Origin of the sequence: Polynucleobacter sp. JS-JIR-5-A7 (assembly GCF_018687935.1) — a bacterium.
Lineage (GTDB): Bacteria > Pseudomonadota > Gammaproteobacteria > Burkholderiales > Burkholderiaceae > Polynucleobacter.
Window position 1 is genome coordinate 1,954,383 of the sequence record NZ_CP061308.1, and the last position, 57,374, is coordinate 2,011,756.

The window sequence follows — 57,374 nt, forward strand, 5'->3', positions numbered from 1 at the left end:
AGCCCTCAAGCAAATCCCGCCAGACACTTCAGTTTCCGATGGCATTCGGATGGGCTTAAAGTATTTATCTAAGACCTGATTAGCTAAACCCCACTAAACTGGCAGCATGGCAATTCATACAGACGACCTCAGCTCTATCCCTGAAGATTTACCGGAAAATAATGACCGCATTGTTAGTGGCGCGGCAGGTAATTCTGAAGCCGTGTTTGAAAGAGCTTTACGCCCAAAACAACTCGACGAGTATGTTGGCCAAACGAAAGCGCGTGCCCAATTAGAAATCTTCATTAGCGCCACTAGGGCACGTCAAGAAGCGCTTGATCATGTTTTGCTATTTGGTCCTCCAGGTCTTGGTAAAACTACGCTTGCACACATCATTGCGCGAGAGTTGGGCGTCAACTTGCGCCAAACCAGCGGTCCTGTTCTAGATAGGCCTGGCGACCTCGCTGCATTGTTAACGAATTTAGAAACCAATGATGTGCTCTTCATTGATGAAATTCACCGTCTCTCTCCAGTAGTTGAGGAGATCCTGTATCCAGCGCTCGAAGACTATAGCCTTGACATCATGATTGGCGAAGGGCCTGCAGCGCGTAGCGTCAAGATCGACCTCAAACCATTTACCTTAATTGGCGCAACGACTCGCGCAGGTATGCTTACCAACCCATTGCGTGATCGCTTTGGAATTGTGGCAAGACTCGAGTTCTACACCACTGAAGAGCTCACCAAAATCATCAATCGCTCGGCAAATTTGCTTAAGGCAAGTATTGATCCAGAGGGATCTATAGAGATTGCAAAACGTGCTCGTGGCACTCCGCGTATTGCCAATCGCTTACTGCGTCGTGTACGTGACTATGCAGAAGTAAAAGGCACTGGCACGATTACCAAAGCCATGGCTGATGCCGCACTGAAGATGTTGGATGTTGATCCAAGTGGTTTTGATGTGATGGATAGAAAATTGCTTGAAGCTATCTTGCACAAGTTTGATGGAGGTCCAGTCGGGATTGATAACCTAGCTGCAGCGATTGGCGAGGAACGTGACACGATAGAGGATGTCTTAGAGCCTTACCTCATTCAGCAAGGCTATCTACAGAGAACGTCTCGTGGTCGTGTAGCAACACGGCAAGCTTATGAGCACTTTGGTTTAACCCCACCTAGTGGCAGTGCTAGCCTAGACCTCTAAACTCATTAACTCAGCGTTACCTTAGCAAACTTACGCTTACCAACCTGCACAACATAGGTTCCAGCCTCAATTTTGGCTTGTTTATCTGTTACGGTAGCACCATCAATCTTTACACCACTTTGCTCAACATTACGCATCGCTTCTGATGTAGATGGTGCTAAGCCGGCAGCCTTGAGGAGGCTGGCAATTCCCATGGGGGCTCCAGAGAGATTTACTTCTGGGATGTCATCAGGGACACCGCCTTTAGCACGGTGATTAAAGTCTTCTAAGGCTTTTTCTGCCGCAGCCTGAGAATGAAAACGCGCAACGATTTCTTGCGCAAGCAATACTTTGCAGTCTTTTGGGTTTCGTCCAGCAGCAACTTCTTGCTTCATCAAATCAATTTCTGACATTGGGCGGAATGACAGCAATGTGAAGTAATCCCACATCAAATCATCTGAGATGCTTAAGAGCTTGCCAAACATATCTCCAGCGGGCTCACTAATACCGATGTAATTCCCTTTGGACTTACTCATCTTCTCAACGCCATCCAAACCAACCAAGAGCGGCATAGTCAAAATACATTGAGGCTCTTGGCCATACTCACGCTGGAGTTCACGACCAACCAAGAGATTAAATTTTTGATCAGTACCACCAAGCTCTAAATCACTCTTTAGAGCAACCGAGTCATAGCCCTGCATCAAAGGATATAAGAACTCATGAATAGAAATCGGTACACCATTGCGATAGCGTTTCGTAAAGTCATCGCGCTCTAGCATACGAGCAACGGTATGTTTCGCAGCCAACTGAATCATGCCGCGTGCGCCTAAAGGATCACACCATTCGCTGTTATAGCGCACTTCTGTTTTAGCCGGATCGAGCACCATGCTTGCTTGACGATAATAAGTCTCGGCATTAACAGCAATCTCTTCTGCAGTTAATGGTGGACGAGTAGCATTGCGGCCCGATGGATCGCCGATCATGCTGGTGAAGTCACCGATCAAGAAAATCACGGTATGACCCAAATCTTGCAACTGACGTAATTTATTCAGAACAACCGTATGACCTAAATGAATATCAGGAGCAGTTGGATCCAAACCCAGTTTGATTCTGAGTGGGGTCTTAGTGGCCTGGCTACGAGCCAGCTTTTGTATCCAGTCAGCCTCAACTAATAGCTCATCACAGCCACGTTTGGTGACTTCGAGTGCAGTAAAGACTTCGGGGGTCAAAGGATATTTTTGTTCAGGTTTAGCCGTCATGCTGATTCGGTTAACTGTTTCAGTTAAATTAGTATTTAAATTGCTAAAGCATAATTGTCGCATCCTTGAGAGCTAAACCCAGAACCCCATGAACAAGTCCGATTCCCATTACATTGGCCTAATGTCTGGCACCAGCCTGGATGGGATTGATGCCGTTCTAGCAAAAATTGGGCCCAATGGTCGAACGAGCGCAGTAGAGGCTGTTAGCGCACCCTTTGCCCCCGATCTTCGAAAAGCCCTTTTTGAGCTGCAAGCTACAGGCCCCAATGAGCTCGATAGGGAGAGGCAGGCTGGTAATGCCTTGGCCCTAGCCTATGCCGAGGCAGTGGTCACATTACTTAACAAAGCGAATTTGCAGGCATCGGATATCACTGCTATTGGCGCCCATGGGCAAACTATTCGCCATCAGCCTCATCTTGGAGATTTAGCATACACACACCAAACCCTCAATCCAGCTCTCTTAGCCGAAAAGACCGGTATTGATGTCATTGCAGATTTTAGAAGTCGCGATCTTGCTGCTGGCGGTCAGGGTGCCCCATTAGTTCCCGCTTTTCATGCACAACAATTTTCTGCAACAAAAAGCATCGCAGTCTTAAATATTGGCGGCATCGCTAATCTCACTCTTCTTCCAAATGGCGGTGAAATTACTGGTTTTGATTGTGGCCCTGGAAATATCTTGATGGACGCTTGGATACATCAACATCAAGGAAATACTTTTGATGAGAATGGTAAATGGGCATTAAAAGGTAAAGTGAATACAGAGCTGCTGGCAAGAATGTTGTCAGATCCCTTCTTTGCAAAAGCTCCACCAAAAAGTACGGGAAGAGATGATTTTCATCTTAACTGGTTACAAGAAAAACTAGGGGATGTGAATCATTCCATTGAAGATGTGCAAGCAACCCTATTGCACCTAAGCGCTCATTCAGCGCTAGAAGCCTTGGTACGTCATGGCCCACAAACCCAGAAGCTGATTGTCTGCGGAGGCGGCGCCAAAAACCAAGCCTTGATGAATTTACTCAAAGTGAAGGCACAGCATTTCTTTACAGAGCCTTTAGAAATTACAACGAGTGATTCTGTTAGTATCGATCCGCAATTCGTTGAAGGCCTCGCTTTTGCTTGGCTTGCCTGGGCTCATAAAGAAAAACGGCCAGCAAATTTGCCAGCCGTTACAGGAGCGAAGGGACCCAGAATTCTAGGTGCTTGTTATCCAGCGTAGTAGATTTTTAAGCGGAGAAAGAAGAGCCACAACCACAAGTGGTTGTGGCATTTGGATTCTTAATCACAAATTGTGAGCCGTTGATGTCCTCTTTGTAATCAATCTCAGCGCCCACTAAATATTGGAAGCTCATTGAATCGACTAACAAAGTAACACCATTCTTTTCAAAAAGGGTGTCATCTTCATTCACAGCATCATCAAATGTGAAGCCGTATTGAAAACCTGAGCAACCACCGCCTTGAACGAACACACGTAACTTCAACTCTGGATTACCTTCTTCAGCAATCAAGTCAGCCACTTTTGCAGCAGCGCTATCCGTGAACACCAAAGGGGTTGGTGGCTCGGCTAAATCTTGTGCAGGTTGCGTAGCTAATTGGGTCATGATTTACTCCTAATTCAAAAGACGATAACTCTATTCTAGGCTTTAAATGCCCGGTCTGCTGAAGGGTCATTACTGATCACCCAGATACCCGATTATGGAGAAACGGCTATTTGGTTAAGCCCAGTAGTTTCTGGCAAGCCAAACATGAGGTTCATGCACTGTACGCCCTGACCTGAAGCACCCTTCACTAGATTGTCTTCCACTACCAAAATGACCAAAGTGTCCCCATCTCCTGGCCGGTGGATCGCAATCCGAATGCCATTACTACCTCGCACTGAACGCGTCTCTGGATGACTGCCAGCAGGCATTACATCGACAAAAGGCTCGCCCTGATAGAAGTTCTCATAGAGCTTTTGGTAGTCAACATCCATTCCAGCCTCGGTCAGGCGCACATACAAAGTCGAGTGAATGCCTCTTACCATCGGGGTGAGATGCGGCACAAATGTCAGACCAATCTGATCGTGACCTGCAATCGCCTTCAAACCTTGCACGATTTCAGGAAGATGGCGATGGCCTTTAACACCATAGGCTTTGAAGTTATCACTTGCCTCAGATAGCAATGTACCAATCTCGGCTTTACGTCCAGCACCGGAGGTTCCTGACTTGGAGTCAGAAATAATGTGATTGCCATCAATCAACTGCTTACCGCCATTAGCTTTTGGAGAGAGTAATGGTGCAAGCCCAAGTTGCACTGAAGTTGGATAACAACCAGCTAAGCCGACAACACGTGCTTTTTTAATAGCCTCGCGGTTTATCTCCGCCAAACCATAAACAGCTTCAGCCAAAATCTCTGGGCAGCTATGTTCCATGCCATACCACTTGGCAAATTCTTTAACATCTTTCAAACGGAAGTCCGCCGCAAGATCCAAAATCTTCACATTGCTTGCAAGCAATTCTTTTGCTTGTGCCATTGCAACACCATGCGGGGTTGCAAAGAACACTGCATCACATTCGTTTAATTTGGCTTCATCCGGTGTTGTAAATTTCAGATCAACACGACCACGCAAAGATGGGAACATTTCGGCTACTGGCATACCAGCCTCAGTGCGAGATGTAATAGCAACTATTTTGACTTCAGGATGCTGGGCCAATAAACGCAGTAGCTCAACCCCGGTATATCCTGTACCGCCAACGATGCCAACCTTAATCATGTCTTTCTCCAAAATCCTGTATTCCTAATCACTCTATTTTTGCAGAGTAATACAACATTCTTACAATTTGCTTCATTGTAGAAACAAAAAGGGCCGCTTGCGCGACCCTTTCGATAAAACTGAAGCGACTGAAAGAATTAGCGCTTGCTGAACTGCTTACGACGACGAGCGCCATGCAGACCAACTTTTTTACGCTCAACTTCACGAGCATCGCGGGTAACCAAGCCTGCTTTAGACAGAGCTGGCTTCAGAGCGTTGTCGTAATCGATCAATGCACGAGTTACGCCGTGACGAACTGCACCAGCTTGGCCAGTTTCACCGCCACCAGAAACGTTTACTTTGATATCAAAGGTCGTTAAGTGGGCTGTGAGAGCCAAAGGCTGACGAGCGATCATGCGCGATGTTTCACGAGCAAAATAAGCATCGATAGGCTTACCGTTAACAGTAATTTCGCCTTTGCCAGATTTAATAAAAACGCGCGCAACAGAACTCTTGCGGCGACCGGTACCGTAATTCCAATTTCCGTAATTAATAGCCATTTGGTTTCCTTAAATCTCTAACGCTTTAGGCTGTTGAGCCGTGTGCGGATGATTAGCATCGCCATATACTTTCAATTTCTTGATCATGGCATAGCCTAGTGGGCCTTTTGGCAACATACCCTTCACAGCCTTCTCCAAAGCGCGGCCTGGAAAACGGTCTTGCATCTTGTCGAAGTTAGTCGAGCTAATACCACCTGGGTATCCGCTGTGACGGTAATAAATCTTGTTCAAGCCTTTTGTGCCAGTGACACGTAGCTTAGATGAATTGATCACGACGATAAAGTCGCCAGTATCAATGTGTGGTGTGAATTCAGGCTTGTGCTTGCCGCGTAGACGGTGTGCCACTTCACTGGCGACACGACCGAGGACTTTGTCCGTAGCGTCAATCACGAACCATTCACGCTTTACCTCATGGGATTTTGCGGAAAAAGTTTTCATGATTTCTCAAATTGTTATAGTCAAAAAATTACCCCAACCAAACTACGTCCACCTTGGCCCTGCTTATGTTTGCAAGCTCGCAGATTCTGCAATCTAACTGGTACAACAAATCACCGCTGACTGGTTCGGTAATTCAGTAAAGCCTCGAATTGTAACCCAAAAAAAACCCAGGAACGAGTCCTGGGTTGGAATCCACCTATGTTTGGGTGGAGGAGACACTGGGTGGTAAGTCGCAGTCTTATACAAGACTGACTACCAATATGGTTATTCTACACAAGATTTATGGTGCAATGCAAGAAAATTGACCAAAATCAATTTTCTGATGTTTTTTAGCCTAAATTTAGGACAATACTAATGTATAGAAATTGGTAAACTATTGATAATATTGATTAATTTATTAAGTTAAGGATCACTGATATGGAATGTCGAGTCTCTTGGTTGGGTAATGGCGGTATGGCTTTTTCAGCTGAAACTGGCAGTGGGCACCTCGTCAATATGGATGGCGCCCCTGAAGCAGGCGGCAGAAACCTAGCTCCAAGGCCGATGGAACTCCTTCTGGCTGGAGCTGGAGGTTGTTCCGCATTCGATGTGGTTTTAATCCTACAAAAGGCTCGCCAAGCAGTTACAGCCTGCGATGTCACCCTTCAGGCAGAGAGGGCCTCTGAGGACCCCAAAGTCTTTACCAAGATTAATTTGCACTTCATCGTTAAAGGCAAAGATTTAGAGCAAACCAAAGTGGATCGCGCCGTGAAGCTTTCTCATGAAAAGTATTGCTCCGCCACTACCATGCTGGCTAAAACTGCTGAGCTGACTTACAGCGTCGAAGTCATTACGGAATAAGTGCAGAGTCAATCGATAAGCCGGATTCTGTCGCCTAGATTCGCACCTAGGGGCAATCATTCCTCTAGGCCGTTAGTTACCTAACGGCTCAAGCTCCCTACCCGCAGACTCAGCGGGACGCCTCATCGTCTGCATACTTGGGATTGCTCCAGGTGGAGGTTACCGCGTTTCACCGTAACTAAATACGCTCGTCTCTGTGGCCCTATTCCTCACGTCACCGTGGATGGCCGTTAGCCATCACCCTACCCTGTGGAGTCCGGACTTTCCTCCCCCTCAATAAAGAGGCGGCGATTGCCTAATTGACTCTGCGCCTGCAGTCTAACGCAGACGGAGCAAATTGGCTTGAAAACGAAATACTAGCGTATGTAGATTTAAATCAGCGACCAGGCGATTGTTTCGCCTGCGCGTAGCGGCACAATCGTCGTATCACCTAAAGGCAATTCTGCAGGAATACTTTGCGCCTGTTTGGAAAGAGTAATTTTTTTACTATTGCGTGGCAAAGAATAAAAATCAGGACCAAAGAAACTGGCGAACCCTTCCAATTTATCCAATTTACCAACACTCTCGAATGCCTCAGCATATAAACCCAAAGCATTAAATGCACTATAGCAACCAGCACAACCGCAAGCAGCCTCTTTAGCGCCCTTCGCATGTGGCGCGCTATCGGTACCCAAGAAGAAACGAGGATTGCTGCTAGTAGCAGCCTCTAGCAAGGCAACGCGATGCTCTTCACGCTTGAGTACTGGTAAACAGTAGTTGTGTGGACGAATACCGCCAGCAAAGATCGCATTGCGGTTCATGAGCAAATGCTGTGGGGTGATCGTCGCAACAATCGTATTCTTTCCGTCAGTTGAGGCATCACGCACATAGTGCGCCGCCTGTTTTGTCGTAATGTGCTCAAACACTATTTTGAGCTCAGGAAAATCTTTGCGCAATGGCTCCAGAACTTGATCAATAAATACAGCTTCGCGATCAAAGATATCAACGTCAGCATGAGTCACTTCACCATGCACTAGCAAAGGCATTCCAACAGTTTGCATCGCCTCTAAAGCTTGATAGCAACGCTTAATATCACTAACACCCGCATCGCTATTTGTCGTAGCACCTGCAGGATATAGCTTGAATCCAACTATGCCTTCTGCCTTAGCTTTACGCACCTCATCTGCTGAAGTGTTATCAATTAGATATAAAGTCATCAGCGGCGTAAAACTGCCAATACCTAATGATTTCAAATTCGATTCAATGCGAGCTTGATAAGCCTTGGCCAAATCCACGGTAGTGACTGGTGGCTTCAGGTTTGGCATGATGATCGCGCGTGCAAATTGACGAGCAGTGTCAGCTAATACATCCTTCATTACTTCGCCATCACGAATGTGTAAATGCCAATCGTCTGGCTGAATTAATTCAATTTGTATGGGACTATTGGACATCATTATTTATCGAGCAAGATAATGCGGAAATCATTCACATTTGTGAGTGTAGGGCCAGTTTCCACTAAAGCCCCTAATTCTGCAAAGAAACCGTAGCAATCATGTGCCGCCAAGAATGTTTCTGGCACAAGTCCTTGAGGTTGAGCTAGTTTTCGAACTTCACCATCAAACCATGCGCCGGCATTTTTCTCGCTACCATCAATACCGTCGGTGTCTGCGGCTAAGGCAGCAATCTTGGATAAATCTGCACTAGCAGCAAAAAGAGATAAGAGATATTCACTACAACGGCCGCCGCGCCCCTTAAGCCCTGCAGGAATCGTTACCGTGCATTCACCACCAGAAATAAGAGCCAAGGGCTTGTCACCTTTGGCTAAATACTCACGAACCAAATTTGCTTGACTCACTCCAACCTCTTGAGCTTCACCGGTAATGGTGTCACCCAGAACAACAGGTTCATATCCTTGAGTACGTACATAATCAGCTGCTGCTTCTAAACTTTTATATGCGGTAGCAATCACATGATTGGCTACTTGCGCATCTACCAAATCAATGTCTTTTAAGGTTTCTGGCTTCTCTCCGGCTAAACCTTGCTTGAGATGAGTCAAAACAGTTGTAGGTATGGTGTCATGACCCAAGCGATATTTTTCTAAGATATTCAGTGCATCTAAATAAGTTGAATAGTCAGCAGCACAAGGACCGCTCGCAATATCTGCTGGAGAATCCCCAGTCACATCTGAAATTAATAAAGCTTCAACACGAGCACCGCGCGCAATCGCAACCCTTGCTAAGTTGCCACCCAGAATTGCTGATAAATGTTTGCGCACTATATTCATCTCTTCAATCGGTGCACCACTGCGCAGGAGTGCCTCAGTAGTCTTGCGCATATCTTCAATCGAAATGCCCTCGACCGGCAAGGTTAGAAGACTAGAGCCGCCGCCTGACACCAGAGCAATTAAGACATCCCCAGCTTGAAGTTCATTAGCCAAAGCCAACACTTCCTTTGCGCCATCCATACCAGCTTGATCAGGTACCGGATGACCAGCCTCCACAATCTTAATGTGAGACGTTGGAGAGCTGTGGCCATAGCGCGTCAGAACCACACCATTTATCTTTGTCTGGGGCCAGCTTGCTTTTGCATAAGACTCTAGGGCACTTGCCATAGATGCACTTGCTTTGCCGGCACCAACTACCAAGCATTTACCTTGTGGCTCCTGCCCAAATGGAAATATCTTTGCTAAGTATTGCGGGACAATCACCTGCGGATCGGCTACCGATACGGCAGCAGCAAAGGCATTCTTGAGAATAGCCTCTGTAGTAAGTGATAGATTGATTTGCTGCGTCATGAAGCTATTCTAATCAAGTGCCGCTCGTTCCTGCATTTGCCACATCTCGGCATACCTCCCATTAGCAGCCAGTAACTCAGGATGAGTGCCACGCTCCACAATCTGACCATGATCCATCACCAAGATTTGATCGGCATGAATAATGGTTGAAAGTCGATGTGCAATGATCAGAGTTGTTCGATTTTTGGCTAAACCGAGTAATTCTTCCTGAAAAGCCCTCTCCGTTTTAGAGTCTAAAGCTGAAGTAGCCTCATCAAAAATCAACATTGCGGGTTTTTTAAGTAAAGTTCTGGCAATTGCCACACGCTGCTTTTCGCCACCTGATAACTTCAAGCCCCGCTCGCCCACTTGGGTCTCATAACCCTCAGGCAAACGTTTAATAAAGCCATCGATTTGCGCTGCCCTTGCAGCCTCATGAACTTCATCAATTGTTGCTGAAGGATCACCATAGGCAATGTTGTAACCAATGGTGTCATTGAACAAAACCGTATCTTGGGGAACGATGCCAATGGCCTTACGTAAACTTGCCTGCGTCACATCTTGAAGATTTTGACCATCAATCAAGATTTTTCCAGACTGCACATCATAGAATCGAAAGAGCAATCTAGCTAAGGTACTCTTGCCTGCACCACTTTGACCCACAACCGCAGTAATAGTACCGGCGGGAATGTTGAAGCTGACATCACGCAAAATTTCACGCTTAGCATCGTAATGAAAAGATACATTCTCAAAACGGACGTCTGGCCCGTGACCACGATGATCGATTCGTAATGGATGTGCATTCGGTGAATCAGCAATCTCTTTATCGGTATTGAGCAATGAAAACATTCGCTCCATGTCCGTTAGAGACTGTTTGATCTCGCGATAAATCACACCCAAGAAATTGAGTGGAATATACAACTGGATCATTAAAGTGTTTACTAATACAAGGTCGCCAAGAGTCATGGTGCCTTCTACTACACCGAGTGTAGCGCGCCACAAAATTAAGACTAAGCTAATGGCAATGATTGTTTGCTGTCCAAAGTTGAGAACTGCTAAAGATTTTTGCGACTTAATAGCAGCGGCCTGGTAGCGCACTAAATTTTTGTCGTAACGACTAGCTTCAAAAGCCTCATTACCAAAATACTTTACCGTCTCAAAATTTAATAAAGAATCAATGGCTTTCTGATTCGCCTTTGAATCCATGTCATTCATAGTCTTGCGAAAATGGGTACGCCACTCAGTGACTACTACAGTAAATACGATATAGAAAACCAAAGCGCATAAGGTAATTGCTGCAAACCAAAAATCATATGAGTACGCCAAATAGCCCAACACCAAAATGAACTCAACAAGCGTTGGTAGGATGCTATAGAGGGAATAAGAGATTAGCGACTGAATACCTCGAGTACCACGTTCAATATCCCGACTGACTCCTCCAGTTTGACGAGCCAGATGAAAGCTCAGCGCCAAAGCGTGTAAATGCTCAAAGACCTGGAGAGCCACTTTGCGGACAGCATTTTGGGTCACCCTAGCGAAGAGAAACTCACGCAACTCAGCAAACAAGGAGGCAGCCATTCGGAGGAGCCCGTAAGCCAGAATGAGCCCCACTGGAACTACAAGTAAGACTTGTGGAGAGTCCGCCCTGAGGTTTAAATCATCAATTAAACGCTTCAGCAAAATAGGGATGCCTAGATTAGTAACCTTAGCAGCCACTAAGCAAGCCAGAGCAATCGCAACTCTAAATTTATATTCCAGTAGATAGGGAATTAAATCGCGAATAACCTTCCAGTCACTTCCCTGTGAGGGCTTGGAATCTGCGCTACCGTGATGGTGTCCCGATGAATGTCTCATCGCTCTATCTTATTCGCTTCTAGTTCAGTTCGCTGAAAACAATTTCAGAATCGCTTCACCATTGCTAGGAGAAAAACATTTCTGAGCTGCCTCTGCAAATGGCAACCACTCATAAGCAACATGCTCTCTTGGGGAAAGCTGAATGGAAGTATTTTCTGGAACCTGCAGCGCAAACCAATGTTCAGTATTTCTAGTGACACCAGGCGCATATCGAAAGCGCCACTCTGGATAGATCTCATATTCGATCTGGTGATGCAAATTGCGCAGCGCATCTGCTGGCAGGTGGTCAACGGCAATCCCCGTTTCTTCGAAAACCTCACGGGTAGCCGCTTGAGCTAAATCTTCATCTGACCTATCCAAGCTACCAGTAACCGATTGCCAAAAGCCTACACGATCAGCGCGCTCTATCAATAAAACATCCCTATTCGATTTGTAGATAACGACTAAAACCGAGATAGGGATTTTCAAGATAGCGCGGATACGGCTTGAATTGTTTTAAACAGCCGGCGCTGCTTGGCGCAAGCGGATATGCAACTCACGCAACTGACGCTCATCTACTGGGCTAGGCGCTTGGGTTAATAAGCATTGTGCACGTTGTGTTTTAGGGAAAGCAATGACATCACGAATGGACTCAGCACCAGTCATCATGGTCACAATACGATCTAAGCCGAAGGCAATACCGCCATGTGGGGGCGCACCGTATTGAAGTGCATCTAATAAAAAGCCAAACTTTGCTTGAGCTTCTTCAGCACCAATCTTCAATGCGCGGAAAACCTGACTTTGTACCGCCTCTTGGTGAATACGAACAGAACCGCCGCCGATTTCACTACCATTTAGAACCATGTCATAAGCCTTAGCCAAGCACTTGCCTGGATCAGACTCGAGGTACTTCATGTGCTCATCCTTCGGGCTGGTGAATGGATGATGGCAAGCAACCCAACGGGCTTCGCCTTCGTCGTAATCAAACATCGGGAAATCTACTACCCACAATGGCTTCCATGCTTCGGTAAAGAGGCCATGCTCTTTACCCCAAGCAGAGTGGCCAATACGCAAGCGCAGGTTGCCGATGGCATCATTCACCACTTTTTCTTTATCAGCACCAAAGAAAATGATGTCGCCGTCTTTAGCACCAGTCCGTTTCAAGATGCCTTCGATCGCAGCATCATGCAAGTTTTTCACAATCGGTGATTGCAAACCATTGCGGCCTTCAGCGATAGAATTCACTTTGATCCATGCCAAACCTTTGGCGCCATAGATACTGACAAACTGGGTGTAGTCATCAATTTCACTACGACTGATCTCGGCGCCATCTGGTACACATAAGCCCACTACTCGGCCACCTTCTTGATTAGCTGCACCTGAGAAGACCTTGAAATCAACGTCTTTCATCAAATCTGTCAATTCAGTGAATTCAAAGTTGACACGCAAATCTGGCTTATCGGAACCAAAACGCGCCATACCCTCTGAGTAAGGCATGGTTGGAAATGGATTAGGCAATTCCACATTCATGGTTTTCTTAAAAATATGACGAATCATGTTTTCAAAGAGATCGCGAATCTCAATCTCGCTCAAGAAAGCCGTTTCACAGTCGATTTGGGTAAATTCTGGTTGACGGTCTGCACGTAAATCTTCGTCCCGGAAACACTTGGTAATTTGATAGTAACGATCAAAACCAGCCACCATCAATAGCTGCTTAAACAACTGGGGAGACTGTGGCAAAGCAAAGAACTGGCCATCATGCACACGGGATGGAACCAAATAGTCGCGCGCACCTTCAGGCGTACTCTTGGTGAGCATCGGTGTTTCAATATCAATAAAGCCCGCTTCGTCTAAATAGCGGCGGCACTCCATTGCAACGTTATAACGCAAGCGTAGATTCTTTTGCATTTGCGGACGACGCAAATCCAATACACGATGAGTCAAACGAGTGGTCTCGGATAAATTCTCATCATCAATCTGGAACGGCGGAGTAATAGAAGCATTCACAATAACCAGGTTGTGACAGAGAATTTCTACTTTACCGCTAACCAAATCTGTATTCTCTGTGCCAGCAGGGCGTGCGCGAACTAAACCTTTAATCTGAATACAGAACTCATTGCGCACTTGCTCAGCAAGGGCAAACATCTCCGGACGATCTGGATCACAAACTACCTGCACAAAACCTTCGCGATCACGCAAGTCAATAAAGATGACGCCTCCGTGGTCACGACGGCGGTTAACCCAGCCTGAGAGTGTGACCTCTTGACCAATCAGTGAATCGGTTACTTGGCCGCAAGTATGGCTACGCATTGACATAACAATTTCCTAAAATCAAAAATGGCGTGGTGACTCATGTGAAGTCAGAGCACTAGAATTATTTGGTGGAACCGAGCCCATGGAAACAATATGTTTCAATGCCTCTTCTACACTCATCTCCAACTCAATCGTTTGCGCACGAGGTACGATCATAAAAAATCCGGAGGTAGGATTTGGCGTGGTGGGCAAAAATACATTGACGTAGTCTTCGCCGAGCTTAGCCGTCACTTCTTTTGCAGGCGTGCCGGTTTGAAATGCAATCACCCAAGAGTCCGCATGAGGATAACGAATCAACAGAGCCTTACTAAAGGCCTGACCATTTCCAGAAAATAAAGTGGAAGAAACTTGTTGAACGCTTGAGTAGATGGAACGAACAATCGGAATGCGATTGACAAACTTATCCCAAATCTTTAACCACCACTGGCCAGCAAAACTAATTGCCAGTAGTCCGGTGAACATAATCACTGCAATTACAATCACAATTCCAACGCCTGGGAGGTCGCGGAAGTGTTGGACATCTATTGCAGCATCATGGGGAAGAACCATAATGATGGCGTGCATTACCGAACCAAAAACACCGTCGAGTAAACCCAAGCCCCCGGCAATCACCCAAACGGTGATTGACAATGGTGCCCAAACCAGGATGCCAGCGATAAAGTATTTTTTCATGTGTTTTGCCTAACCTGCTATTTTAGCGGTTAAGGAGCCAATCGGCGAGAGGCTAATAAATGCCTAGGCTGATGATCAAAATTCCAGCCAAAAATCCTCCAGCAAAGAGCAAAGCCCCAGCTATCAGGCGGTGAGTACGTCTTTCTTCAAGCAAAAGGGCTTTTAAGACCTCTAATTCGCCATTTTGGTCTTTTGTTTGATGACGGCTTTGAGCCAAACTATCAGCAATTAAACGCGGCAAAGTAGGCAGAATTTTGGCCCAAGTAGGCGCCTCTTCCTTCAGCCCGTCCAGCAAACCGCGCCAACCGAGCTGCTTATCAACCCATTTTTCCAAAATTGGCTTAGCGGTTTTCCAAAGATCCAAATCTGGGTCTAGCTCACGCGCCAACCCTTCTACATTTAAGAGTGTTTTTTGCAACAGGGTCAATTGAGGCTGTATTTCGATCTTAAAGCGACGTGAGGTCTGGAACAAACGCATCAACACAATTCCAAGAGAAATCTCTTTGAGTGGACGATCAAAGTAAGGCTCACAAACAGAACGCACAGCCCCCTCTAATTCTTCAACGCGCGTATTCGCCGGAACCCAACCAGATTCAATATGAAGTTCAGCAACGCGGCGATAGTCACGATTAAAGAACGCCAAAAAGTTCAGCGCTAAATAATTCTTATCCGATTCGCTGAGAGCGCCAACGATTCCAAAGTCTAAAGAAATAAATCGGCCAAAAGTTTCTGGCTCCAAACTAATCATGATGTTTCCAGGATGCATATCTGCGTGGAAAAATCCGTACTCAAATACTTGTGTGAAAAATATCTCTACGCCATCAGCTGCCAACTTCTTAAAATCTACGCCAGCTGCACGCAAGTCTGCGGTGCGTCCAATTGAAATGCCATCCATTTTTTGCATCACAATGACATTGGTGTGACATAGATCCCAATACATCTCTGGAATCATCAACTTCTTAGAATCTGCAAAATAGCGACGTAATTGACTTGCGTTTCCTGCCTCGCGCATCAGATCTAATTCATCATGCAAGTAAGTGTCAAACTCTGCAACGTTCTCAGTCGGTTTCAAGCGACGACCATCCTCAGAACTCTTTTCAATGACTTTTGCTAAGTCATACATCAAGGCCAGATCACCTTCAATTACTGGCAAGATACCAGGGCGCAATACTTTGATCGCTACCGTTTTATGGGCCCATTCAGGATGTTTGTCGGTGGCGCGCAACACTCCAAAATGCACTTGTGCAACCGAGGCACTTGCTACCGGGGTTGCATCAAAGCTAATGAATACCTCTTCGATAGGCTGACCAATAGCCTCTTCAATTAAACGACGAGACTCTGCATTAGAAAACGGCGGTACTTGATCTTGTAACTTTGCCAACTCATTGGCAATATCTTCTGGTAACAAGTCACGACGCGTGGAAAGCACTTGTCCAAACTTTACAAAAATCGGACCAAGCGCTTCAAGGGTTAAGCGAATGCGCTCTCCTCTTGGTAATTTAGTACCAGGAGAAGTCCAACAAACGACTGTCAAAAAGCTACGGCCAACTCCTGATTTAAGAACATCGCGCAATAAAGGCAATAAACCATAACGCCAAGCAGTAAAAAATATAAAACAGAGACGAGCAATTCGACGCACGATTTATTTAACCTTTTGCTCTATGAGTTGAATACGTTTTTCTAAACGATCTACTGAATCGCGTAAGTCATTTAACTCGGATTTGCGAACCATAAAATCGCGTTTATTTAAAAGGATCTTTCGCTCTTCACTGACATACTCAATCACATTGTCCAATAAGTCACTGGCGGCAGAACGCGTAGCAGAAACAAATTTCTTACCTTGTCTGACAGCAAAATTTGCAGGCGCATCACCAACTATACGCGCCAGATCTTCCTCATATTCCCAGCGCAACTGGCCCGCTAAACGTCCAATCAATTGAGCCAAATCTGCATCACCAGTAATTTTGACAGCTTTGAAAGCTTGTTCCTTTAAATTGCCAGGGCTAGCCACCAAATCACTCATCGCTTTTACAGACACCTCTAAGGCAAGTGTAGGGCTTTCCAACTCTCTTAAGACCTCTAAGCGTCCAACAGGATTAATCTCAAAACACAAGCGCCCAAAAGGAAGTTGAATAAGTACCGTCTTCTCTGCATGCTTTGCTAGCTCAGCGCACGCCCATGGCTCTCGCCCCAAGACGTGGTTAATTCCTCGGCAAGCAGCTCCGGCAGCAATCGTATGGGTTGAAGAGGATATTGTGTTCATAAGTGTAAAAAACCCGCACAAGTGCGGGTTTTCCGACGGAAATTACCTAAAGCTTAAACTAACTGGGAGATACCCGCTAGTACCCAACCTCCAGGACCCTCTACTGGCTTGCTTAAATTCCAGATTTCTGAGAAATCACTGGCTGGCGCTCCCTGTTGCTCACGGATCATACCGCTGAACTGAACGCTGCAGAAGTAATGCGCATCTGCAGTTTCGATTCCCAATAACCGCGCATTAATCGTCACAACATCAGTTTGGTTGGCGCTATCAGTCCGACCCGCTAAGTCCTGCTGAATGGTTGCAAACATTTCAGGGGTAGCGAATTCACGCAATGCAGCAAGGTCCCCTTGATCCCAGGCTTTTTGTAAGGTCACAAAATACTGTTTTGCATTCTCTAAGAAGGCTTGCTGATCAAAGCCTGGTGGCAGCGTGGAATGAAATAGCTCAGGCTCCTGTGAAATACCAGCAAAAGCATTTGCTACAGGAGTAAAAGCCGGGTCTTGTCTGGGATTTTGATTAAGGCTCGCTCGCTGCATAACAGGGGTAGGTGCATTTGCATTCTGCCCTGCGCCTGACATAGCAGGCAAGAACCTGCGAATCACAAACATGATGACAAAACCAGCCAGCACCGCAATCAACAAACCGGTAATCAGGGAAGAGGCTGCCTCACCCAGACCAAAATGCGATAAGAGATAGCCAATACCTAAACCAGCAGCTAACCCACCTAAGAGGCCACCCATGCCACCAAAACGACTAGGCGCTGGCGCTTGTGGTGCTGGAGCTGCAGGTTGAGCTTGCTGAGCTTGCTTTTGTGCAGGTTGAGCTTGCTTTTGAATTGGAGCACTGGGAGCTTTACCGATACTTTTGCCGCCACCAAGACGCGCTGCATCAACGTGACCCACTGTTGCGAATATCAAAGTAAAGCTTAATAAAACTGCTTTAAAAAAATGTTTGTTCATTGCTTTTACCCCTTCTAATAACTTCTTCAATACTTGAGTTTTTAAGAGCTTAAAAACTATACAACTATCAGTATTTAATACCAATATGTAAGGCAACGATACCCCCAGTCATTCTATGGGTTTGCACTTCGTCAAAACCAACCCCCAGCATCATCTCTTTGAGGGTATCCGCGTCAGGGTGCATGCGGATAGATTCTGCCAAATAGCGATAGCTTTCTGAATCTTGCGCTATTTTTTCACCCAACCAAGGCAGCACTTTAAATGAATACAGGTCATATACAGGTTGCAGGAAGGCATCTGGCTTGGAAAACTCCAAGACGAGTACGCGGCCCCCTGGCTTAATCACGCGACACATTTCGCCAAGTGCAAGCTCTTTATGAGTCATATTGCGCAAACCAAAAGCAACGGTTACAACATCAAAATGGTTATTAGGGAACGGAATTTTTTCCGCATCAAATTGCACACAAGGCAAGGCCATGCCCTGGTCTAACAAACGATCTCGACCGACACCTAACATTGAAGCATTGATATCACTCAACCAAACTTGAGCATCAGGATTACGACCCCAATCCGTCGCCTTGGCAAATGCGCTAGCTAGGTCGCCAGTGCCGCCAGCAATATCCAGCACTTTTTGGCCAGGACGTACATTTGCACTTGCAATCGTGATCTTTTTCCAAACGCGATGTAGGCCGAAAGACATTAAGTCATTCATCACATCGTATTTGCTAGCTACCGAATGAAATACCTCAGCAACCTTACCAGCCTTCTCGGCTTCGTCAACGCTTTGATAGCCAAAGTGGGTTTTACTCATTAGTGACTTCCACAAGAGTGGCCATGTGAGTGTCCTGCCTGCACCATCGGCGCATCACGATCAAGACCTGCAGCAGCCAATTTATCCAAATGCTCTTTCCATACTTGCTCTTGGTTTTCGCACAAGAAATACAAGTAATCCCAAGAATATAAGCCTGAATCATGCCCATCAGAAAAAGTGGGTTTCAGTGCGTAATGACCGACAGGCTCCAGACTGGCAATCAATACCTCGCGCTTACCCGTTTGCAAAGTCTCTTGACCAGGGCCGTGACCCTGAACTTCTGCCGATGGAGAAAGTACCCTCAATAATTCAAAAGGCAGTCGATATGAAGAGCCGTCGTCATAAGAGAGCTCAAGAACCTTGGACTGCTGGTGCACAACAACATTCGTTGGAATCATTAAACCAACACCCTTTCAATACCGCCTTGGTTAGCTTTGGTGACGTAGTCTTGCATCCAATTTTCACCGAGTAATTTTTGCGCCATCTCAACTACGATGTAATCAGCAGTAGTATTACTATCTGCATCAAAGCGGGTTAAGCCTTGCAAGCAAGATGGGCAGCTTGTTAATACTTTAACGTCGCCAGTGAAATCGCCCTGACGCAAATCATTGGCTGCTTTTTCCATTTCAATTTGTTTGCGAAAACGGACTTGAGTAGAAATATCAGGGCGAGTAACCGCTAAGGTTCCAGACTCACCACAGCAACGATCATTTTTCGCAATCGCTTTTCCGTCTTCCAATTGGATGAGCTCATTCACTGTCTTCAAAGGGTCCTGTAACTTCATGGGGGAGTGGCAAGGATCGTGATACATATATTTCACGCCTGTTACTCCAGTGAGCTTGACACCCTTCTCGGCTAAAAATTCGTGGATATCAATAATCCGGCAACCAGGGAAGATTTGCTCAAACTGATAGCCCGCTAATTGGTCGTAACAAGTGCCGCAAGATACGACTACCGTCTTGATATCTAAGTAGTTCAAGGTATTAGCCACCCGATGAAATAAGACGCGGTTGTCCGTAATCATCTTATCCGCTTTGTCAAAATCACCATTACCGCGCTGTGGGTAGCCGCAGCATAAATAGCCTGGTGGCAACACTGTCTGCACTCCAACATTCCAGAGCATTGCTTGGGTTGCTAAACCCACTTGCGAAAATAGACGCTCGGATCCGCAGCCCGGGAAGTAAAAGACCGCCTCAGTATCGGCAGAGGTTGTTTTAGGATCCCGAATAATGGGCACGTAGTTTGCATCTTCAATATCCAATAAAGCACGCGCAGTCTTTTTCGGCAAATTGCCAGGCATCTTCTTATTTACAAAGAAAATAACCTGTTCAGTGATGGTCGGTTTCCCGACAGTTGCAGGAGGGTGTGCAGTTTGCTTTTTAGCAAACTTACGCAGAAGATCATTGCCTAAGCGCTGTAACTTATAGCCCCAACCAATCATAGCCGTACGAACTAAATGAATAGTCTCTGGACTGGTGGTATTCAAAAAAAACATCGATGCTGCTGTACCTGGATTAAAACGCTGCTGACCCATTTTACGCATGAGGTTGCGCATATTCATCGTCACATCACCAAAGTCGATCTTGACTGGGCAAGGCGTTAAGCACTTATGACAGACAGTGCAATGCGCTGCGACATCATCAAACATTTCCCAATGCCGAATTGAAACACCGCGACGAGTTTGCTCCTCATATAAGAAGGCTTCAATCAATAATGATGTCGCCAAAATTTTGTCGCGGGGACTATATAAAAGATTTGCGCGTGGCACGTGGGTCGCGCAAACTGGCTTGCACTTACCACAGCGTAAGCAATCTTTCACGCTATCAGCGATAGCGCCGATATCACTTTGCTGCATGATGATGGACTCATGCCCCATCAAGCCAAAGCTTGGCGTGTAAGCCATGCTCAGGTCGGCATGCGGCATCAGCTTGCCCTTGTTAAATCTGCCTTCAGGGTCTACACGATTCTTATAGCTACGGAAGTCTTTTAATTCTGCTTCTGTCAGGTACTCCAACTTCGTAATACCAATACCATGCTCACCAGAAATCACGCCATCTAAGGAGCGGGCTAACTTCATAATACGATCGACTGCACGATGGGCATCTTGCAGCATCTCGTAGTCATCAGAGTTCACCGGAATATTGGTGTGTACATTACCGTCACCAGCATGCATATGCAATGCTACGAATACGCGCTTACGCAGAATATTTTTATGAATAGCCTCAAGCTCAGCCAATATCGGCTCGAATGCAAGACCGCCAAAAATAATGCGTAATTCAGAACGAACTTGCTCTTTCCATGATGCCCGCAAGCTGTAGTTTTGCAGTTGTGGAAAGTAAGTATCCATCTGCGTCAGCCAATCAGCCCAACGAGTGCGTACCCTCGTAATTAATTCAAGAGCCTGCTGTACCCGATCACCTAAAATCTCTGCTGTAGGGATTTCATATTCCGCATCACTCTTGCCTAATGGCAAAGCGCTCTTTTTCAAGAACGACTCCAGGCCGTCGAGAACTTGTAACTTGTTTTTAAGGGATAGTTCAATATTGATGCGATCAATCCCATCGGTGTACTCACCCATCCGCGGCAAAGGAATTACCACATCTTCATTGATCTTAAATGCATTGGTATGACGAGCAATGGCGGCTGTCCGAGCACGGTCGAGCCAGAACTTCTTGCGAGCTTCTGCGCTCACTGCAACAAAGCCCTCGCCAACCCGCAGGTTTGCCATGCGCACTACTTCACTAGTAGCTGCTGCGACTGCTCCTTCATCATCGCCAGCAATATCGCCAATCAAGACCATCTTCGGCAAGCTATTACGCTTGGATTTGGTGGAGTAACCCACTGCCCTTAAATATCGATCATCCAAGTGCTCCAGACCAGCCAGAATGGGGCCGCCTTGCTTACTTAAACCATCCAAGTAAGCCTTGATTTCGACAATACTTGGAATGGCCTCGCGCGCTTGCCCAAAAAACTCTAAGCAAACAGTACGCATAAATTTTGGCATGTGATGCAATATCCAAGTTGCGCTAGTAATCAAACCATCGCAACCTTCTTTTTGTACGCCAGGCAAGCCTGATAAAAATTTATCAGTAACGTCTTTACCTAAACCCTCTTTGCGAAAACGCTTGCCTTCTACTTCGAGCAATTCTGTTTTTAGAATTCGCTGACCAGGCTCGCTATTACCATCAGACCAAGTTAACTGAAAGCGCACGGTTGCAACATCATGAATCTTGCCAAGGTTGTGCTCAAGGCGTTCAACATCGAGCCAATTGCCCTCTGGATCCACCATGCGCCAGCTAGCGAGGTTATCTAGAGCAGTGCCCCAAAGAACTGCTTTTTTACCACCGGCATTCATGGCAATGTTGCCGCCAATGCAACTCGCATCAGCAGAAGTAGGATCAACTGCAAACACTAAGCCAGCTTGCTCTGCAGCATCAGCTACACGGCGAGTGACAACACCAGCACCAGTAAAGATAGTTGAGACCTCATGAGCTACACCAGGCAGAGGCTTAGATTTCACGCCGCCGATATCTTGTAATTTCTCAGTATTAATCACTGCAGACATGGCATACAAGGGAATCGCACCACCGGTATAGCCAGTGCCACCTCCACGAGGAATAATCGTGAGACCCAATGCCACGCAGGCTTTCACCAAACCAGGAATCTCCGACTCGTAATCAGGCTTAAGTACTACTAGTGGAAACTCAACACGCCAGTCCGTTGCATCAGTAACATGCGCTGCGCGCGATACGCCATCAAAACAAATATTGTCACTAGCGGTATGGCGGCTTAATTCTTTACGTGCGCGTTTACGAATTTGTTCAACTTCCTTAAATCCATTTTCGAAATTTTCAATGGCGCGATAAGCAGCGCTTAATAAAATTTCGACCTGTTCTGCAGAATCTCCACTATTACGCTTTTTAACTTCACCCAAGCGATGCCATAGAGCATCGATTAATTGTTTGCGGCGAACTGGGCTATCCAATAAGTCATCCTGCAAAAAGGGGTTGCGTTGAACCACCCAAATATCACCCAGGATTTCAAACAACATGCGGGCAGAGCGGCCAGTACGGCGGACGCCGCGCAACTCATTGAGAACCCGCCACGACTCCTCACCTAAGAGGCGAATCACAATTTCTCGATCAGAAAAGGAGGTATAGTTGTAGGGAATTTCGCGAAGACGGGGGGAACCCGCCTCAGCATCCAACAACTGGTTTAAAGCCAATGGTGCGTTCATAGCGACATATTTGATAAATAAGCATTTTAGTTGAGCGAACCTGATAGTGTCAGCAAACGGATAAAGTTGCTCCCTAAATCGATAAACCCTTGCAAATCTAAGGGCTTAGGAGCCATCCGTGGTACGCTCATTGGATGGCAACGAACTATTTAAAGAAAATTTTATCGGCTCGCGTCTATGACGTAGCCAGAGAAACTGAACTGCAGCTCGCCCCCGAACTGACTAAGCGTTTGGGTAACCAGGTCCTTCTCAAAAGAGAGGATAACCAGCCGGTTTTTTCCTTCAAACTCCGTGGCGCCTATAACAAAATGGCCCATTTGCCCCCAGAATCTTTAAAACGCGGTGTGATTGCGGCTTCTGCAGGCAATCATGCTCAAGGCGTAGCCTTATCTGCTGCCAAAATGAAATGTAAGGCTGTCATCGTGATGCCGGTGACGACTCCCAGCGTCAAAATTGATGCCGTTAAAGCGAGAGGTGGTTCTTGGGTCGAGATCATTCTCCAGGGTGAGTCTTACAGCGACGCATTTCAACATGCGGAACTATTAGGCAAAAAACGAGGCTTGACCTTTGTTCATCCATTTGATGACCCAGATGTAATCGCTGGACAAGGTACCATTGCCCACGAAATTTTTACTCAATATGAAAAACCCATCGATGCAGTATTTGTCGCCATTGGTGGTGGCGGTCTCATATCCGGTATTGGCGAATATATCAAAGCAGTAAGCCCAAAGACCAAAGTCATCGGCGTGCAAGCCTCAGATTCTGATGCCATGAATCAATCTCTCAAAGCGAACAAACGGATTGAGATGAAAGATGTTGGCTTATTCTCTGATGGCACTGCTGTCAAATTGGTCGGTAAAGAAACTTTCCGTATCTGCAAAAAAGTAGTTGATGAAATCATTACTGTCGATACCGATGAAATCTGTGCAGCCATTAATGATGTCTTTACCGATACCCGAAGCATCCTTGAGCCTGCTGGCGCCCTAGCCATTGCAGGCATGAAGAAGTATGTTGATAAAAAACGTCTCAAGAAGAAAACCCTGGTAGCCGTTGCTTGCGGAGCCAATATGAACTTTAGCCGTCTCCGCTTTGTAGCAGAGCGTGCAGACGTTGGTGAGTTCCGCGAAGCAGTATTTGCCGTAACGATTCCTGAAGAGCGTGGCTCTTTCAAACGTTTCTGTGAATTACTCGGTAAACGCAATGTGACTGAGTTTAACTATCGGATTGGTGATCAAAGCGAAGCACATATTTTTGTAGGCATCAGCACACAAAAAGCGGGGGATAGCGAAGCCATTGCAAAACATTTCCGTAAAGCGAAGTTTGCAACGATCGACCTCACCCATGATGAGTTAGCAAAATCGCACTTACGTCATATGGTGGGTGGTCACTCTGTACTTGCCAAAGATGAATTGCTCTACCGTTTTGAATTTCCAGAGCGCCCGGGTGCTTTGATGAAGTTCCTAAAGAGCATGGCACCTAACTGGAACATTAGTCTCTTCCACTATCGTAATCATGGTGCTGATTACGGCCGCATTTTGGTAGGTATCCAGGTACCCAAAAATGAGCAGAAGAAATTCCAAAACTTCTTGGCAACATTGGGTTACCCTCACTGGGATGAAAGTAATAACCCTGCATATCAGCTGTTCCTGAAATGAGATGTAATTCTTAAATGTCATACACGCTTACCGGAAAACTCGTCGTTGCGATCTCATCGCGCGCCCTATTTGATTTTGAAGAAGAAAATCGCATCTTTGAGTCAACCGATGACAGCGCTTATATGAAATTACAACTTGAGCGCCTGAGTGAGGCCGCTCAAAAAGGGGTGGCATTTCCATTAGTTAAAAAACTTCTCGCTTTTAATGAAGAAGGTGAGCAACGGGTTGAAGTTGTGATACTTTCCCGCAATGATCCCGTCAGTGGTCTGCGCGTCTTCCGTTCTGCCGAACACCATGGTCTGCATCTTGAACGTGGCGTATTTACCAGAGGTCGCCCTCCCTACCATTACCTACGCTCATTACATGCCAACCTCTTCTTATCGGCCAACGAAGATGATGTGAGAGCAACAATTGATGCAGGCTTCCCAGCTGCGCGAGTCTACCCAGAGTCTAGTAAAACTGCTGAGTCTCACCCCAATGAAATTCGGATTGCATTTGACGGAGATGCAGTCCTGTTCTCCGATGAAGCCGAGCAAGTATTTCAGAAAAAAGGGCTTGAGGCTTTTGTTGATCATGAGAGCAAGAAGGTCGACATTCCATTACCTCCGGGACCCTTCAAACCTTTATTGGAAGCATTGCACAGACTGCAGCGCTCCACTAGCGAAAACGGTATGCGCATTCGTACTGCGCTAGTCACTGCACGCTCTGCCCCAGCACATGAACGTGCTATTCGAACACTGATGGCATGGGGTATTGATGTCGATGAAGCCATGTTCTTAGGTGGCTTATCAAAGAGTGAGTTCTTGCGAGAATTTGAACCCGACTTTTTCTTTGACGATCAAACGGGCCATTGCCAATCAGCTGCATCCGTAGCCCCAACAGGACATGTCGTATCAGGTGTATCGAATAAACCTAAAAGCTAAAAGTAATTAATGGCAACGCTTCCACTTGGACAATCAACGCAATATCCAGATCAATATGATCCGAGTTTGCTCTTTCCCATTCCCAGGGCTGAGAACCGCAAGAAGGTAGGACTTAAAGAGGGTCAAGTTTTGCCATTTGTGGGTGTTGACATATGGAACGCATTTGAACTGAGCTGGCTCAATCAAAAAGGAAAACCACAAATTGCCCTGGCTGAGTTTCAGATTCCCGCAGACTCTCCCAACATGATTGAGTCTAAATCTTTCAAGCTCTATCTCAATAGTCTCAATAGCGCCCGCTTTGAAGATGAGAATGAAGTCAAAGAAAAACTCACTGCGGATTTATCAGTAGTGGCTGGCAGCAAGATCACTACTCGCATCAACCCCACTGAAATCATTTCCAAAAAAGGAATGCAAGAGATGGGCGGCATCTTGATGGATCGACTAGATATCGAGATTGATCCAAGCTTGCCTGCAGATTCAAGCCTATTAGGTGTTAATGAATCGTTTGGTCCGATTGAGCAGTGCTTGGTATCGCACTTACTCAAATCAAACTGCCCTGTTACCGGCCAACCGGATTGGGCTAGCGTCCAAATTCGTTATCAAGGACGTCCCATTCTTGAAGAAGGCTTACTGCGCTACCTGATTGGCTTTAGGCAATTGGGTGAGTTTCATGAGCATTGCGTAGAAACAATCTTTACTGACATCAAACGACAGTGCAAACCAGAAAAACTTTCTGTCTACGCCCGCTACACACGACGCGGGGGCCTAGACATCAACCCATTTCGCACTGATCATAATTCGCCTTGGCCCGAAAATATTCGACACGCAAGACAGTAGGTAAATAAAAACCCCTTGTAGAAAATTCTAGAAGGGGTTTTTAACACTACGATATCTACCACATTATTTAATGTTGCCTAAAACGGAATATCATCGTCCATTGCACCGAGGGATGCGGCATTAGACGATGCGGGGGCAGACTGCTCAGCCGGCTTTGAGCGAGCATAGCTTTCACCACCATCACCACTTCCGCCTACTGGCTTACCACCAAGCATTTGCATAGTTTCTGCAACGATCTCGGTAGAATACTTTTCTTGTCCACTGGCATCAGTCCATTTGCGTGTTCGCAAACGGCCTTCAACATAAACCTGCGAACCTTTTTTGAGGTACTGGCCAGCGATTTCTGCAAGCTTGCCAAAGAATGCAACGCGATGCCATTCTGTGGTTTCTTTCATCTCACCAGTTTGTTTATCTTTGTAGCGATCAGATGTTGCTACTGAAATGTTTGTAACGGCGTCGCCACTTGGCATATAACGCGTTTCTGGATCACGTCCTACATTACCTACGATGATGACCTTATTTACCGAAGCCATGTTGTCTCCCGAAGAAAAATACCACTGTTATTACTGCTGAAAATGAACTGCTCGCTTTAATTAAATTGATGAAGCTACGGCTATGTCTTTGCGGCTAAACCCTTTGATTCTGCTGCTTTCGCTGGCATTTCACCCATCGACCAAGCAATTATAAGCCAGCCAACTAGCATAGCCGCCCCGACTGCAAAGACCGATACATTGCCAAGGCTATCCATTAAATAACCCCCTAACAACGCACCAGAAAAGAGGCCAATAGATTGTGTGGTGTTGTAAACCCCCAAAGCGGTGCCCTTTGATTCTTTTGCATAACGAGTGACCAATGATGGTTGTAATGCTTCCAAAAGATTGAAGCCTACAAAATAGACCAGCAATGCCACCGTAATGAGAGTCACAGATGCAGCTTGAGTGAAAATGATTTCAGCAATAACCAGCAAAATGATGGCAATTAACAGAACAAGTCGTATGCGCTGTTTTTTCTCACCGTAGACTAAAAGTGGAACCATAAATACAAACGAGAGTAAAACCACTGAGAGATAGATTTGCCAGTGCGCAGTGAGCGGAAATCCTGCTTGCTCTAATAAACGTGGCACCACTAAAAACATAGCTACTTGGGTAGCATTCAATACAAATACACCTACATTTAGTCGCATGAGCTCTGGGCGAAGAAATACAACTTTGAGTGAATCTTGTTGCGCATGAACTTCAGGTCTGTTATTTGGCAATACAAAATAGGCCACTAACATCGCCAAGATACCTAGTATTGCCAATACAAAAAACATCCCGCTTAAGCTAATCATGCGATAAAGCGGAGCAGCCACCACTAGCGAAACTGCAAAAGAGAGAGAAATACTGGCGCCGACTAAAGCCATCGCTTGACTGCGCACCTGCTCTCGAGTCAGATCGGCAACCCAAGCAGAAACCGCTGCAGAAATTGCACCGGCGCCCATCACCCCTCTACCGATAGAAATCCATAACAAATCATCTTTGGTTGCACAAATTAAAGCCCCGGCAACAAACAAGGACAACCCCCATAAAACGACCGCTTTTCGGCCGATTCGATCAGAAAGTCTGCCTAAGGGAATATGGAAGCAGGCCTGAACAATATTGAAAATTCCGAGTGCCAGCCCTATCAAGAAGGCTTGATCACCTCCTGGCAAGTCTTTGGCGTGGATGCTAAAAACGGGCAACAGCAAAAACAGGCCCAGCATACGTAAGCCGAAGATGCCCGCTAAGGCCAGAGTGGAGCGAAGTTCAGAAGAATTCATGGGAAAGAGCTATATTAACAAGTTACGCAAAAAAATCATGAATAACGAAATCAAGATCCGCGGTGCCCGCACCCATAACCTCAAAAATATCAATCTAGACATCCCTAGAGAGAAACTCGTCGTCCTGACTGGTCTTTCTGGTTCAGGTAAAAGCTCACTGGCTTTTGACACGCTCTATGCCGAAGGTCAACGTCGCTATGTCGAGTCGCTTTCCGCTTATGCGCGTCAATTTTTGCAGTTGATGGAAAAGCCCGACGTTGACACCATCGAAGGTCTATCACCTGCAATTTCCATTGAACAAAAAGCAACAAGTCATAACCCACGCTCCACTGTGGGTACTGTTACTGAAATTCATGATTATTTGCGTTTGCTATTTGCACGCGCAGGCACACCTCACTGCCCAGACCACGACCTACCTCTAGAGGCGCAAAGCGTCTCTCAAATGGTAGACACGGTGCTCTCTATGCCTGAGGACACAAAGTTGATGATTCTTGCGCCAGTGGTAAGTGAGCGCAAAGGCGAGTTCGTTGATCTCTTCCAAGACCTGCAGGCCCAGGGCTTTGTGCGCTTTCGAGTGCGCTCCGGCGGTGGCACAGCAAACGTTGCTAAGGCAGAAATTTTTGAAGTCGATCAATTACCAACCCTCAAAAAGAATGATAAACATTCCATTGAAGTAGTTGTTGATCGCATTAAAGTGCGCCCTGACATTCAACAACGTCTTGCTGAATCTTTTGAGACAGCGCTACGCCTTGCGGATGGCAAGGCCATGATTGTGGATATGGATACTGGTAAAGAGATGATTTTCTCCAGTAAGTTTGCTTGCCCCGTTTGCTCTTACTCTCTTCAAGAGCTAGAACCGCGCCTCTTCTCATTTAATAATCCAATGGGTGCATGCCCTTCATGCGATGGTCTTGGACATCAATCTTTCTTTGATCCAAAACGTATCGTGGCACATCCTGATTTATCCCTAGCGTCTGGGGCGATTAAAGGCTGGGATCGCCGTAATCAGTTCTACTTCAAATTACTACAAACTCTTGCCAAACATGGCGGGTTTGACGTGGAAAAACCATTTGAATCCCTTGGCAAGAAACAACAAGACCTCATCTTGTTGGGCTCTGGTGACATCACCATTCCTTTTGAATACATTAATGAGCGTGGCAAAAATAGCATTCGCGAGCATGCTTTTGAAGGGATCGTTGCTAACTTTGAACGTCGCTATCGCGAGACAGATTCTGTCACCGTGCGTGAAGAACTATCTCGCTATCAAAATGTGCAAACCTGCCCAGAATGTAACGGCAGTCGTTTACGCAAAGAGGCGCGCTTTGTCAAAGTGGGTGAGAAGAAACAATCTCGCGCTATTTATGAAATTAGCGCTCTCCCGCTAAAAGAAGCAAAGGAATACTTTGAGGTACTTGAACTGAAAGGTGCCAAGAGAGAAATCGCCGATAAGATCGTGAAAGAAATCAGTGCACGTCTGCGTTTCTTAAATGACGTGGGTCTTGATTACCTCTCTTTAGAACGAAGTGCAGACACTCTATCGGGCGGAGAAGCCCAACGTATTAGGCTCGCAAGTCAAATTGGCTCAGGCTTAACGGGTGTAATGTATGTACTCGATGAACCCTCAATTGGTCTACATCAACGCGATAACGATCGCTTGATTGGCACACTCAAACACTTACGTGACTTAGGTAATAGCGTATTAGTGGTTGAGCATGATGAAGATATGATTCGCGCTTCTGATTGGGTCATCGATATCGGCCCAGGAGCCGGTGTTCATGGCGGCGAAATTGTTGCAGAAGGCACGCCTGCTGAAGTCGAGGCCAATCCCAAATCCCTTACTGGCGCCTATCTTGCTGGTCGCGAAGCCATTGAAGTTCCCCAAAAACGTATTCCGGTAAATGATCGCTTTTTAGAAATCATCGGTGCGCGTGGCAATAACTTGCAATCAGTACATGCCAAAATTCCAGTCGGTTTATTAACCTGCGTCACTGGAGTATCGGGTTCCGGTAAATCTACACTGATTAACGACACCCTGCATCATGCAGTTGCACAACACCTCTATGGCTCTAATGCAGAGCCTGCTGCACATGATGCAATGAAGGGCTTAGAACACTTTGACAAAGTGATTAGTGTTGATCAGTCTCCCATTGGCAGAACACCTCGTTCCAACCCCGCTACCTATACCGGCCTCTTTACGCCCATTCGTGAACTTTTTTCTGGTGTTCCAGCCTCACGTGAACGTGGTTATGAAGCCGGTCGCTTCTCCTTTAACGTCAAAGGCGGACGCTGCGATTCCTGCGAAGGCGATGGCGTACTCAAAGTAGAAATGCACTTCTTGCCAGACGTTTATGTACCCTGCGATGTCTGCCATGGCAAACGTTACAACCGTGAAACTTTAGATATTCGCTATAAAGGTAAAAACATTCATGAAGTGCTCTCGATGACGATCGAGCAAGCCCATGAATTCTTTGAAGCCGTTCCAGTAGTCAAGCGCAAACTCAAAACACTGTTAGATGTTGGCTTGGGTTATGTAAAACTGGGACAAAGCGCTACAACTCTATCTGGCGGCGAAGCCCAGCGCGTGAAGTTATCACTTGAGCTTTCTAAACGGGATACTGGTCGAACACTTTATATCTTGGATGAACCAACCACTGGTTTACATTTCCACGATATTCAACTATTACTCACGGTGATTCAGACACTCAAAAAGCAAGGCAATACGATTGTCATCATTGAGCACAACTTAGATGTGATCAAGACTGCTGACTGGATTATTGACTTAGGACCAAAAGGTGGTGCGGGTGGTGGTCAGATCATTGCCACGGGAACGCCAGAGGATGTAGCAAAAAATGAAGCCAGCTTTACTGGTCACTACTTGGCACCATTACTCACTCGCAAACTCGTCGCAGCTAAGAAAAAGAAATAGTCAATAAATCTCAGAGTAATTTAGCTTCAGCCAAGTCAGTCGCCTCAGAGTTACCTGAGATCACCAAGATATCGTTACCTTGCAGTTGCAATTCGGGCGTCAAGACAAGTTTCACATAGTCTGCGTTGCGCCCCTTACGACGTACTGCTTGAACGCTGACACCTGCACTACCTAAATCAAGCTCTTCTAGAGTTTTACCAACGGCTTGAGAATTGGGCAGCAAAGTAATCGAATGTAAACGCCAAGACTCATTCGAGCCAAAGTCATCATCGCCTGCGCCCCGGAAATACCCTCTTAGCAAGCTATAACGCTCTTCACGTGCAGTCGTAATCCGCCGAACTACCTTACGCATAGGTACACCCATAATCAACAAGACGTGCGAGGCAATCATGAGGCTTCCCTCAATCAACTCAGGCACTACTTCGGTAGCACCAGCCGCTTGCAACTTAGCAATGTCGGCATCGTCTTTGGTGCGAACCAATACTGTCATGCCGGGACGCAGGTGTTCAACCTGACGCAACACACGCAAACTGGCGGCAGTATCTGCATAAGTAATGACAACTGTCATAGCTCTTGAGAGGCCAGCGGCAACTAAATAATTTTCACGACTCGCATCGCCATACACCACGTTATCGCCTGCAGTAGCAGCCTCTTTCACGCGATCGGGATCTAAATCTAGGGCAATGTAAGGAATCTTTTCTTGATCGAGCATACGTGCCAAGCTTTGACCAGAACGGCCAAACCCACAAATGATGACGTGATTCTCATTGCGTACGCTCTTTGCAGCAACGCGTGTCAACGCAAGCGATTGCAATAGCCATTCGTTACTGGAAAAACGCATTGCAATGCGATCACTATATTCAACCAAAAATGGCGCGCAAAACATCGAGAGCAACATCGCGGCAAGAACCGCTTGGCTCAGAACGGGATCAATTAAATCTAAGCCATCAATTTGGGTCAGCAATACGAAACCGAATTCGCCCGCCTGAGCAAGGCATAAGCCCGTTCTAATCGAGATGCCAGGGCTTGAGCCAAACGCTCTCGAGAGTAAGGCGATCAAGCCAAATTTAAATAGTAAGGGGCCAATCAGAAGTGCTACCACCAACATCCACTGTTCACGAATGACATTGAAGTCAAGCAGCATGCCAATCGTAATAAAAAAGAGTCCCAATAAGACATCACGAAATGGTTTGACATCCTCTTCAACCTGATGACGATATGGGGTCTCAGCAATTAACATCCCAGCCAAAAATGCACCGAGCGCTAAAGACAAACCAAAGTGCTCTGTTAAACCTGCCATACCGAGCACAATCAACAAGAGGTTCAACATGAACAATTCTTGCGAGCGTAGCTTAGCAACCAATCTAAACCAGCGACTCATGAGCGATTGGCCAATGAAGAAAATTAAGGCCAAAGCAACCGTAATCTTGATTGAGGCCGCAGTAAGAGCAACAAACAGATCTTTTGGGTTTTTTCCCAAAGAGGGAATCAAGATCAATAAAAAGACCACCGCTAAATCTTGGAATAACAAAATACCGACCACATTGCGACCATGCTCTGTTTCTAATTCGGATCGATCAGAAATGAGTTTTGTCACAATCGCGGTGGAAGACATCGCCAAAGCCCCGCCCAAGGCAATGGCTGCCTGCCAAGAAATTGGGTAAATCCAGTTCATCAAGAGGCTGACCGGCACCGCTAAAAGCATCGTCAAGACCACTTGACTGCCACCCAGACCAAATACGATGTTCCGCATCGATCGCAGCTTGTTTAGATTAAATTCCAAGCCGATCGAAAACATTAGGAAAACTACCCCAAATTCAGCTAAATACTTCACTGTAGAAGAGTCGCTTGCCAAAGCCAGGGCATTGGGGCCAATCAGCACCCCAATCGCTAAATAGCCCAAAATAGGGGGTAAGCCAAAATAGCGGAAAATAACCACTCCAGCCACACCTGCGGCTAGGAGAATGAGGGTTAATTGAAGGACTGACGGCATATACTTACTCGATGATAGCTAAGACTCGTGAACGTACCCTAAAGCTTGCACGCGATACCCTCACTATTGAGGCTGCTGCGCTGCAAACCATGCGCGATCGCCTAGAAGGCATCAACGCCGATGCACTCGTATATGCCGTGGAATTACTGCATGACTGCAAAGGGAGAATTGTGGTTTCTGGCATTGGTAAATCGGGGCATATTGCTCGCAAAATTGCTGCTACCTTTGCCTCGACAGGCTCACCTGCTTTTTTTGTGCACCCAGCCGAGGCTAGTCACGGTGATTTAGGTATGGTTACTAGAGACGATGTTTTTGTTGCTCTCTCGAACTCTGGAGAGACAGAAGAATTATTAACTATCGTACCGATCGTGAAACGTACTGGTGCAAAACTGATTGCTTTGACTGGCGCACCAAATTCTTCGCTTGCCCAATTAGCAGACGCCCATTTAGATACCAGTGTTGAAAAAGAAGCATGCCCACTGAATCTTGCCCCCACAACCAGCACTACGGCTGCATTAGCCATGGGCGATGCATTAGCAGTTGCTTTATTAGACGCCCGTGGATTTCAGGCGGAAGATTTTCAGCGCTCCCATCCTGGTGGTCGCTTGGGCCGCAAACAATTAATGCATGTCAGTGAAGTAATGCGTAGCTTTGATGAGACGCCAAAAATTTCTATCCATGCTTCACTGCAAGATGCCCTACTAGAAATGACTTCTAAGCGCATGGGGATGGTAGTGACATTGGATGACAAACAAAAAGTGTTTGGCATTTTGACAGACGGTGATTTACGCAGACTGCTAGAGAAAAACACGAATCTTAGTGGCATCACTTTACAAAATGCCACTACTGCCAGCCCTCGCACCATCCCACCAGAACTGTTGGCTGAAGAAGCCATTGAAATGATGGAAAAACATCGCATCAATCATTTAGTTGTTACCGATCAAGATGGCTGCCTACTAGGTGCCCTCAATCTACATGATCTCTTTGCAGCCAAAGTAATTTAATACCGTCGTTGATTGAGACTTATGCCCAACGCTTTTACTACACACAACACCAACCCTCTGTCACAGTATCCACAAGCCTGGGAGCGCGCTGGCAAAGTGAAGCTGCTAGTTTTAGATGTTGATGGGGTCCTCACCAACGGACAGGTATGGATTGGCGCTGATGGTAAAGAATCTTTAAAGGCATTTGATATTCAAGATGGGTTAGGGATCAAACTTTTAGAGCAATGTGGTATTCCGACAGCCATCATCACGGGCAGAAACTCCAAAATGGTCTTAGCGCGCTGTGATGAATTAGGCATCAAACAGGTTCATATGGGTGTTGAAAATAAAGCGTTAGCTTTAGAAGAAGTTCTAAAAACACTTGGACTGAAAGCCAGTGACTGCGCTGTCATGGGTGATGACTGGCCAGATCTAGCCATGATGAAAAACGCTGGACTACGAATTGCTCCTGCGCAAGCGCATGAAGCTGTGAAAGAATTTGCACATTATGTCACTACGCATGCGGGTGGCAATAGCGCCGTTAGAGAAGTAAGTGATCTGATTCTCAAGGCACAAAGCCGCTACGAGGAATTGCTCAGCCAGGCTCGTCAATAAGCAATGCAATTGAATTCTCAACGGATCAAACTCAACATTGGGCGTACATTGCTGGGCCTCATGCCTTTAATATTTATGGGTGCCTTAACCCTCATGACTTTTTGGTTGGTTAAAAAAAATACTCCTCCAGAAAGCTCAACGCTTGAACCTATTCGCCTACATGAGCCTGACTACATTATTAAAAACGGCACTCTTTCCGCTTTAAACGAACAAGGCAATACCAAGTACAGAATTTTGGGCAATAAAGTGACTCACTATGATGACGATGCCTCCATTGATATTGATGCTCCACGAATGCGACTCTTTCAGCCAGACAAAGCTCCTGTGACTGTCAAATCGAATACCGGTCATCTAGATGGTGACCTAACAATCTTAGAGCTCTTTGATAATGCTTCTATCTTTAGACCCCAACAAGCAGCTACTGCCACAGAGCCTGCAAGCTTACGGATGCTGGCCTCATCTAGTTATTTCAAGGTCTTGATTAACGACGATATCGTTAAAACTGATCGGCCAATCACATTAGAGCAAGGCATGTCGATCATGAACTCGACAGAAGGTGGAACATTCGACAACATTCAACAAAGCATGACACTTTCCGGTCAAGTTAAAGGTCGAATCGAACGCGCTCCTCGGGGTGCACAATAAAATGTTTACCATGCATCGTCTACTTCATATTAGATTCGCCCTCTCCTTACTGGTGCTTAGCCCTATTGCTAACGCCGAGAAAGCCGACCAAGACAAGCCCATCATTCTTGAGGCTGAAAAAGTTTCAGTAAATGATGTACAGCAGGTGTATGACTTAAAAGGTCAAGTTTTATTGATTAAAGGCAGCATTATCGTTACAGGCGAAGATGGTCATATTCAAGTGGATCCTGAAGGCTATGAATTAGTTGACGTCAAAGGATCAGCCGACACTACTGCAAGTTTCAGGCAGCGCAGAGAAGGTCCTGCCGATGAATTTATACAAGGACGCGGGACCCAAGTTACCTACAATGCCAAGACTGAGATTCTGACTATCACAGGAGACGCCAGTCTTAAGCGCTCTCTGAATATGCAGATGCTCGATCAACTGCAGGGCTGGAAAATTGAGTACGATGATATTAAAGAGCGCTATCGTGTAACACCTCCCGCCAATGCAAAAGCGGAGGACTTACCTTTAGCTAGAGCAATCCTTTCACCACGACGAAAAGCCACATTAGAGAAATGACAACGGATTTAGCTCAAAACCATCCCAAAGCAACACTCATCGCTAGCAATCTTCAAAAACGTTATGGCTCTCGAACAGTAGTACGAGATGTTTCGATTGAAGTGGAATGTGGTGAAGTAGTTGGACTATTGGGTCCAAACGGTGCGGGTAAAACGACGTCGTTCTACATGATTGTTGGACTGGTTCCTCTGGATGCCGGTCAAATTATTTTAGATGGGGTCAATATCACCCACCTTCCTATTCATGAGCGAGCTCGTATGGGGCTCTCTTACCTTCCTCAAGAAGCTTCTGTTTTTAGAAAACTCAACGTCGCTGAGAATATACAAGCAGTCTTAGAGCTACAAGTCCAAGGTGGAAAACCCTTAAGCAAAGGCGAAATTGCGGATCGCTTAGATGAATTATTAGGCGAACTACAAATTGGCCACCTCCGCAATAATCCAGCCCTGTCATTGTCTGGAGGAGAGCGTCGCCGTGTTGAAATCGCGAGAGCATTAGCGTCACAACCAAAATTTATCTTGCTCGATGAACCATTTGCAGGAGTTGACCCTATTGCCGTAGGGGAAATTCAGCGGATTGTTCGATTCTTGCGAGACCGTCAGATTGGTGTGTTGATTACCGACCATAACGTTCGAGAAACCTTGGGTATCTGCGACCACGCCTACATCATTAGCGAAGGAAGCGTTCTAGCAGAAGGCAAGCCCGATCAAATTATTCAAAATGATGCTGTCCGCAGAGTCTACTTAGGCGAAAACTTCCGGATGTAAGCCAGATAAGGCATCTGTCCGTATAAGTAATAAAAAGTACTTTCCCCTCTTGGTTTTCGGCAAATTCGCTGATACGCTGGAGGTTCATGGTTCACTTTCCAAAAAAAACAGCTCAAAAACACAGGGGCTTGCTGCGCACCCCCGGTATTGCTATGCGCACGCGTTGATATAAGGAGTTGCTCATGAATTTAAAAATTAATAGCCGTCATGTAGAAGTTACCCCTGCCATGCGCACGCATCTTGAGGCTGGGTTAGCCAAAATTCGCAAGCACTTCGATCACGTCATTGATGCATCTGCCTTTTTAGTGATTGATAACGCCAAAGAAAAAGATCTCCGTCAAAGTGCCGAGATCACGATTCACCTTAAAGGCAAAGAACTGTTCGCTGAAGCACATAATGCCGATCTCTATCACGCTATGGATGCAGTGGTCGATAAGCTTGAGCGCCAGGTTGTGAAACACAAAGAAAAGATTCAAGATCATCATCACGAAAAGCATTTTGAGTAAGCGTGAGCGTGAGGACACCTATAATCATCTGTAATGAATGTGCTGACTAATCTCTTTAACCCTGACTGCATTGCATTAGATAACCCCGCCAAAAACAGGGCTGATGCTTTTGCAGCCGCTGGGGAGTTGTTTGCCAAGCAAGTTGGTATTGATGCAAGCTCAGTAGTAGAGTTTCTCAATGCCCGAGAAGACTTAGGCTCAACAGCCCTCGGGGCTGGTGTTGCGATTCCTCACGGTCGTGTAAAAGGCCTGAAGCAACCCACTGCAGCCTTCATGAAGTTGAAAGACCCGATCGAATTTGCAGCGCCTGATGGTGAGCTTGTGTCGATCCTCATTTTTTTGTTGGTTCCAGAAAAGGCAACCCAACAACATTTAGAAATTCTCTCCTCTATCGCACAACTGCTATCAGATTCAGAGGCAAGAGAAAAATTGATTTCTGCTACCGATCCCACATCAGTCTGTGAACTATTGCAGCAATGGGGAAATACAAAATGACCCAGCCATTACTCCTCGATCGAGTAACTGCGCAACAAATCTTTGATGACAATGTTTCTGATCTGAAGCTCTCCTGGATTAGCGGCCTTGAAGGTGCTGATCGTACCTTTCCACCTGAGGCAGTCAAAGCTGCTGCAGCCAGCTCAGACTTGGTGGGTCACTTAAATCTGATTCACCCAAGTCGCATCCAAATTTTTGGTGTACAAGAAGTTGACTATCACGCAGCGCTTGAGCCCGAACAAAAACAAGAGCAAATTGCTAACCTAATTTCTAAAACTCCGCCTTGTGTGATTGTGGCTGATGGCAAGTCCGCAGATCCAGATCTAAAACTATTCTGCCAACGCTCATCCACCCCGCTGTTTACCACGAGTATTTCAGCCGCAGAAGTCATTGACCATTTGCGCACCTATCTCACCAAAATTGGCGCTCCGCAAATTACGATGCACGGGGTGTTTATGGACATCTTAGGCTTGGGCGTTTTATTAACGGGTGAATCTGGCTTAGGCAAAAGTGAGTTAGGTTTGGAATTGATTTCTCGCGGGCATGGTTTAGTTGCTGATGATGCGGTAGATTTTGCACGCTTAGGACCCGACTATATCGAAGGTCGTTGCCCCGTAATTCTTCGTAATCTTCTTGAGGTGCGCGGACTTGGCCTCTTGGACATTCGTACGATTTTTGGTGAAACAGCCGTTCGTCGAAAATTAAAACTGCGCCTTATTGTGCAATTGGTTCGGCGAACCGATGGTGAATTTGAAAGATTGCCACTGGAAGCTCAACATATCGATGTTTTGGGAATTCCGATTCGAACGGTAAAAATTCAAGTGGCTGCTGGACGCAACTTAGCGGTACTGGTAGAGGCTGCAGTCCGGAATACAATTTTGCAATTACGCGGTATTGATACCCTCAAAGAATTTATAGAGCGTCAACGAGCCCAAATGAATACCGAGGCAGATGCGATTAAATCCCAAGGGCGCTTGCTTTAAGTCATGCAAATTAATCTGATTACCGGAATCTCAGGCTCAGGTAAATCAGTAGCCCTGAGGGCCTTTGAAGATGCTGGCTATGATTGCGTCGATAACCTTCCCGTCTCGCTCCTAGAAAACCTTATCAGCACTCTTGAAAGCGAGAAGTGCGAGCGTGTAGCAGTAGCTATTGATGCACGTCGTGGCCAATCGATTGCAGAGCTTCCTTTCATTCTTGAAAATCTGAAGCGTACGCACCAAGTACGCATCTTATTCTTAAATGCAGATACCAATACCTTGGTACAGCGCTTTTCAGAAACTCGCCGACGACATCCCTTATCAACGAATGCCAGGCAATCCCAATCGGCGACATTGATAGAAGCGATTAATAAAGAACGAAGCTTGCTTGAACCCCTGCGCACGCAAGCTCATAGCATTGATACTAGTAACCTACCATCTCACGCCCTACGCTCTTGGATTCAGGACCTACTGAAAGATAAGCCCGTTGGTTTGACAGTCATTTTTGAATCCTTTGGATTTAAAAAAGGCGTGCCTAGCGAAGCAGATCTCGTCTTTGATGTTCGTTGCTTGCCCAACCCCCATTACGACAAAATCTTAAGGCCCCTAACAGGGAACGATAAACCCGTAAAAGAATTTCTAGAAAAAATTCCAGAAGTCATCAGCATGGAAAGTGACATTACACAATTTATTGAGAAATGGTTACCGCACTACATTGCTGACGGACGCAGTTACTTAACGGTTGCAATTGGTTGTACTGGTGGTCAGCATCGCTCGGTCTATCTTGTGAATCGAATTAGCGAACACTTCCGCACCCAAAGAGAATTGATTGATCTACAGCTTAATTTTTTAGACCGTCACCGCGAGCTAGACTCAATCCCTGCAGTAAAATCTTAATCGGCTGCGGTAGGCCATAGCGCCCTAATTGGCTCAAAGGTACCCACTGCAGATTTGCACTTTCAGGCTCCACACTTTTTGAAGCATTCACATCCCAAATCTGCATCCACAAACGTCGATGGGTAAAGACATGCTTAATTTGAGGACCTACTTGGACCGCCTTACAAGCCTTTAGCCATATAGCTATCTTTTCTTCAGGTAAAGCCGCTTCCAACAAGCTCTTGAGACTTGGTGCCGCTTTTCGAGGAGTGGATTTCGCCACCCAGATAGATTCTGGTAAAGACCATAATCCACCCCAAATTGCCTTGCTTGGGCGCTTTTGCAGCAGAATCGCATTGCCATGTCTAACTAAGAGCATGTCGCAGTCAAACTCGGGTGACTTTGCTTTTACTACCTTTTTCGGTAAGGCCAATACTTGATTGCTTAAATTTGCTTGGCAGTATTTTTCAAATGGGCATTTTTTTTCACCACTAAGACAAACTGGTTTACGAGCAGTACACCAAGTAGCGCCAAAGTCCATCAATGCTTGGGTATACACCGGCATATTCTGAGGCTTGCTTGGCAAGAGCTGATTAGCTAGCTCCCATAAATGGTCATTCACCGCCTTATCTTGTAGTGTGCCTTCTACAGCAAATAAGCGCGCCAGAATTCTTTTGACATTCGCATCTAGAATTGGCGCTCTTGCATGGAAAGTAAAAGCAGCGATTGCGCCTGCGGTTGACCGACCAATCCCCTTAAGTTGCTCAAGTAAAACTGGATCGCCCGGAAATTGCCCAGCAAATTGTTGCATCACTTGCTGGGCACACGCATGTAAATTTCGAGCGCGAGAGTAATAACCCAAGCCAGTCCACTCAGCCAGCACTTCATCGATATGAGCAGCTGCTAATTTTTTAACCGTTGGAAAGCGCTTCATAAAGCGTGGGTAGCGCTCTAAAACAGTAGCTACCTGAGTTTGTTGCAGCATGATTTCTGAAACCCAAACTGCATAAGGGTCTCGATTACCTTGCCAAGGCAGACCTGAGCGGCCACTGCGTGCATGCCAAGCAATCAACTTTTCAGAAAAAGTAGTGATTAGCGCTTTTGACATGTAGGGCAAAAATAAGTGGAGCGCTGTCCCTGCACAATTTGCTTGATGGATGTTTTACAAACTTTACAGGGTTCATCTTTACGATCATAGACTTTGGTTTGCACCATAAAATGTCCTGGATCGCCATCACTGTTCACAAAATCTTTCAAGCTACTGCCGCCAGCAGTAATGGCTTTTTTCAAAATCAATCTCACCGCTTCAGCTAGACGAACACATTGAGGGCGCGTGAGTTTTCCAGCAGCCTTAGCAGGATGAATGCCTGCCTCAAACAAACTCTCGGAGCAATAAATATTGCCAACACCAACGACCGCTTGGCCAGCCAGCAGAAATTGCTTAACAGCGACGGTGCGCTTGCGTGATGCCCGATACAAAATTTCAGAGCCAAGCTCTCCAGCAAATTCTGTTGAAAAAGGCTCTACTCCCAACTTTTGCAATAGAACATTTTTCTCTATCGGACCTTTAGTTCTTGGATGCCACAACACTGCACCAAATTTTCTGGGGTCATGCAAACGTAAACTCAGCTTCCCAAATTCCACAGTCACGCGATCATGCAACTTCAAAAGATCAGAGCTGGGCAATACCCGTAAGGTGCCTGTCATTCCCAAATGAATCAACAGATGCCCTATATCCAACTCAATTAAGAGGTACTTTCCGCGCCTTTCAATGGCGTGCACTTTTTGACCAGGCAAAATCTTAGTCAGGGCGCTCGGGACAGGCCAACGTAAACGCCCATCAAGGACTTTGACGGCACTAATCACACGCCCCTGAAGGAGAGGGGCAATTCCCAAGCGGGTGACTTCAACTTCTGGAAGTTCTGGCATAAATCAATTGTAGATTCGCAGATTAGAATGTGCTTATGAGCAAATTGTTACTTAAATCCTATTTGAAGGGTTTATTACTCTTCTCCATCGCTTACGCAAGCGCCCTGCCTGGTCAGGCATCTGCACAAACCGACGATATCCAAACTGGGCAGGCAGTTTTTGAAGTCTTGGCTTCAGAAATTGCCCTGCAAAGAGGCGAAGCGGGCCTAGCCTACAACACCTATATGGAAATGGCACGTCAATTCAAGGATCCTCGCTTGGCCCAAAGGGCGATGGAAATTGGGATTGCAGGTGGCTCGCCTGAGTTAGCTTTAAATGCTGCTAAAACTTGGGATAGTTTGTCTCCAGCCTCCCAAACCAAACCCAAAGAAGTTTTGATTACGTTGCTGGTTTTAAATAATCGCTGGTCAGATGCCGTCAAACCTGCCATCGCGTTATTGCGCCAACAAACTCCAGCGCAGCAAGAAAATACACTACTGCAACTTCAAGATTTGCTCAGTAAAGCCAAAGATGAGTCAGATGCTCTGCGGGCTTTCTATGAAATTACGTCTACTGCAAAACCGACCCCCAAGGATCCAGCGTTGCTTTATACCTATGCCATGTCAGCAGAAAAAGTAGGCCGCTTAGATGTGATGGAAAAAACCTTGCGGGAAATTTTGCGCAAGAATCCAAATGATGCGAATTCTTTAAATGCTTTGGGCTATTCTTTTGCCGACCGCAACATCAAACTACCCGAAGCATTTGCACTCATCACTAAAGCGCACCAACTCTCCCCTAAGGACAGCTTCATTTTAGATAGCTTAGGCTGGGTCAACTTCCGTCTTGGAAAAAATGAATTGGCTCTAGAGCAACTTCAACAAGCCTTCAGAATGAAACCGGAAGCTGATATTGCGGCACATACTGGTGAGGTATTGTGGGCAATGGGTCGCCGCACTGAAGCAGAAGAGATGTGGCAACAGGCTCAAAAATTAGACGCTAATAATCCCACACTTAAAGAAACGCTCAAGCGCTTAAAACCAGATTGGTCAAACGCTGATCAAGCTTCTGCAGGCTCTTGGGATGGCCGCTTTGCCGTTAAAGTTACTGGGCTTACCGATGCTCACAATCAAGGTGGATCAGGTGGCTTTACGCTCACCCAAGAGCAACTCAAAGACGTTTTAGAGATACGCAATCCTGTTGGTGGATCCATCGCAAAAATTACCATCATGCCGGGCGAAGCGACTCTTGAACGTGATGGACAAGTAGTCACAGCAATTGATGCAGATACCCTCGTTCAAAACACTTTGGGACTTCCATTACCAGCAAGAGGTTTATCAAACTGGCTCAGAGGCGAAGTAAGGCCCGGTAGCGAAGCAAGCATAGAAAGAAATGCCAAAGGGCAAGTGAGCAAAATTAACCAGGATGGCTGGGACTTAATTTATACCTGGGGCAATAAAAACCGTCTTGAGAAATTAAGTATGACTCGCAGCTCGAATATTGGATCGATTGATATTCGCCTAGTCTTTGATAGCCCGAATGAGTGAAATCAGTTATCAATCCTTAACGCTACGCTCACCAGCCAAGCTGAATTTATTTCTTCACATTGTTGGTCGAAGAGCAGATGGCTATCACTTACTACAATCCGTCTTTCAGTTAATTGATTGGTGTGACACGATCCACTTAAAACTGATCCCCCAAAATGAGATTCGTCGTATCGATCCCATTGCGGGAGTAGAACCCGAAAATGATTTAGTGGTCAGAGCTGCCAAACTATTAAAAGACTTTTGCCAGATTGAATCTGGGGTTGAGATTAGCCTGCAAAAAGAAATCCCCATGGGCGCTGGAATGGGTGGCGGATCTTCCGATGCTGCCACCGCCTTAATTGGTTTAAATACCCTTTGGAATCTCAATCTGGACAAAAAGACACTTTGTGAACTTGGTCTTCAGCTCGGGGCAGATGTGCCATTTTTCATTTTTGGCAAAAATGCATTTGTTGAAGGTATTGGCGAACAAATTCAAGAAATTGCCCTGGAAACTCGTGATTTTTTAGTGATCTTCCCCAATCAAGGGATTCCTACTATCAGCATTTTTCAGGACCCTGAATTGACCCGAAATCACGGTCAGACTACAATAGATGGCTTTCTTGCATCGCCATGGTCCGATCTTTCAAATGATTGTCAGGCAGTAGCGATGCGGATTTGTCCTGAAGTGAAGCAAGCTTTGGATTGGATTAGTCAGGCAGTACCGGGCTCTGAGCCCCGTATGTCAGGCTCTGGAAGTAGCGTGTTTACAGTCTTAGACTCTAAGATGAATGTCGCAAAACTGGAAAATCTTCTACAAAATCTTCCTAAAGGGTGGATAGGTCGGGTTGTTCGGGGGCTAAATAAAAATCCCGCTTACAATTTGATTTCTTCAGATTGATCCGAAGGGGAATCGCCAAGCTGGTTAAGGCACTGGATTTTGATTCCAGCATGCGAAGGTTCGAATCCTTCTTCCCCTGCCAATTACTGTAGAAATGACAAAGAAAACCTTTTGACCCCTCAAAATCCTTAAGACTATGTCCTCCACAAACACAGATTTATTGACTTTATTTACAGGCAACGCAAATCCGGTTTTGGCTGAGGCTGTAGCCAAAGAGCTCAATTTGCCGATGGGTAAAGCCTTTGTAGGTCGTTTCTCGGACGGCGAGATTCAAGTAGAAATTCAAGAAAACGTTCGCGGCAAAAATGTCGTGGTCATTCAATCAACCTGTGCACCAACCAATGACAGCTTGATGGAACTGATGATCATGATTGATGCCTTGAAGCGAGCCTCCGCAAGCCGCATCACTGCGGTGATTCCGTACTTCGGTTACGCCCGCCAAGACCGTCGTCCACGCTCCGCCCGCGTTGCAATCTCTGCCCGCATCGTGGCAAATATGCTGCAATCGGTCGCTGGTATTGAGCGTGTTCTGACCATGGACCTCCATGCTGACCAAATTCAGGGCTTTTTTGATATCCCGGTAGATAACATTTATGCCTCACCCGTTCTCTTGGCCGATCTGGAAGCGCAAAAGACAAAAAAAGATCTGATTATTGTTTCCCCAGATATCGGCGGTGTAGTGCGTGCTCGTGCCATGGCAAAACAATTAGGTACAGACTTGGCGATTATTGATAAACGTCGCCCTAAAGCCAATGTATCGGAAGTAATGCACCTCATTGGCGAAGTAGAAGGTCGCCATTGCGTGATCATGGATGACATCATTGATACCGGCGGAACCCTTTGTAAGGCTGCTGAAGCGCTTAAAGAGCGTGGTGCGAAGGGAGTTACCGCCTACTGTACTCACGCTGTTCTATCAGGCGGTGCAGTGGCTCGAATTGCCGCCTCCGAATTGGATGAACTGGTTGTTACCGACACCATCCCATTGACTGCAGAAGCGACCAAAGTGAGCAAAATCCGTCAATTGACCGTAGCGCCATTGCTAGCAGAGACCCTTTCTCGTATTAGCAAGGGCGATTCAGTCATGTCCATGTTTGCCGAATAAGTAAAAAACCCCGTTTTACCCCGTTTTTTGCGGGTTCTTAGGCGTTTTTTGAGCATATGTAGGCAAAAATCCCCATTCACACGATATAATCGAAGGCTTTTCTGTTTGGTCGCGAACGGAAATTAACCTTAATAGGGAAATTAAATATGAAAGTTGTAGCCTTTGAAAGAAGCGTACAGGGAACGGGTGCGAGCCGCCGTCTGCGCAATTCCGGTAAGACTCCGGGAATCGTTTACGGTAGTAAAGATCCAGCCTTGGTCATTGAGTTAGACCATAACGCGTTGTTCCATGCTCTCCGCAAGGAAGCATTCCACTCATCCATTTTGGATTTGGAAATTGGTGGCAAAACACAAAAAGTGTTGTTACGTGATTACCAAATGCATCCATTTAAGCCATTGGTTTTGCACATTGACTTCCAGCGCGTTTCTGCGACTGAGAAAGTTCACATGCGCATTCCATTGCACTTCACTAATGCTGACACATCGGCTGCTGTGAAATTGCAAGGTGCTGTTATTAGTCACATCCTCAATGACATCGAAATTTCTTGCTTACCAGCAGACTTACCAGAGTTCATTGAAGTGGACTTGAGCAAAATTGAAGTGGGTCATTCTGTTCATGCGAAAGACCTGACATTGCCAAAAGGCGTTACTTTGGTATTGCATGTTGAGCAAGAAAACCCAGTGCTTGCAAACGCACGTATTCCAGCTGTTAAAGCCGCTGAGACTGAAGAAGCTGCACCTGCAGCCGCTGCAGCCCCAGCAGCTGCGCCTGCTGCTGATGCAAAGGATAAGGCTTAATTCATTAAGTCATCTGTTTGCGAAAGAAGCCCGCGCAAGCGGGCTTTCTTTTTATCTCTTTGCTCTATTTACTCTTTTTGTAGAAATCCACTTATATCTTTACACTCTCATCATGACGAAATTAATTGTTGGCCTGGGGAATCCTGGAGATGAGCATGAAGAAGATCGGCACAATGCTGGCTTCTGGTTTGTCGACGTCTTGGCAAAACAATTGAACGCTCGCTTTGAATCAGAAAAACGTTTTCATGGAAAAGTAGCTAAAGCGAAATGGGAAGGTGAAGATCTCTTTTTACTTAAGCCTGGCACCTATATGAACCTGAGTGGCCAAGCCGTTGGAGCTCTTTGTCGCTTTCACAAAATTACACCTGCAGATATTTTGGTAGTGCAAGACGAACTTGATCTCAAACCGGGAACGGCACGCATCAAGCTTGGTGGTGGCACTGGTGGACACAATGGTCTCAAAGATATTCAAGCACACCTAGGTACGCCAGACTACTGGCGTCTGCGTCTGGGGATCGGGCATCCAAGGGATGTGGCTGGTGAAGGTCGTCCGATGGAGGTTGCTGACTATGTTTTACGTAGACCGCAATTAGCAGAACAAAAACTCATCGACGTCAGTATTGAAAATGGTTTGCAAATTTTGCCGCTATTTTTAAAAGGCGATACCCAAACCGCCATGATGGAACTGCACTCTAAGGGCTAAGCTGGTCAATTAAACTGAATTCGCCTTTTTGGCGGCAGTTAATAGCTTGAACTTCACCATTAACTGCTCCTGGGTTTCAGTATATGCGGGGTTAAAGGGGATGCAGTCTACTGGACATACCTGACGGCACTGGGGCGCATCATAGTGACCCACACACTCAGTACATTTACTGGGGTCTATCTCATAAATCTCTAGCCCCATATAGATTGCATCGTTGGGGCATTCTGGCTCACACACATCACAATTGATGCATTCGTCGGTAATCATTAAAGCCATTTTTTACTCGATGGCTTTACTTAGAATTTTGATTGGCAGCCGCAATCTTTTGAACAAGCCACTTTTCCACAGACGGGAAAACGAACTTACTGACATCGCCACCCATAGAAGCAATCTCACGCACAAAGGTACCAGAGATAAATTGATACTGATCAGATGGGGTTAAAAACAGGGTTTCTACATCAGGTAGTAAATAACGATTCATCCCTGCCATCTGAAACTCATACTCAAAGTCAGATACCGCACGCAAGCCACGCACGATAACGCGTGCATTGTGCTCGCGCGCAAAATCTTTTAGCAAACCTTGAAAGCCAACCACCTTCACATTGGAGTAATGCCCAAGCACTTCCTTAGCAATATCAATCCGCTCATCCAAAGTGAAAAAGGGATGCTTGCTACGACTTGAGGCAACACCAACAATCAACTTATCAAAAATACTAGATGCTCGACGAACCAAATCCTCGTGACCACGTGTAAATGGGTCAAATGTTCCAGGGTAGACAGCGACAGTCATAACTCTCCTAAGGCTTTAACGGCTATAGGCAAGAGTTTAGCCCCTTACACTCCGAAATAGACAGGCTTTTACCTGCCCAGCCTCTAAGTATTTTCCACAATGCCAGCTTGGCAGTAGGGCTTCTATCTCTTCACGAGGACGATTTGAGGGAAATTCCACATAAATTCCGCCCCCGATGGAGTCATCACAAATTCTGCCAGCCTCAATGACAGCACGGTCAAGTAATGTCCCATCCTGAAAAGGAGGATCAATAAAAATCAGATTCGTTGAGCGGTCAGGCTGTTGACTTAAGAACTCCACACTGTCTCGCTGCAAAATTTCTACCGCCGCAGATACTGGCGAGGATTGCAACAGCGCAAAATTAGACACTAAGTTCGCATGGGTCTTTTTATCTTTTTCGAGAAGCACCACCAAATCTGCACCCCGTGAGGCTGCCTCAAAACCAAGAGCGCCTGTTCCTGCAAATAAGTCCAAAGAAGTGAGGCCTGTCAAATCTTGACCAAGCCAGTTGAATAGAGTTTCTCGAATGCGATCTGTAGTGGGTCGCAAACCTGGTAAATCTAAGACGGTTAACTGGCGACTTCTCCATATACCACCGATAATGCGCACCTTCTTTGGCGGCTCTGCCTTCATCGGCTTTGACTTATTTATTTTGAGCCCCCAAGACTGCAATCTTCATTCGATCCATCGCCAGATATTTTTGGAATGCAGCGGTCACCTGCTCCAAACTAACAGCCTCAATTTGTTTAGTCCAGACTTCCATCGTATCAAGTGGCAAATCATTCCATGCGATAGAGGAGACGTTATCCAAGAGTTTGCGATTGTTATCAATACGTAATGGGTAACCATTGATCAAATTGGCTTTTGCTGCGGCAAGTTCACTGACGGTCGGACCATCCGTAATAAATTTTGCAATAGTGTCACTCATCACCCCAAGCGCCATAGAACCCTGATCGCTCTTGGTCTGTAGGCCGGCCTGAAAAATACCGCTAGCTTTGCCTGGAGCGAAATAACTAAAGACACTATAGGCAAGGCCACGCTTCTCACGAACCTCGTTCATCAAACGGGACACAAATCCACCGCCACCCAAAATGTAATTTCCTACAAGTAAGGGGAAATAATCAGGATTATTCCTCGCTACTGCCGTCATACCCATCGCGATATGAGCTTGCTGAGAATCAAATGGAATCTGTACCTCTCGCTGAGCTAAAGGCTCTACGGGTGAACGTTGAAGTTCAGGTAGAGGCGCAATTGCTGATCCTGATTGCGGAATTCTTTTTAATAACATTTGTACGACTTCATTTGCCTGAGTCGAATCTACGTCACCCACAATGCTGACGATCATCCGATCGCCACGATAAAACTGTTTATGAAACTGCTGTAAGTCTGTAGCAGTAATCGCACCAACCGATTTTACTGAGGGAGTATCGGCCAAAGGATAAGCTCCGTAGACCATTTTTTTGAAACGGCGCTCTAAAACATACTCTGGTTTAGTTTCTGCTTCAAGCAAGCTGGTGATAGTTCTTTGTTTTTCCCGCGTAAGAATATTGGCATCATAGGTGGGCGAACTCAACATAGAAGCTGCCAATTGCACAGCCCGATCACGCAAATCTTTTCTACTTAAAGTCCGGATACGCAAAATGGCGCGCTCGCCACTAACTGATAAACCAATATTTGCACCTAAATCAGCAATCTCATCCGCAATTTGGGCCTCATTTAACAAGCCCCTATCGCCACGTACCCCATAATTCATCAGGCCTGCGGTCATGTCGGCTAAGCCACTTTTGCCAGCAGGATCATAACGATCGCCGGCATCTATGCTGACCTCAATATCAACCATCGGCAATGCTTTGGTTTGTACTAGAAAAGCTTTGGCACCTTTATAAGCATCCAGTTTTTCAATTGGCAATATGGCATTTGCACTAGCGATGAAACCAAAAGCTAAAAAATAGGATGAAACGATTTTCGTGAGGGCTCTCATTATTTGCCCTCCTTACCAACGGTCTTGCGTGCCTGTGGATCGAGTACAGCAATCGTCAAGCCTTCATCGACCAAGTATTTTTTGGCAACCGCTTGGACTTGCTCCGGAGTAATGGTTTGCATTTTCTCCAGCATATAGTCAATATCCTTCCAAGAAAATCCAGCCATTTCAGTACTGCCAATTTCCATCGCCTGACCAAAAATAGAATCGCGCTTATAAATTTGTTCTGAAAGAATGCGCACCTTAATACGCTTGAGTTCAGACTCCAAAATCCCTTTTTGCTTGATCTCATCCAACGCTTTGCGAATGCTCGCTTGTGCCTGTGAAACCGTTTTTCCTTTAGCCATGGTGGCACTAATCAAAAATAACTCGGGCCCACGAGAGACCATGTCATAAGCAACACCTACATCGTTAACCACTTTTTCTTGCTTCACTAACGTGCGATTCAAGCGTGCATTGTCATAACCATCCAGCACTGCGGTTAACAACTCAAGTGCATATGGCTCAGGATTATCCAGCTTGCCAGGCTCAAGACGCGGTGCTTTCCAAGCCATCGCCAATTGCGCGCTATCTGCCGGTGCCTTCACTTGAACTTGCTTCACTCCTTTTTGCGGTGGCTCGACTTGTGGCTTACGCACTGGTAGCTCTTGTGCGGGAACGGCGCCATAATATTTTTCTACCAATACCAAGACTTTCTTGGCATCAACATCACCAGTAATGACTACAGTTGCATTGTTTGGCTTATACCAATTGCGGTACCAATCCCTTGCATCAGAAGCTGTCATATTCTGTAAATCATTCATCCAACCAACTACAGGATGACGATATGGTGAGCTCATGTAAGCGGTTGCCATGAGCGATTCATTGAGAAGGCTACTAGGATTATCTTCAGTGCGTAAACGCCGCTCCTCCATCACTACCTGAATTTCTTTTAAGAACTCAGCGTCATCAAAATTTAAGTTGGACATTCGATCTGCTTCTAGCTTAATCACTTCATCCAACTTTGATTTTTCAACTTGCTGAAAGTAAGCGGTGTAATCGCGAGAAGTAAATGCATTTTCACGCCCACCAACCGCTGCTACTAAACGTGAAAACTCACCTGCTTTCACCTTGTCAGTTCCCTTAAACATCATGTGCTCAAGGACGTGCGCCACACCAGTTCGACCATTGATCTCATCCATCGAACCTGCGCGATACCAAACCATATGGGCCACAGTTGGTGCACGATGGTCTTCCCTCACTATGAGCTTCAGACCATTGCTTAACTGAAATTCGTGTGTATCCGCCTGATCTTTGCCTGTAGCCCAAGACAATGGCGCAAACAGTAAAAATAGGAAAGTAATTCGGAGTAAATTAGAACGCATCTGCTGAATCACCATATCCCAAGAATTAAATTGATAAGATACAAGGATTAAATTGTATCGATTATGTTCGGCTTACGTAAAACCCTCGGATCCCTATTCAAATCTAGCAAGGCTGACGAAGCTTGGTTTGATGCCCTAGAAGAATCACTGATTCAAAGTGATGTGGGGCTGCCGACGACTGAGCAATTGATCGGCAAACTGCGCAAAGCAGCAAAGTCTGAACAAGCATCCAGTCCAGAAGAACTTCAGGCACTACTCATTCAAGAGGTTGGAGATCTATTGCGGGTTTTAGAACCATCGCCGAACCCTTTATTTTCAAGCCAGCAAGATACTATTCCAGAAGTTTGGTTGGTCGTTGGCGTTAATGGCGCAGGTAAAACTACCACTATTGGCAAACTTTGCAGGCGCTTTCAGTCTCAAGGTAAATCAGTACTCTTGGCTGCAGGTGACACTTTTAGAGCAGCAGCGCGCAATCAACTACAGGAATGGGGTGGTCGCAACCAAGTTGATGTCATTACTCAAGAGGGGGGTGATGCAGCAGCAGTTGCACATGATGCAATCCACTCGGCGATCTCTCGTAAAAGCGATATTCTGATTATTGATACTGCAGGACGCCTTGCCACCCAAGACCACCTCATGGAAGAGTTAAAAAAGGTGAAGAGGGTCATCGGCAAAGCCCTTCCTGAGGCCCCTCACCATACTCTCTTGGTTTTAGATGGCAATACTGGTCAGAATGGCTTAAGCCAAGTGAAGGCATTTCATGCTGCCCTGGGGCTCACTGGAATCATTGTTACCAAGCTCGATGGCACCGCTAAAGGCGGCGTTATCTGCGCCCTTGCCCACACCCTCAAAGATAGCCCCGCATCAGCAGTTTTAGCGCTTGGTAAAGGCGAGGGTATTGAAGATTTAGTCCCATTTACTGCTGGGCAATATTCTTCAGAATTATTCAATTAATTCAATAACTTACAGAATATACAAAGCATTAGCACTCTCTTGACAAGAGTGCTAAAATAGACCTCTATTAACTCTTTTCTATTGATAAAAAAATGGTTCAAAAGAAATCTGACAAACCGAATATGCAAAGGCTGCCTGTAGCGCAGGCTGCAGCGGCGTCTGCATTTCCTATGCTGCCATCCCTTGGGGTTGGCACTCTTGACTCATACATTGCGTACGTGAATCGTGTGCCGATGCTGAGCGCTGCAGAAGAGCTGCATCTAGCGCAGGAGTTTCGTCGTACTGAAAATGTAGAAGCCGCTAAAACTTTGGTGCTCTCCCATTTGCGTCTCGTCGTTTCTGTTGCACGCCAATATCTTGGCTATGGCATTCCGCATGCTGATCTCATTCAAGAAGGCAACATCGGCTTGATGAAAGCAGTGAAACGTTACGATCCAAACAATGGCGCCCGTTTAGTGTCATATGCAATCCATTGGATCAAAGCAGAAATTCATGAGTACATTCTCAAGAATTGGCGTTTGGTCAAGATGGCAACGACCAAAGCACAACGCAAATTATTTTTTAACTTACGCAGCAACAAACCCACCTTGAGCGCACTCACTCCTGGTGAGGTTGATGCATTAGCAAAAGCCCTCGATGTGAAAGGCTCGGACGTTAAAGAAATGGAAATGCGTCTTGCTGGTGGCGATGTTGCCCTTGAGGGCGATGACAGTGATGAAGAAGCTGCCTATGCACCAATACAATGGCTTGCTGATAACAGTCAAGAGCCCACTGAACGTATTGCTCATGCAGAAGGCGATGCATTACAAGGTCCTAAATTAGATCAAGCCTTGATGGCTTTGGACGAGCGCAGTCGTAATATTGTGCAGTCACGTTGGTTAGCCATGGATGCTGACGGTAATGGCACTAAGACTTTGCATGACCTTGCTGCAGAATATGGCATCTCTGCAGAACGTGTGCGTCAAATTGAAACAGCCGCCCTCAAAAAGATGCGTGGCATGTTGCAAGCTGAAGCGGCTTAAGCAAGCTTAGCAACTTCAAAAACTTACTTTAGAAGTTCTTTCAAGTCATGTGCCAAGGTCTCCGGACCTTGCGCATGCTTGATATACAAACGTAAGCGCCCTTCGGGATCAAACGCATAACTACCCGCCGTGTGGTCGATGGTGTATGAACCTGGGCTAGTTCCTGGCACTTTCTTGTAATAAATTTTGAAGTCTTTGGTAACCTTTTCTAACGCGACTTCATCTGCTGGGCGCAAGCCAAGAAAACGGGCATCAAACGAGGGAACGTATTGCTTCAGAATGGTGGCCGTATCACGCTCAGGATCAACCGTTACAAATAGCACCTGCACCTTATCTGACTGCGGCCCCAATAAGGTCATGACCTGCTGCATTTCAGTCAAAGTAGTTGGGCAAACATCAGGGCACTGAGTGTAGCCGAAAAACATCACAACAACTTTACCTTTAAAGTCATTGAGCGTTCTAAGCTTGCCATCAGGGTCCAGCAAACTAAAGTCCTTACCAAACGCTGTGCCACCAGTGATATCAATATTTTTGAACTCTGGCTTTGGACTACAGGCTGCCAAAATCATCAGCAATGAAGCAATGAGGCAACTGCGCAAAATGGTGAGCTTCATCTTAGAGAAAGTAGTGATCTATGAGCAATACTGCAAACAGCAAAGACAAATAGGTGATTGAAAAACGAAAGGTCTTCTTAGCCAATGCATCGCTATAGGTAATAAATAGCGCAATCACGTAAGCCAGGAATATTAAACCAAGAATAATTGCTGATATCAAATACAGCATGCCACTCATGCCATAGATGTAAGGCAATAAAGTTGCTGCAATCAAAATCAGGGTGTAGAGCAAAATATTGAGCAGCGTAAAACGCTCACCATGAGTTACAGGGAGCATTGGCAAGCCAGATTGCACATAGTCATCGCGACGATATAAAGCCAAGGCCCAAAAATGGGGTGGCGTCCAAACAAAAATAATTAATACCAAAAGCCAAGCTTCAGCAGAAAGTGTATTAGTGACTGCAGCCCAACCTAAGGCTGGCGGCATGGCACCAGATAAACCACCAATCACAATATTCTGTGGTGTTGCCGGTTTTAGTAGCCAGGTATAAATCACTGCATAGCCTACAAACGTTGCAAAGGTGAGCCACATCGTTAGTGGATTACAAAAATTCCATAAGATAATCATTCCCAAAGCACCCAGAATGATAGAGAAAACAATAATATGGAATGGAGTGACTTCACCTGTTGCAGAAGGGCGCCATGCAGTGCGCCTCATCTTGGCATCGACCGCCTGCTCAATCAAACAATTCACCGCAAATGCAGCGCCTGCTAATAACCAGATACCTACAACACCTCCAATGAGCACTGGATATGGAACCATGCCAGGTGTTGCCAAGAACATGCCAATCACTGCACAAAAAACTGCGAGCTGAGTCACCCTAGGTTTTGTTAAAACCCAGTACTGACGCCAACGTGGCATCGGTACTGTAGCGGATCTTTTCGGTGTGCTCATAATGACTTCCAAGAAGCCCAATAACTCATTCTGACTAAGCAGAATACCAAAGCAGCAGACCCAGCGCTATGTAATAAAGCGGCTAATAAAGGCCACTGAAATACAACATTGGAGATACCAGTCAGAATCTGTAAAGCAAGCAGGCTAAATAAGAGCTTGCCGAAGCGTTTCAGCCCCGGTATTGCTGGGGTTGCAAGCTGCAGCGCCCTCCAGCCCAAGAATGAGAACACTACGAATACCAACACTGCAAATAAGCGGTGCGCCCAGTGAATTGCCTGCAGCGCAACTGGAGAAATAAACTCACCTTGCGCATTTAAACCCAGTTGACGCCACAGCGTAAACCCCTCAACCCAATTGGTTTCTGGCCAAGCAGCACCTAAACACGTTGGAAAGTCAGGACAAGCCAAAACGGCGTAATTGGTACTAACCCAAGCGCCCAAGAATACTTGAATCACGAGTACTATAAAAGCCGTCAATAAAAGAGCAGCTGGCAAAGGTTTGATACGCAGTGTACGTACTATAGAAATTTTTTCTTCCCAAGCTTGTTGAGCATAAGCAGTTAAGCAAGCCAATAAAAGAAGGGCCAACATTAAATGAATCGTCACAATGATGGGCTGCAATTTAAGTGTCACAGTCCACGCACCAAAGGCTCCCTGAATGCAGACCAATAAAAGTAAACCCAGACTAACAAAGAAGGGGGTTTTACCCAAAGCCTTTACTTTGTGAAATGCCAGTACTACTTGAACCAAAATCAATGCACCTACAGTCATCGCTAAATAACGGTGGATCATTTCAATCCAAGCTTTCATGACAGTTACGGGGCCACTGGGTAAGGCGTTTTCAGCTTGTTGTATATCGCTCAATGCATGAAATGGATTAGATGTGCCATAGCAGCCAGGCCAATCTGGACACCCCAAACCTGAGTCCGTTAGGCGCGTAAAAGCCCCAAATACGATCAGATCAAAAGTCATAAACACCAAGACCCAATTGAGTTTCTGAAAAAAACTATACCCCCGTCTGGTCCAAAGATAAGCCAATGGTAGCCCTGCAAATACTATGACAATAGCAGCCAACTCCAAGAACAAAAGAAGATTGGGCATTACAAACTTTCGCCCTTGTGATTTAACTTTAAGAGCTTTTCTAAATCTTTTTTGATACTAGCAAATTCTTTAGGAGAGTTTGTCACTGGAAAGTACATCATCTTCGCTGGGCTTGGATCAATCAACTGAATCTCTTTTCCAGCGCCCTCTTTATTCAGCCACGCATTAAATTCAGCTCGTGACTTAGGATCTGCAGGCAGTGGCACCACCTTAAGTCCCGCAGTCTGTTCGTCATAAGCCTTCAAAAGCTCAGGGTCTACAAGCTTGCCATCTGTATTGACCCAAATCAGCTGAACGCGCTTACTTTCTCTACCCATTGCCACTCTGGTTTGGCGCATTAAAAATAATGCTTCAACACACTTTTCATCTTTAATTTGGCATTCGCCTGCAGGTCGTGCAATCAACAAAGTCCACTTGCCTTGCAAGGGTGCATCGAGCCAAGCACCATTAAATTCTTGGGCTGGATAAACCAAGGTACCAAAATTTGTTTTTCCACCCTCAGGCTTAATCACATAGTAAGCAAAGTAGGATGCGAGCACCGGGCTAGCGCATGCGAGCAATAGCAACAGCATTTGAATTCGGCCACGACGAGTCCGCGCATTGATTGCTGATGCATCCATCTGTGAAGCTGGAATTAATAACTCTTTATCACTCACTCTTGATCCCCATTCACATCCTGACGCCTATATTGCCGCAGGCCAGTAATCAACCAAAATAAGAAACCAGCAACTCCTAGCGCAAACCACTGGAATGCATAAGCATAATGGCGATCGACTCCAGTTGTCAGAGGAGCCCACTCGCGCAATAAACCATCATCGATGCCGGTATCAATCTCTCTCAAAATAAAAGGGCTTTGAGACCAAGCTCGTAGTCTGCCCTCTCCTACTAAATCAAAATTTTGCTCAATTCGAGGCTTACCAGTATCTGTGGGGGGCTTACTTTCGCCCAAGGCATAGACCTTGCCAGGATGGGCGAACACAATCCCCTCAATATTGACCACATTGGTTGGCGTTTTAACCGGGGGCAGCAACTCTCGGTCAGCACTATTGCGCGGCGCCCAACCTCGATTAACCCAGAGCACTTCATTGCGACCCTCTAAACGCAAAGGCATCATTAAAAAGAAACCGGATTGTGATGCCGTGCTCCCAGCAGGAGGCATTGATCTTGGCCGGTTATCCAACCAAATAGCCGCCTCCGGAATATATTGGCCGCGAGCAATCATGCGACGTTCACTTGCATCTTCTAGAGTCAAAGGACTTGAATTGACGCTCAATATTGGCATCTGTTGCCGAGCTAATAAATGAGCCGCTAAGACAATCTTGCTCTCAGCCCTACTCAACTGCCAAATACCCGCAGCACAAGCAATTGCAATGACTAGCAAGGCTGATACAGTAGCAACTATGCGCTTAGCAATGAGAGCAGTAAAAAGATTATTCAAGAGATTTAAAAATAAGGATTTAAGATGAAGTGGATTATTCCGATTGTCCTACTAATGATTGTTGCTAGCTTAGGTTCAGCCCTGTATTACATGATGAAGGATAGGGGCAATAGTTCCAGAATGGTTCGCTCACTCATGCTACGTATCGGTCTATCGCTTGCGCTATTCATCGGGATTCTGTTGGCTCACTACTTTGGCCTAATTGAATCCACAGGCATCAAAGTAGGTACAAACTAAACCGGCTATTTCGGTCATTAATACTGGGATACCTAAAAATCAATCGGGGCTTAACGCCCCGATTTTTTATTCAACTTACATCCAGTAAACGGCGATATAAAGACCAAGCCAAACAACGTCAACGAAGTGCCAATACCAAGCAGCACCCTCGAATGCAAAGTGATGCTTAGAAGTAAAGTCGCCACGAATCATACGACGCAAGACAATCGCCAACATAGTGCCACCAAGAAAGACGTGGAAACCGTGGAAGCCAGTCAACATAAAGAAGGTGGATCCGTAGATGCCTGAAGTCAGCTTCAAGTTCAACTCATGATAGGCATGGTAGTACTCGTAAGCCTGAAAGCCCAAGAAGATGAAGCCCAGACCAACTGTAGCAGCCAGAGCAATGATGGCTTTCTTCATGTGGTTTTCAACCAGAGCATGATGCGAGATAGTAATTGTGACGCCAGAGCTCAACAGTAAAAAAGTGTTGAGGGTAGGAATAGGCCAAGGACCCATCGTCGTGAATTTCTCAACCAAACCAGCAGGGCCATCATTAGGCCAAACTGCTTGGAAATTAGGCCAAATCAATTTACTTTCAACATCGCCCATCCAAGGCATTGCAATATTCCGCGCATAAAAAAGAGCGGAGAAGAATGCAGCAAAGAACATAATTTCAGAGAAGATGAA

Annotated in this window: 58 protein-coding genes, 1 tRNA gene and 1 other RNA gene (2 of these 60 cut by a window edge); 26 read left to right on the top strand and 34 right to left on the bottom strand. The window is 46.0% G+C overall.

Annotated elements, in window-relative coordinates:
• Nucleotides 1-79, top strand: partial view of a Holliday junction branch migration protein RuvA gene (gene ruvA, locus AOC29_RS10150; protein ID WP_215295870.1) — the 3' end only. It extends 503 nt beyond the left edge of the window; the window shows 79 of its 582 coding nt (coding positions 504-582); its start codon lies off the left edge, out of view; its stop codon occupies nt 77-79.
• A gap of 27 nt (nt 80-106) precedes the next feature.
• Entirely contained in the window at nt 107-1,177 is a 1,071-nt protein-coding gene (ruvB, locus tag AOC29_RS10155) for a Holliday junction branch migration DNA helicase RuvB (RefSeq protein WP_215295871.1), read from the top strand.
• A gap of 5 nt (nt 1,178-1,182) precedes the next feature.
• On the opposite strand, the gene tyrS is transcribed toward ruvB, so the two are convergent.
• The gene (tyrS, locus tag AOC29_RS10160) at nt 1,183-2,415 is read right to left on the bottom strand and encodes a tyrosine--tRNA ligase (protein ID WP_215295872.1); all 1,233 of its coding nucleotides are present in this window, start codon (nt 2,413-2,415) and stop codon (nt 1,183-1,185) included.
• Between the two features lie 88 nt (nt 2,416-2,503).
• Between tyrS and AOC29_RS10165 the strand changes: the two genes are divergently transcribed.
• Nucleotides 2,504-3,631, top strand: a complete 1,128-nt coding sequence (locus AOC29_RS10165; RefSeq protein WP_215295873.1) for an anhydro-N-acetylmuramic acid kinase — start codon at nt 2,504-2,506, stop codon at nt 3,629-3,631.
• A 7-nt stretch (nt 3,632-3,638) separates the two neighbouring features.
• On the opposite strand, the gene erpA is transcribed toward AOC29_RS10165, so the two are convergent.
• The 4 genes from erpA to rplM all read right to left on the bottom strand — a co-directional run bounded on the left by erpA (nt 3,639) and on the right by rplM (nt 6,141).
• Nucleotides 3,639-4,013 (bottom strand): iron-sulfur cluster insertion protein ErpA, encoded by a 375-nt coding sequence (erpA, locus tag AOC29_RS10170; protein WP_215295874.1) that lies wholly within the window; start codon nt 4,011-4,013, stop codon nt 3,639-3,641.
• A 92-nt stretch (nt 4,014-4,105) separates the two neighbouring features.
• Nucleotides 4,106-5,164 carry an N-acetyl-gamma-glutamyl-phosphate reductase gene (gene argC, locus AOC29_RS10175; protein ID WP_215295875.1) on the bottom strand — a complete coding sequence of 353 codons (1,059 nt, stop codon included), beginning with the start codon at nt 5,162-5,164 and terminating at the stop codon, nt 4,106-4,108.
• Nucleotides 5,165-5,301: 137 nt separating this feature from the next.
• Complete coding sequence (rpsI, locus tag AOC29_RS10180; protein WP_076023685.1) at nt 5,302-5,703, bottom strand: 30S ribosomal protein S9; 402 nt, start codon at nt 5,701-5,703, stop codon at nt 5,302-5,304.
• A gap of 9 nt (nt 5,704-5,712) precedes the next feature.
• Nucleotides 5,713-6,141, bottom strand: coding sequence for a 50S ribosomal protein L13 (rplM, locus tag AOC29_RS10185; protein WP_215295876.1), 429 nt, complete (start codon nt 6,139-6,141; stop codon nt 5,713-5,715).
• A gap of 417 nt (nt 6,142-6,558) precedes the next feature.
• Between rplM and AOC29_RS10190 the strand changes: the two genes are divergently transcribed.
• Nucleotides 6,559-6,981: an OsmC family protein gene (locus AOC29_RS10190; RefSeq protein WP_215295877.1), complete on the top strand. Its 423-nt coding sequence runs from the start codon at nt 6,559-6,561 to the stop codon at nt 6,979-6,981.
• Here the strand turns inward: AOC29_RS10190 and rnpB are convergent.
• The 13 genes from rnpB to AOC29_RS10255 form a co-directional block, all read right to left on the bottom strand.
• Nucleotides 6,982-7,288, bottom strand: an RNA gene (rnpB, locus tag AOC29_RS10195) — RNase P RNA component class A.
• Nucleotides 7,289-7,352: 64 nt separating this feature from the next.
• Nucleotides 7,353-8,411: a dihydroorotase gene (pyrC, locus tag AOC29_RS10200; protein ID WP_215297507.1), complete on the bottom strand. Its 1,059-nt coding sequence runs from the start codon at nt 8,409-8,411 to the stop codon at nt 7,353-7,355.
• Nucleotides 8,412-8,413: 2 nt separating this feature from the next.
• Nucleotides 8,414-9,754, bottom strand: coding sequence for a glycerate kinase (locus AOC29_RS10205; RefSeq protein ID WP_215295878.1), 1,341 nt, complete (start codon nt 9,752-9,754; stop codon nt 8,414-8,416).
• Between the two features lie 9 nt (nt 9,755-9,763).
• Nucleotides 9,764-11,587 carry an ABC transporter ATP-binding protein/permease gene (locus AOC29_RS10210; protein WP_215295879.1) on the bottom strand — a complete coding sequence of 608 codons (1,824 nt, stop codon included), beginning with the start codon at nt 11,585-11,587 and terminating at the stop codon, nt 9,764-9,766.
• A 24-nt stretch (nt 11,588-11,611) separates the two neighbouring features.
• Nucleotides 11,612-12,055: a dihydroneopterin triphosphate diphosphatase gene (gene nudB / locus AOC29_RS10215; RefSeq protein WP_215295880.1), complete on the bottom strand. Its 444-nt coding sequence runs from the start codon at nt 12,053-12,055 to the stop codon at nt 11,612-11,614.
• Nucleotides 12,056-12,082: 27 nt separating this feature from the next.
• Complete coding sequence (gene aspS, locus AOC29_RS10220; protein ID WP_215295881.1) at nt 12,083-13,882, bottom strand: aspartate--tRNA ligase; 1,800 nt, start codon at nt 13,880-13,882, stop codon at nt 12,083-12,085.
• Nucleotides 13,883-13,897: 15 nt separating this feature from the next.
• The gene (locus AOC29_RS10225) at nt 13,898-14,551 is read right to left on the bottom strand and encodes a DUF502 domain-containing protein (RefSeq protein WP_215295882.1); all 654 of its coding nucleotides are present in this window, start codon (nt 14,549-14,551) and stop codon (nt 13,898-13,900) included.
• A 52-nt stretch (nt 14,552-14,603) separates the two neighbouring features.
• Nucleotides 14,604-16,190 (bottom strand): ubiquinone biosynthesis regulatory protein kinase UbiB, encoded by a 1,587-nt coding sequence (ubiB, locus tag AOC29_RS10230; RefSeq protein ID WP_215295883.1) that lies wholly within the window; start codon nt 16,188-16,190, stop codon nt 14,604-14,606.
• 3 nt (nt 16,191-16,193) lie between these two features.
• Complete coding sequence (locus AOC29_RS10235; protein WP_215295884.1) at nt 16,194-16,814, bottom strand: SCP2 domain-containing protein; 621 nt, start codon at nt 16,812-16,814, stop codon at nt 16,194-16,196.
• A gap of 53 nt (nt 16,815-16,867) precedes the next feature.
• Nucleotides 16,868-17,773 carry a Tim44 domain-containing protein gene (locus AOC29_RS10240; protein ID WP_215295885.1) on the bottom strand — a complete coding sequence of 302 codons (906 nt, stop codon included), beginning with the start codon at nt 17,771-17,773 and terminating at the stop codon, nt 16,868-16,870.
• A gap of 67 nt (nt 17,774-17,840) precedes the next feature.
• Nucleotides 17,841-18,584: a bifunctional demethylmenaquinone methyltransferase/2-methoxy-6-polyprenyl-1,4-benzoquinol methylase UbiE gene (gene ubiE / locus AOC29_RS10245; protein ID WP_215295886.1), complete on the bottom strand. Its 744-nt coding sequence runs from the start codon at nt 18,582-18,584 to the stop codon at nt 17,841-17,843.
• Nucleotides 18,584-18,982: a gamma-butyrobetaine hydroxylase-like domain-containing protein gene (locus AOC29_RS10250; RefSeq protein ID WP_215295887.1), complete on the bottom strand. Its 399-nt coding sequence runs from the start codon at nt 18,980-18,982 to the stop codon at nt 18,584-18,586. Before AOC29_RS10250 ends, ubiE begins: the two co-directional genes overlap by 1 nt.
• Nucleotides 18,982-22,821 (bottom strand): FAD/FMN-binding oxidoreductase, encoded by a 3,840-nt coding sequence (locus tag AOC29_RS10255; protein ID WP_215295888.1) that lies wholly within the window; start codon nt 22,819-22,821, stop codon nt 18,982-18,984. The genes AOC29_RS10250 and AOC29_RS10255 overlap by 1 nt, the downstream gene beginning before the upstream one ends.
• A 134-nt stretch (nt 22,822-22,955) precedes the next feature.
• Between AOC29_RS10255 and ilvA the strand changes: the two genes are divergently transcribed.
• The 3 genes from ilvA to queF are packed head-to-tail and all read left to right on the top strand — an operon-like array spanning nt 22,956 to nt 26,236.
• Nucleotides 22,956-24,476 carry a threonine ammonia-lyase, biosynthetic gene (gene ilvA / locus AOC29_RS10260; protein WP_215295889.1) on the top strand — a complete coding sequence of 507 codons (1,521 nt, stop codon included), beginning with the start codon at nt 22,956-22,958 and terminating at the stop codon, nt 24,474-24,476.
• A gap of 14 nt (nt 24,477-24,490) precedes the next feature.
• Nucleotides 24,491-25,399 carry a 5'-nucleotidase gene (locus AOC29_RS10265; RefSeq protein ID WP_215295890.1) on the top strand — a complete coding sequence of 303 codons (909 nt, stop codon included), beginning with the start codon at nt 24,491-24,493 and terminating at the stop codon, nt 25,397-25,399.
• A 9-nt stretch (nt 25,400-25,408) separates the two neighbouring features.
• The gene (gene queF, locus AOC29_RS10270; protein ID WP_215295891.1) at nt 25,409-26,236 is read left to right on the top strand and encodes an NADPH-dependent 7-cyano-7-deazaguanine reductase QueF; all 828 of its coding nucleotides are present in this window, start codon (nt 25,409-25,411) and stop codon (nt 26,234-26,236) included.
• A gap of 77 nt (nt 26,237-26,313) precedes the next feature.
• On the opposite strand, the gene ssb is transcribed toward queF, so the two are convergent.
• Both ssb and AOC29_RS10280 read right to left on the bottom strand, forming a co-directional pair.
• Nucleotides 26,314-26,769 (bottom strand): single-stranded DNA-binding protein, encoded by a 456-nt coding sequence (ssb, locus tag AOC29_RS10275; RefSeq protein WP_215295892.1) that lies wholly within the window; start codon nt 26,767-26,769, stop codon nt 26,314-26,316.
• Nucleotides 26,770-26,849: 80 nt separating this feature from the next.
• Nucleotides 26,850-28,034, bottom strand: a complete 1,185-nt coding sequence (locus AOC29_RS10280; protein WP_215295893.1) for an MFS transporter — start codon at nt 28,032-28,034, stop codon at nt 26,850-26,852.
• A 37-nt stretch (nt 28,035-28,071) separates the two neighbouring features.
• On the opposite strand from AOC29_RS10280, the gene uvrA reads away from it, so the two are divergent.
• Nucleotides 28,072-30,960, top strand: coding sequence for an excinuclease ABC subunit UvrA (gene uvrA, locus AOC29_RS10285; RefSeq protein WP_215295894.1), 2,889 nt, complete (start codon nt 28,072-28,074; stop codon nt 30,958-30,960).
• Between the two features lie 10 nt (nt 30,961-30,970).
• Here uvrA and AOC29_RS10290 read toward each other — a convergent pair whose 3' ends face one another.
• Nucleotides 30,971-32,953 (bottom strand): monovalent cation:proton antiporter family protein, encoded by a 1,983-nt coding sequence (locus AOC29_RS10290; protein WP_215295895.1) that lies wholly within the window; start codon nt 32,951-32,953, stop codon nt 30,971-30,973.
• 11 nt (nt 32,954-32,964) lie between these two features.
• Here AOC29_RS10290 and AOC29_RS10295 point away from each other — a divergent pair, with 11 nt between their 5' ends.
• From AOC29_RS10295 to rapZ, 9 genes are all read left to right on the top strand, one after another.
• Nucleotides 32,965-33,957, top strand: coding sequence for an SIS domain-containing protein (locus tag AOC29_RS10295; protein ID WP_215295896.1), 993 nt, complete (start codon nt 32,965-32,967; stop codon nt 33,955-33,957).
• Nucleotides 33,958-33,978: 21 nt separating this feature from the next.
• Complete coding sequence (locus tag AOC29_RS10300) at nt 33,979-34,551, top strand: HAD family hydrolase (protein WP_215295897.1); 573 nt, start codon at nt 33,979-33,981, stop codon at nt 34,549-34,551.
• Nucleotides 34,552-34,554: 3 nt separating this feature from the next.
• Entirely contained in the window at nt 34,555-35,196 is a 642-nt protein-coding gene (lptC, locus tag AOC29_RS10305) for an LPS export ABC transporter periplasmic protein LptC (protein ID WP_215295898.1), read from the top strand.
• A 10-nt stretch (nt 35,197-35,206) separates the two neighbouring features.
• Nucleotides 35,207-35,758 (top strand): lipopolysaccharide transport periplasmic protein LptA, encoded by a 552-nt coding sequence (lptA, locus tag AOC29_RS10310; RefSeq protein WP_251369994.1) that lies wholly within the window; start codon nt 35,207-35,209, stop codon nt 35,756-35,758.
• The gene (gene lptB / locus AOC29_RS10315; protein ID WP_215295900.1) at nt 35,755-36,522 is read left to right on the top strand and encodes an LPS export ABC transporter ATP-binding protein; all 768 of its coding nucleotides are present in this window, start codon (nt 35,755-35,757) and stop codon (nt 36,520-36,522) included. Before lptA ends, lptB begins: the two co-directional genes overlap by 4 nt.
• A gap of 182 nt (nt 36,523-36,704) precedes the next feature.
• Nucleotides 36,705-37,028 carry a ribosome hibernation-promoting factor, HPF/YfiA family gene (gene hpf / locus AOC29_RS10320; protein ID WP_215295901.1) on the top strand — a complete coding sequence of 108 codons (324 nt, stop codon included), beginning with the start codon at nt 36,705-36,707 and terminating at the stop codon, nt 37,026-37,028.
• Nucleotides 37,029-37,061: 33 nt separating this feature from the next.
• Nucleotides 37,062-37,523, top strand: coding sequence for a PTS sugar transporter subunit IIA (locus AOC29_RS10325; protein ID WP_215295902.1), 462 nt, complete (start codon nt 37,062-37,064; stop codon nt 37,521-37,523).
• A complete protein-coding gene (hprK, locus tag AOC29_RS10330; protein ID WP_215295903.1) occupies nt 37,520-38,506 on the top strand; it encodes an HPr(Ser) kinase/phosphatase in 987 nt (328 codons plus the stop codon). Before AOC29_RS10325 ends, hprK begins: the two co-directional genes overlap by 4 nt.
• 3 nt (nt 38,507-38,509) lie before the next feature.
• Nucleotides 38,510-39,400: an RNase adapter RapZ gene (gene rapZ / locus AOC29_RS10335; protein ID WP_215295904.1), complete on the top strand. Its 891-nt coding sequence runs from the start codon at nt 38,510-38,512 to the stop codon at nt 39,398-39,400.
• Here rapZ and mutY read toward each other — a convergent pair.
• Together mutY and mutM are read right to left on the bottom strand one after the other, a co-directional pair.
• The gene (gene mutY, locus AOC29_RS10340; RefSeq protein WP_215295905.1) at nt 39,345-40,487 is read right to left on the bottom strand and encodes an A/G-specific adenine glycosylase; all 1,143 of its coding nucleotides are present in this window, start codon (nt 40,485-40,487) and stop codon (nt 39,345-39,347) included. The genes rapZ and mutY overlap by 56 nt on opposite strands.
• Entirely contained in the window at nt 40,472-41,308 is an 837-nt protein-coding gene (mutM, locus tag AOC29_RS10345) for a bifunctional DNA-formamidopyrimidine glycosylase/DNA-(apurinic or apyrimidinic site) lyase (protein WP_215295906.1), read from the bottom strand. Before mutM ends, mutY begins: the two co-directional genes overlap by 16 nt.
• 35 nt (nt 41,309-41,343) lie before the next feature.
• On the opposite strand from mutM, the gene AOC29_RS10350 reads away from it, so the two are divergent.
• The 6 genes from AOC29_RS10350 (at nt 41,344) to pth (ending at nt 46,310) form a co-directional block, all read left to right on the top strand.
• Nucleotides 41,344-42,831, top strand: a complete 1,488-nt coding sequence (locus AOC29_RS10350) for an outer membrane lipoprotein LolB (protein ID WP_215295907.1) — start codon at nt 41,344-41,346, stop codon at nt 42,829-42,831.
• Complete coding sequence (gene ispE / locus AOC29_RS10355; RefSeq protein ID WP_215295908.1) at nt 42,824-43,708, top strand: 4-(cytidine 5'-diphospho)-2-C-methyl-D-erythritol kinase; 885 nt, start codon at nt 42,824-42,826, stop codon at nt 43,706-43,708. The genes AOC29_RS10350 and ispE overlap by 8 nt, the downstream gene beginning before the upstream one ends.
• A gap of 5 nt (nt 43,709-43,713) precedes the next feature.
• Nucleotides 43,714-43,790, top strand: a tRNA-Gln gene (locus AOC29_RS10360).
• Nucleotides 43,791-43,844: 54 nt separating this feature from the next.
• The gene (locus AOC29_RS10365; RefSeq protein ID WP_215295909.1) at nt 43,845-44,810 is read left to right on the top strand and encodes a ribose-phosphate pyrophosphokinase; all 966 of its coding nucleotides are present in this window, start codon (nt 43,845-43,847) and stop codon (nt 44,808-44,810) included.
• 146 nt (nt 44,811-44,956) lie between these two features.
• Nucleotides 44,957-45,607: a 50S ribosomal protein L25/general stress protein Ctc gene (locus AOC29_RS10370; protein WP_215295910.1), complete on the top strand. Its 651-nt coding sequence runs from the start codon at nt 44,957-44,959 to the stop codon at nt 45,605-45,607.
• Nucleotides 45,608-45,719: 112 nt separating this feature from the next.
• Entirely contained in the window at nt 45,720-46,310 is a 591-nt protein-coding gene (gene pth, locus AOC29_RS10375) for an aminoacyl-tRNA hydrolase (protein WP_215295911.1), read from the top strand.
• A 9-nt stretch (nt 46,311-46,319) separates the two neighbouring features.
• On the opposite strand, the gene AOC29_RS10380 is transcribed toward pth, so the two are convergent.
• Genes AOC29_RS10380 through AOC29_RS10400 form a run of 5 tightly spaced genes read right to left on the bottom strand, consistent with a single transcriptional unit; the run spans nt 46,320 to nt 50,445 of the window.
• Entirely contained in the window at nt 46,320-46,586 is a 267-nt protein-coding gene (locus AOC29_RS10380) for a YfhL family 4Fe-4S dicluster ferredoxin (RefSeq protein ID WP_215295912.1), read from the bottom strand.
• Between the two features lie 16 nt (nt 46,587-46,602).
• Nucleotides 46,603-47,100 carry a pantetheine-phosphate adenylyltransferase gene (gene coaD, locus AOC29_RS10385; RefSeq protein ID WP_215295913.1) on the bottom strand — a complete coding sequence of 166 codons (498 nt, stop codon included), beginning with the start codon at nt 47,098-47,100 and terminating at the stop codon, nt 46,603-46,605.
• A gap of 36 nt (nt 47,101-47,136) precedes the next feature.
• Nucleotides 47,137-47,733, bottom strand: coding sequence for a 16S rRNA (guanine(966)-N(2))-methyltransferase RsmD (gene rsmD, locus AOC29_RS10390; protein WP_215295914.1), 597 nt, complete (start codon nt 47,731-47,733; stop codon nt 47,137-47,139).
• A 10-nt stretch (nt 47,734-47,743) separates the two neighbouring features.
• Nucleotides 47,744-49,081: a pitrilysin family protein gene (locus AOC29_RS10395; RefSeq protein ID WP_215295915.1), complete on the bottom strand. Its 1,338-nt coding sequence runs from the start codon at nt 49,079-49,081 to the stop codon at nt 47,744-47,746.
• Nucleotides 49,081-50,445, bottom strand: coding sequence for a pitrilysin family protein (locus AOC29_RS10400; RefSeq protein ID WP_215295916.1), 1,365 nt, complete (start codon nt 50,443-50,445; stop codon nt 49,081-49,083). Before AOC29_RS10400 ends, AOC29_RS10395 begins: the two co-directional genes overlap by 1 nt.
• A gap of 63 nt (nt 50,446-50,508) precedes the next feature.
• Between AOC29_RS10400 and ftsY the strand changes: the two genes are divergently transcribed.
• Complete coding sequence (gene ftsY, locus AOC29_RS10405; RefSeq protein WP_215295917.1) at nt 50,509-51,399, top strand: signal recognition particle-docking protein FtsY; 891 nt, start codon at nt 50,509-50,511, stop codon at nt 51,397-51,399.
• A gap of 92 nt (nt 51,400-51,491) precedes the next feature.
• Complete coding sequence (gene rpoH, locus AOC29_RS10410) at nt 51,492-52,421, top strand: RNA polymerase sigma factor RpoH (protein WP_215295918.1); 930 nt, start codon at nt 51,492-51,494, stop codon at nt 52,419-52,421.
• A gap of 23 nt (nt 52,422-52,444) precedes the next feature.
• Here rpoH and AOC29_RS10415 read toward each other — a convergent pair whose 3' ends face one another.
• Genes AOC29_RS10415 through AOC29_RS10435 form a run of 5 tightly spaced genes read right to left on the bottom strand, consistent with a single transcriptional unit; the run spans nt 52,445 to nt 56,468 of the window.
• Nucleotides 52,445-53,035 (bottom strand): SCO family protein, encoded by a 591-nt coding sequence (locus tag AOC29_RS10415; protein ID WP_215295919.1) that lies wholly within the window; start codon nt 53,033-53,035, stop codon nt 52,445-52,447.
• A 1-nt stretch (nt 53,036) separates the two neighbouring features.
• Nucleotides 53,037-53,930, bottom strand: a complete 894-nt coding sequence (gene cyoE / locus AOC29_RS10420) for a heme o synthase (RefSeq protein WP_215295920.1) — start codon at nt 53,928-53,930, stop codon at nt 53,037-53,039.
• Nucleotides 53,927-55,030 carry a heme A synthase gene (locus AOC29_RS10425; RefSeq protein WP_215295921.1) on the bottom strand — a complete coding sequence of 368 codons (1,104 nt, stop codon included), beginning with the start codon at nt 55,028-55,030 and terminating at the stop codon, nt 53,927-53,929. The genes cyoE and AOC29_RS10425 overlap by 4 nt, the downstream gene beginning before the upstream one ends.
• Nucleotides 55,030-55,686: a hypothetical protein gene (locus tag AOC29_RS10430; protein WP_215295922.1), complete on the bottom strand. Its 657-nt coding sequence runs from the start codon at nt 55,684-55,686 to the stop codon at nt 55,030-55,032. Before AOC29_RS10430 ends, AOC29_RS10425 begins: the two co-directional genes overlap by 1 nt.
• Nucleotides 55,683-56,468, bottom strand: a complete 786-nt coding sequence (locus tag AOC29_RS10435) for an SURF1 family protein (RefSeq protein WP_251369995.1) — start codon at nt 56,466-56,468, stop codon at nt 55,683-55,685. The genes AOC29_RS10430 and AOC29_RS10435 overlap by 4 nt, the downstream gene beginning before the upstream one ends.
• A gap of 24 nt (nt 56,469-56,492) precedes the next feature.
• Here AOC29_RS10435 and AOC29_RS10440 point away from each other — a divergent pair, with 24 nt between their 5' ends.
• Entirely contained in the window at nt 56,493-56,705 is a 213-nt protein-coding gene (locus AOC29_RS10440; RefSeq protein ID WP_215295923.1) for a twin transmembrane helix small protein, read from the top strand.
• 75 nt (nt 56,706-56,780) lie between these two features.
• Here AOC29_RS10440 and AOC29_RS10445 read toward each other — a convergent pair whose 3' ends face one another.
• On the bottom strand, nt 56,781-57,374 hold the 3' portion of the coding sequence (locus AOC29_RS10445) for a cytochrome c oxidase subunit 3 (RefSeq protein ID WP_215295924.1). The gene runs 261 nt beyond the window's last position; the window shows 594 of its 855 coding nt (coding positions 262-855); its start codon lies off the right edge, out of view; it ends in the stop codon at nt 56,781-56,783.

Coding starts and splice junctions, on each gene's coding strand:
- ruvB (WP_215295871.1), top strand. CDS start 107: ATGGCAATTCATACAGACGACCTCAGCTCTATCCCTGAAGATTTACCG.
- tyrS (WP_215295872.1), bottom strand. CDS start 2,415: ATGACGGCTAAACCTGAACAAAAATATCCTTTGACCCCCGAAGTCTTT.
- AOC29_RS10165 (WP_215295873.1), top strand. CDS start 2,504: ATGAACAAGTCCGATTCCCATTACATTGGCCTAATGTCTGGCACCAGC.
- erpA (WP_215295874.1), bottom strand. CDS start 4,013: ATGACCCAATTAGCTACGCAACCTGCACAAGATTTAGCCGAGCCACCA.
- argC (WP_215295875.1), bottom strand. CDS start 5,164: ATGATTAAGGTTGGCATCGTTGGCGGTACAGGATATACCGGGGTTGAG.
- rpsI (WP_076023685.1), bottom strand. CDS start 5,703: ATGGCTATTAATTACGGAAATTGGAATTACGGTACCGGTCGCCGCAAG.
- rplM (WP_215295876.1), bottom strand. CDS start 6,141: ATGAAAACTTTTTCCGCAAAATCCCATGAGGTAAAGCGTGAATGGTTC.
- AOC29_RS10190 (WP_215295877.1), top strand. CDS start 6,559: ATGGAATGTCGAGTCTCTTGGTTGGGTAATGGCGGTATGGCTTTTTCA.
- pyrC (WP_215297507.1), bottom strand. CDS start 8,411: ATGTCCAATAGTCCCATACAAATTGAATTAATTCAGCCAGACGATTGG.
- AOC29_RS10205 (WP_215295878.1), bottom strand. CDS start 9,754: ATGACGCAGCAAATCAATCTATCACTTACTACAGAGGCTATTCTCAAG.
- AOC29_RS10210 (WP_215295879.1), bottom strand. CDS start 11,587: ATGAGACATTCATCGGGACACCATCACGGTAGCGCAGATTCCAAGCCC.
- aspS (WP_215295881.1), bottom strand. CDS start 13,882: ATGTCAATGCGTAGCCATACTTGCGGCCAAGTAACCGATTCACTGATT.
- AOC29_RS10225 (WP_215295882.1), bottom strand. CDS start 14,551: ATGAAAAAATACTTTATCGCTGGCATCCTGGTTTGGGCACCATTGTCA.
- AOC29_RS10235 (WP_215295884.1), bottom strand. CDS start 16,814: ATGAACACAATATCCTCTTCAACCCATACGATTGCTGCCGGAGCTGCT.
- AOC29_RS10240 (WP_215295885.1), bottom strand. CDS start 17,773: ATGAACAAACATTTTTTTAAAGCAGTTTTATTAAGCTTTACTTTGATA.
- ubiE (WP_215295886.1), bottom strand. CDS start 18,584: ATGAGTAAAACCCACTTTGGCTATCAAAGCGTTGACGAAGCCGAGAAG.
- AOC29_RS10250 (WP_215295887.1), bottom strand. CDS start 18,982: ATGATTCCAACGAATGTTGTTGTGCACCAGCAGTCCAAGGTTCTTGAG.
- AOC29_RS10255 (WP_215295888.1), bottom strand. CDS start 22,821: ATGAACGCACCATTGGCTTTAAACCAGTTGTTGGATGCTGAGGCGGGT.
- ilvA (WP_215295889.1), top strand. CDS start 22,956: ATGGCAACGAACTATTTAAAGAAAATTTTATCGGCTCGCGTCTATGAC.
- AOC29_RS10265 (WP_215295890.1), top strand. CDS start 24,491: ATGTCATACACGCTTACCGGAAAACTCGTCGTTGCGATCTCATCGCGC.
- queF (WP_215295891.1), top strand. CDS start 25,409: ATGGCAACGCTTCCACTTGGACAATCAACGCAATATCCAGATCAATAT.
- ssb (WP_215295892.1), bottom strand. CDS start 26,769: ATGGCTTCGGTAAATAAGGTCATCATCGTAGGTAATGTAGGACGTGAT.
- AOC29_RS10280 (WP_215295893.1), bottom strand. CDS start 28,034: ATGAATTCTTCTGAACTTCGCTCCACTCTGGCCTTAGCGGGCATCTTC.
- uvrA (WP_215295894.1), top strand. CDS start 28,072: ATGAATAACGAAATCAAGATCCGCGGTGCCCGCACCCATAACCTCAAA.
- AOC29_RS10290 (WP_215295895.1), bottom strand. CDS start 32,953: ATGCCGTCAGTCCTTCAATTAACCCTCATTCTCCTAGCCGCAGGTGTG.
- AOC29_RS10295 (WP_215295896.1), top strand. CDS start 32,965: ATGATAGCTAAGACTCGTGAACGTACCCTAAAGCTTGCACGCGATACC.
- AOC29_RS10300 (WP_215295897.1), top strand. CDS start 33,979: ATGCCCAACGCTTTTACTACACACAACACCAACCCTCTGTCACAGTAT.
- lptC (WP_215295898.1), top strand. CDS start 34,555: ATGCAATTGAATTCTCAACGGATCAAACTCAACATTGGGCGTACATTG.
- lptA (WP_251369994.1), top strand. CDS start 35,207: ATGCATCGTCTACTTCATATTAGATTCGCCCTCTCCTTACTGGTGCTT.
- lptB (WP_215295900.1), top strand. CDS start 35,755: ATGACAACGGATTTAGCTCAAAACCATCCCAAAGCAACACTCATCGCT.
- hpf (WP_215295901.1), top strand. CDS start 36,705: ATGAATTTAAAAATTAATAGCCGTCATGTAGAAGTTACCCCTGCCATG.
- AOC29_RS10325 (WP_215295902.1), top strand. CDS start 37,062: ATGAATGTGCTGACTAATCTCTTTAACCCTGACTGCATTGCATTAGAT.
- hprK (WP_215295903.1), top strand. CDS start 37,520: ATGACCCAGCCATTACTCCTCGATCGAGTAACTGCGCAACAAATCTTT.
- rapZ (WP_215295904.1), top strand. CDS start 38,510: ATGCAAATTAATCTGATTACCGGAATCTCAGGCTCAGGTAAATCAGTA.
- mutY (WP_215295905.1), bottom strand. CDS start 40,487: ATGTCAAAAGCGCTAATCACTACTTTTTCTGAAAAGTTGATTGCTTGG.
- mutM (WP_215295906.1), bottom strand. CDS start 41,308: ATGCCAGAACTTCCAGAAGTTGAAGTCACCCGCTTGGGAATTGCCCCT.
- AOC29_RS10350 (WP_215295907.1), top strand. CDS start 41,344: ATGAGCAAATTGTTACTTAAATCCTATTTGAAGGGTTTATTACTCTTC.
- ispE (WP_215295908.1), top strand. CDS start 42,824: ATGAGTGAAATCAGTTATCAATCCTTAACGCTACGCTCACCAGCCAAG.
- AOC29_RS10365 (WP_215295909.1), top strand. CDS start 43,845: ATGTCCTCCACAAACACAGATTTATTGACTTTATTTACAGGCAACGCA.
- AOC29_RS10370 (WP_215295910.1), top strand. CDS start 44,957: ATGAAAGTTGTAGCCTTTGAAAGAAGCGTACAGGGAACGGGTGCGAGC.
- pth (WP_215295911.1), top strand. CDS start 45,720: ATGACGAAATTAATTGTTGGCCTGGGGAATCCTGGAGATGAGCATGAA.
- AOC29_RS10380 (WP_215295912.1), bottom strand. CDS start 46,586: ATGGCTTTAATGATTACCGACGAATGCATCAATTGTGATGTGTGTGAG.
- coaD (WP_215295913.1), bottom strand. CDS start 47,100: ATGACTGTCGCTGTCTACCCTGGAACATTTGACCCATTTACACGTGGT.
- rsmD (WP_215295914.1), bottom strand. CDS start 47,733: ATGAAGGCAGAGCCGCCAAAGAAGGTGCGCATTATCGGTGGTATATGG.
- AOC29_RS10395 (WP_215295915.1), bottom strand. CDS start 49,081: ATGAGAGCCCTCACGAAAATCGTTTCATCCTATTTTTTAGCTTTTGGT.
- AOC29_RS10400 (WP_215295916.1), bottom strand. CDS start 50,445: ATGCGTTCTAATTTACTCCGAATTACTTTCCTATTTTTACTGTTTGCG.
- ftsY (WP_215295917.1), top strand. CDS start 50,509: ATGTTCGGCTTACGTAAAACCCTCGGATCCCTATTCAAATCTAGCAAG.
- rpoH (WP_215295918.1), top strand. CDS start 51,492: ATGGTTCAAAAGAAATCTGACAAACCGAATATGCAAAGGCTGCCTGTA.
- AOC29_RS10415 (WP_215295919.1), bottom strand. CDS start 53,035: ATGAAGCTCACCATTTTGCGCAGTTGCCTCATTGCTTCATTGCTGATG.
- cyoE (WP_215295920.1), bottom strand. CDS start 53,930: ATGAGCACACCGAAAAGATCCGCTACAGTACCGATGCCACGTTGGCGT.
- AOC29_RS10425 (WP_215295921.1), bottom strand. CDS start 55,030: ATGCCCAATCTTCTTTTGTTCTTGGAGTTGGCTGCTATTGTCATAGTA.
- AOC29_RS10440 (WP_215295923.1), top strand. CDS start 56,493: ATGAAGTGGATTATTCCGATTGTCCTACTAATGATTGTTGCTAGCTTA.